Below are 57671 nucleotides of genomic sequence, written 5' to 3'. Positions count from 1 at the left end.
CGCGACATAAAGCCGCTCGCCGAAAACGGCGTCGTCGTGCGGATGCACGGCGCGATTGCACTGCCGACCTCGGTCGGCGAAGCGCCGTTTGAGAAGCGGATGCGGGAAAACGCCCCTGCCAAGAAAGCCATTGCCCGGGCCGTCGCCGCCACGATCCGCGACGGCGATTCCATCATGCTCGACACTGGCACGACAACGAGTTTTCTCGCACGCGAACTGCTGGGCCACCGGCGGCTGACCGTCGTCACCAATTCCTCGGACATCGCCCGCACGCTTGCAACCGTCAACGACAACAAGGTCTATATGGCCGGAGGCGAACTGCGCAGCGACAATGCCGCGGCTTTCGGCGTGTCGGCCATCGAATTCGTCAGCCGTTTCAACGTCACCCATGCGGTGATCTCGGCAGGCGCCGTCGACGCGGCAACCGGCATCATGGATTACGATCTGAACGAGGCCGAATTCGCACGCACCGTACTGTCCCGCGGGAAACGCACCCTCGTCGTGACCGACCATTCCAAATTCGGCCGCCAGGGCCTCGTCAAGGTCTGCGATTTTGCCGAAATCGCCGAATTGGCAACGGACAGGCCGCCGCCGCCGGATATCGCCGAAGCGCTCTCGGCGGCGGGCGTCGCGCTTTTTCTTGCCGAAAACAGCCCCGCAACCTAAAATCGAAACAGGATCCGCCCTCGCCGATTTTTTCGGCTGGTGTCATCCCGAAGCTATTGCGCCTGCCTGGACCATATTGTTTTAATCAAACGATTAGACGCGATGCGTATCCCCTTCCGGAAAGGGAGATCGCACTTCGATACGGGGGCTACCGGTGAAACTTCCCAAACTGAACGGCATCATTCTGGCGATCATCGTGGCTCTTGCCGCCGGCGGCGGCTACTACGCATGGCAGTCGATCTCAGCCTCGGAGCTTCCCGCCGGAATCGCCAGCGGCAATGGCCGCATCGAGGCCGTGGAGGTGGACGTTTCCGCCAAGTTTGCCGGCCGTATCAGCGAAATCTTCGTGGACGAAGGGGATTTCGTCAAAGCCGGCGACAGGATCGCCCAGATCGACACCCGCGAACTCGATACCCAGCTCAAGCAGGCCGAAGCGCAGGCCCGGCGCGCCACCATCGGCATCGATACGGCCAATGCGCAGGTCGTCCAGCGCAATGCGGAAAAACGCGCCGCCGAAGCGGCCATCGCCCAGCGCAGGGTGCAGCTCGAAAGCGCGATGAACCAGGAAGCCCGCGCCGAGCAGTTGGCGAAATCGAGCACCATCTCCACCCAGCAGCTGGAAGACGCCCGCTTTGCCGTGGAGGGCGCCCGCGCAGCCGTTGCGGCGGCAGAAGCCGAATCGGCAGCGGCCGACGCAGCCATCAGCTCGGCCGATGCCCAGGTGGTCGATGCCAAGGCGGCGTCCGATGCCGCGAACGCGGCCATCGATACCATCAGGACGCAAATCGAAGACAGCCTGCTGACGGCGCCGCGTGACGGTCGCGTGCAGTTTCGCGTTGCCCAGCCGGGTGAAATCGTCGCCGGGGGCGGTCGCGTCGTCAACCTCGTCGATCTCGGCGACGTCTATATGAGCTTCTTCCTGCCGACGGAATCCGCCGGCAAGCTGTCGATCGGCTCAGAGGCCCGCCTGAAGCTCGATGCCCTGCCGGACTATCTGGTGCCGGCCACGGTCACCTATGTCGCCAGTGTCGCCCAGTTCACGCCGAAATCGGTGGAGACGGCCGTCGAGCGGGAGAAGCTGATGTTCCGCGTCAAGGCCAAGATCAAGCCGGAACTCTTGCAGAAATACCTCCAGCTCGTGAAGACCGGCGTGCCCGGCGTGGCCTATGTCCGCGTCGATCCCGAGACCCCGTGGCCGGCCGATCTGGAGGGCAAGCTCGTCCAATGAGCTCCGCTCTCCCATCGGCAGACACAGAGGCGCAACCCGTCGCCAGCCTGCGCAGCGTTTCGCTAACCTATGGCAAGACGACGGCGCTCGATACCATCACGCTCGACATTCCCGGCGACGGGCTGGTTGGCCTTGTCGGCCCGGACGGCGTCGGCAAATCGAGCCTGCTGTCGCTGATCGCCGGCGCCCGCGCCATTCAGGCCGGCGAGGTCGAGGTGCTGGGCGGCAGCATGGCCGATGCAGGACACCGGGCGAGAACCTGCCCGCGCATCGCCTACATGCCTCAGGGTCTGGGTAAAAATCTCTATCCGACACTCTCGGTCTTCGAGAATATCGACTTCTTCGGCCAACTCTTCGGGCACAGCCGCAGAGAGCGCGAACGCCGCATCGCCGAACTCCTCGATAGCACCGGGCTCGCCCCCTTTGCCGACCGCCCTGCCGGCAAGCTTTCGGGCGGCATGAAGCAGAAGCTCAGCCTCTGCTGCTCGCTGATCCACGACCCGGATCTTTTGATCCTCGACGAGCCGACGACCGGCGTCGACCCGCTGTCGCGCCGGCAGTTCTGGGAACTGATCGACCGCATCCGCGCCGGCAGGCCGGGCATGGCCGTCATCGTCGCCACCGCCTACATGGAGGAAGCCGCCCGTTTCGACTGGCTCGTCGCGATGGACGAGGGCCGCGTGCTCGCAACCGGAACGCCGCAGGAGCTGCTGGAACGCACCGGCACGCCGACCGTCGACGACGCCTTCATAGCACTCCTGCCCGAAGACAAACGCAGCGGCCACGGCACCCTCGTCATCCCCCCGAGGGACCCCGCGATGGACGGCGCAATCGCCATCGAGGCGGAGCATCTTTCGATGCGCTTCGGGGATTTCACCGCCGTCAACGATGTCAGCTTCCGGATCGAGCGAGGCGAGATCTTCGGCTTCCTCGGATCGAACGGCTGCGGCAAGACGACCACGATGAAGATGCTGACCGGGCTTCTGCAGGCATCGGAAGGCACAGCCAAACTCTTCGGCAAGGAACTCGAAAGCTCCGACCTCGCCGCCCGCCGGCGCATCGGCTACATGAGCCAGGCCTTCTCGCTCTATACGGAGCTGACGGTTCGCCAGAACCTAGAACTGCATGCCAAGCTCTTCGATCTTCCCTCGGAAACGATCGAGCCCCGCATCCGGGAAATGGCCGAGCGCTTCGGCCTCACCGACATCATGGACACGCTGCCGGAAGCATTGCCGCTCGGCATCCGCCAGCGCCTGTCGCTTGCCGTCGCCATGGTGCATGCGCCGGAAATCCTGATCCTCGACGAGCCGACCTCCGGCGTCGATCCCGTGGCGCGCGACAATTTCTGGCAGATCCTCGCCGATCTTTCCCGCAAGGACGGTGTGACGATCTTCGTCTCGACCCATTTCATGAACGAGGCCGAACGCTGCGACCGCATCTCGCTGATGCATGCGGGAACGGTTCTCATCAGCGACCGCCCCGCGGAAATCGTCGCAAAACGAGGAGCGGCCTCGCTAGAGGAGGCCTTCATTGCCTATCTCGAGGATGCGATCGCAAAGGCCGGTGGCGCAGAGCCCTCAGCGGCTGAGACCTCCACGACATCGGCCGGGGCACCGGCGGCATCCGCCTCCGCCCCGGTCCGCACAACCCGGCGCTTCTTCGACCTCATGCGGATGTTCAGCTATTCCCGCCGGGAAATGCTGGAGCTGCAGCGCGATCCGATCCGCGGCACGCTGGCGATTTTCGGCAGCGTCATCCTGATGTTCGTCATCGGATACGGCATCAATCTCGACGTCGACGACCTGACCTTCGCCGTTCTCGACCACGACCGCACGACGATCAGCGACGACTATGCGCAACAGCTTTCCGGCTCGCGCTATTTCGTCGAGAAGCCGCCGATCACCGACTATGCCGATCTCGACCGGCGCATGCGCGGCGGCGAGATCAGCCTGGCGATAGAAATCCCGCCGAATTTCGGCCGCGATGCCCTGCGCGGCGCGACACCGGAAATCGGCGCCTGGATCGACGGCGCCATGCCGACGCGCGCCGAAACCATCAGCGGCTATGTCCAGGGCGTGCACGCCCACTGGATCACGGAGAAAATCCGCGAAGCCTATGGCGAGGAAGCCACCAGGGGCAATTACACGCTGGAAACGCGCTATCGCTACAATCCCGACGTCAAGAGCCTCGTCGCCATGGCTCCTGCCGTGATCCCGCTGCTCCTGCTGCTCATCCCCGCGATCCTTTCCGCGCTCAGCGTGGTGCGCGAGAAGGAACTCGGTTCGATCATCAATTTCTACGTGACGCCGACCACCCGGCTGGAATTCCTGCTCGGCAAGCAACTGCCCTACGTGGTCCTTGCCATGTTGAATTTCGTGCTGCTGACCGCCTTCGCCGTCTTCATCTTCCGCGTTCCCTTCACCGGCAGTTTTTTCGCCTTCACGCTTGCAGCACTCCTCTACGTCACCTGCACGACGGCGCTGGGCATGCTGGTGTCGACCTTCGTGTCCAGCCAGATTGCCGCCCTGTTCGGCACCGCACTGCTGACGCTGATCCCGGCGGTCCAGTACGCCGGCATCATCGACCCGGTCTCCTCGCTAAAGGGTGCCGGACAGGTGATCGGCACCTACTATCCGACGACGCATTTCGTGACGGTCGCGCGCGGCGCCTTTTCCAAGGCGCTGGGCCTTGCCGATGTGCAGAAGGAGATCCTGTATCTCCTCGCCTCCATACCGGTGCTGATCGGACTGACGGCGATCTTTCTCAAGAAGCAGGCGAGGTAGTCATCCATGCGCATGCGCCATGTCGGCAATCTGATCCTGAAGGAACTGCGCGGCCTCATGCAGGACCGCATGCTCTTCGCCTTCATCCTCTATTCCTTCACGCTGTCGATCTATACCGAGGCGCGCGCGCTGCCGCAGGTCCTCAACATGGCGGCGATTGCGATCGTCGACGAGGACCGCTCGCAACTGTCGACCCGTCTCGTCGATGCCTTCTATCCCCCCTATTTCACGAAGCCCGAACTCATAACCGCGGCGGAGATGGACAAGCGGATGGACGCGGGACAGGCGACCTTCGCCCTCGATATTCCGGTCAACTTCCAGCAGGACGTGCTCGCGGGACGTGCCCCCGCCATACAGCTCAACATCGACGCCACGCGCATGACGCAAGCCTTTACCGGTGCGGGCTATATCCAGCAGATCGTCAACAGCGAGGTCAGCGAATTCGTCAATCGCTACCGCGGCGAAACCGCGGTGCCGGTAAACCTGACGCTGAGATCACGTTTCAACCCGCAGCTCGACAGCACCTGGTTCGGCGCGATCAACAACATCATCATGAACGTCACGATGCTCTCCATCATCCTGACGGGTGCGGCCCTCATCCGCGAGCGCGAACACGGCACGATCGAGCATCTGCTGGTCATGCCCGTCACCGCACTCGAAATCATGGTGAGCAAGGTGCTGGCCATGAGCCTGGTGGTGCTGGTCGCCTCCACCTTCTCGCTGATCTTCGTGGCACATTATCTGCTGGAGGTGCCGCTCCAGGGCTCCGTGCCGCTGTTCGTGGCCGGCACCGCGCTCCAGCTCTTTGCAGCGACCTCCCTTGGCATCTTCCTTGCGACCGTCGCCGGCTCGATGCCCCAGTTCGGACTGCTGCTGATGCTGATCCTCTTGCCGCTGCAGGTTCTCTCAGGCGGGCTGACCCCGCGCGAAAGCATGCCCGAGATCATCCAGTTCATCATGTCCTTCGCCCCCAACACCCATTTTATTTCGCTGGCGCAGGCGATCCTGTTCCGCGGCGCCGGCTTTGACGTGGTCTGGCCGCAATTCCTCTGGCTCGCGGCCATCGGGACGGTGCTGTTCACCTTCGCGCTCGGCCGCTTCCGCGCCTTCCTCCGCTAAGGACCGGCACCGCAGGCCCGCATCAGCGCGCCGGGCCGATGGCCGCCGGAAACGTCACCGCGGCGAGCAACCCGCGGCCGCCGCCGCCCGGCGAAAGCTGAAACGTGCCGCTGAAAAGCCTTGCGATTTCCTCGACGATCGCGAGGCCGAGGCCGAGGCCTTCCCCGCGCTCGCCTCGAACGAAGCGCTGCTTCAGGCTTTCCATGCGGGCCGCGAGAATGCCGGGGCCGTTGTCTTCCACCTCCAGGCGCACGCTTCCTCCAGACTGGCTCACCCGGACGGTGACCTCCGCATCACGCCCCGCATAGGCGATGGCATTTCCGATCAGGTTTCCAAGCAGCTCTCCGATCAGGAGGGGCTCAGCCGCCACCCAGGCCTGCCCCTCTCCCTCGAAACCGAGATCGATGGAGGCTTTCGCGGCGGACGGAACCTTGTCGGCAGTGATCTGCTGGGCAAGCGCCACGAGGTCGATCGGCTCCGGCATCTGCCGCGCCTCCGGTTCCACGGAATCGATCTTGGCCATCAGAAGAAGTTGCGCCAGCACCCGTTCGGCATGCACCACCGCCTTGTCGCCCTCCTTTGCCGCCGCGCGGGCCTCTTCGAGCGTGGTCGCCCTCTGGGCAAGCTCGAGCTGGGTGCGCACGATGGCAAGCGGGGTCCGCAATTGGTGGCTGGCGTTGCCGGTGAAGTTGCGCAGCGCCGCAAGAGCCGAGGCGAGCCGCGTCATGAAAGAATTGACGGTGTCGACCAGCCCCTGAACCTCGCTCGGGACCGATTGTTCGATCGGGTGGAGATCGTCCGGGTTACGCTCCGATATCGCATCGCTCAGCCGATAAAGGGGTCGCAGCGAAAAGGTGACGGCGATCCAGACGATGACCGCCGCCCCGGCGATCATCAGGGCAAGACGCGCCGCCGAATTGAGGAGGATCGAACGGGCAAGCTGCCGGCGGGCGATGGTGGTTTCGGCGACCGTCACGGAAAACGGCACCGAATTGATGCCGGTCGAGGCGGAACGCTGCAGCACGGCGATGCGTATCCGCTCTCCTCGGAACACCGCATCCGTGTAGAAGGCCGCCTGTCCCCCGAGATCGGCGAAGGTCGGAAGGTTCTGGTAGCCGGTGATGAACTGCCCCGGCGGCCCGTCGACCCGATAGAACACCCGGTCCTGCGCAGCCGACGTCAGCATTTCCAGCGCGACATAGGGAATGTCGACCTGCAACTGGCCGTCCTCCGACACGATCACCCGCTCGGCAATCGCCATGGCGGATCCCGCGAGCACACGGTCGGAAACGGTATCCGCCGTTCGCACGGCATCGCGATAGGTATCGATGAGCGCCAGGAAACCCATGATGAGCGTCGCAAGAAGCAGCCATCCGAGCAACTGTCGCCGAAGCGAATAGACCGAGACAGTCATGCCGGTTCCGATGGCCGGTCGAGATAATAGCCGATGCCGCGCGCCGTCTTCACCGTCAGCCCGTAGGGCGCGAGCCGCCGGCGCAGCCGGCTGACATACTGCTCGATCGCATTGGCGCTGAGATCGTCGTCGAAGGCCGCGAGCGACTGCATGATCGCCTCCTTCGAGACCACCTTGCCGGCGCGGAGGAACAAGACCTCAAGCAGACCGAGCTCGCGGGCCGGCAGGTCTATCGGCGCGCCGTCCGCGGAAAAGCTGCGCGAATTGAGATCGAGCGAAACCTTGCCGTAATGAACCGCCGACGAGCGCAGGCCGGCCTGACGCCTGAGAAGAACGCGGACACGCGCCTCAAGCTCGCTGACATCGAACGGCTTGCTCATATAATCGTCCGCGCCGAGGTCGAGCCCGCGCACCCGCTCTTCCGTCGCCCCACGGGCGGTGAGGATCAGCACCGCCGCCTTGCTCTGGCGGGCGCGCATGCCCTTCAGCACGTCGAGCCCGCCCATGTCGGGGAGGTTGAGATCGAGGATGACAAGGTCAAAACTTTCCGTGGCAGTCACCGCTTCGGCGGACGCACCGTCGTGCACGACGTCCACGGCATAGCCGCTGCCGCGCAAGATCGCGGACAGGCCGTCGGCCAGCGCCGTATTGTCTTCCACCAGCAGGATGCGCAAGACAGACCTCCTCCATGCGCGTTGAACCTTCAAACTACAGAGCCCGGCGGCACTTGTGAACGCCCCTCCGCTTCTGCAATATGAATTCATGAGGAGTTTCATTGCCCTGCTGCTGACCGTGACCACCGCCACCATGGCCTGGGCGGAGCCGGTTGTCTTTCCGGCCTTGTCGGGAAACCCGGCGGCGCGGCAGCTCGTCGTCTATTCCTCGCTCGACGAACCCGTTGCCCAACCGATGATCGCCGCCTTCCAGAAGGCGCATCCCGACATTGCCGTGCGCTACGAGGACATGCTGACCGGCGAAATCTACGACCGCATCGTCAAGGAAACCGATTCCGGGGGGAAGACCGCCGACTTCGCCTTTTCCTCCGCCATGGACCTGCAGGTGAAACTCAGCAACGACGGCTACGCCCAGCGCAGCGACCTGCCGATGAGCGACCTCTGGCCGGGCTGGGCGAACTGGCGCAACACCGCCTATGCGCTCACCTTCGAACCCGCCGTCTTCGTCTATCACAAGCCGAGCTTCATCCACGAGAAACCGCCGGCGACCCGCGCGGAGTTCGTGGAATACCTGAAACGCAAGGGCAACGAAGTCCACGGCCGGATCGGCACCTATGACATCGAGCGTTCGAGCGTGGGCTTCCTCTTCATGGCCCGCGACCAGGAACAGTTCGGCGACATCTGGTCGGTCATCCGGACCATGGGAGCGGCCGGCGTGAAGCTCTATTCCACCAGTTCCGCCATCCTCGAACGCATAGCCGACGGGCGGTTCGTGCTCGGCTACAACATCATCGGTTCCTATGCCGCGGATTGGGCCTCGCGCCATCCGGACGTCGGGATCGTATTGCCGAAGGATTACACCGTCGTCATGTCGCGGATCGGCCTTGTGCCGCAAGCGGCCGCATCGCCCGATCTCGGCCGCGCCTACCTCGAATTCTTCATGTCGAAAGAGGGCCAGACCCTCATGGCTCGGGAGTTGCAGATCGCCGCCGTCAGCCCCGAGGTCAACGGCGAAAATACCGCAAACACCATGCGCGACCTGCTCGGCGCCCAGCTTCGGCCGGTGCCCGTCAGCCCCGGCCTCATGGTCTACCTCGATCAGGTGAAGCGTGCCCGGCTGATCGATCGGTGGAACGAGGTTTTACGGCTACAGTAAATGCGCTAGGCTGCGGCAAACGCCAACCCACACGAATTTTGACCGGCGTCAGCTAGATGTCAGCTTTGTGTGGTGCGTTGGTGTCATTGGCATCCGTGGAGGCGGATCCAAGGCTCGGGAGGAGCTTCGGCGCAAATTGCATTCGCAGCCATGGCATAAGGCAGTGGCAACCGTTCTCCCCCTCTGCACGGCAAAAGAAACGAGCTGCAAAAGCAGCACCTGACGGAGGACAACATCATGAAACACTTCTTCCTCGCATCCATTCTCGCCGGCGCCATGGCGCTTCCGGCTTTCGCCGCCGACTACACCATCATCGCGCCCGCCAATCCCGGTGGCGGCTGGGACCAGACGGCCCGTTCGATGCAGACGGCCATGCAGCAGGAGGGCATCTCCTCCAACGTGCAGGTGCAGAACGTTCCCGGCGCCGGCGGCACCATCGGCCTTGCCCAGTTCGCCAACCAGAGCAAGGGCAACCCCGGTTCGCTGATCGTCGGCGGCTATGTGATGGTCGGCGCGATCCTGACCAACAAGGCGCCGGTTACCTTGAAGGACGTCACCCCGATCGCTCGCCTTACCGGCGAGTACGAGGCGATCGTCGTTCCGGCCTCTTCCCCGATCCAGACCATGGCGGACCTGGTCGAAGCCCTGAAGAAGGACCCCGGCTCCGTATCCTGGGGCGGCGGCTCGGCCGGCGGCACCGACCACATCGCCGTCGGCCTGATCGCCAAGGCAGCCGGCGTCGATCCGACCAAGATCAACTACATCGCCTTCTCCGGCGGCGGTGAAGCGCTTGCCGCAATCCTCGGTAGTCAGGTCACGGCCGGCATTTCCGGCTATGGTGAGTTCGAATCGCAGGTCAAGTCCGGCACGCTTCGTCTGCTCGCCGTCACCAGCGCCGAACGTCTTCCCGGCGTGGACGCTCCGACGCTCAAGGAAAGCGGCCTCGACGTGGTCGTCGAGAACTGGCGCATGGTTGCCGCCGCTCCCGGCCTCACAGCCGAGCAGGAAGCCGCGGTTTCCGCCGACATCGAGAAGCTGGTGAAGTCCGCAAGCTGGCAGGAAATCCTGAAGACCAAGGGCTGGCAGGACTCCTACCTGTCCGGCGACGCCTTCAAGGCCCAGCTCGACAAGGATGTCGCCGCGACCGAAGGCGTCCTCAAGGACATCGGACTGGTGAAATGAGCACCGGATCGAACTCCAAGCATGAGACACGCCGCCCCGACGGGGCGGCGCTTTTCATCGCCGTCTTCCTTGCCGCTCTCGCCGGCCTGATCTTCTGGGACGTCGCGCGCCTTGGCGAGGTTACAGGCTATTCGCCCGTCGGCCCCGCGACCGTGCCGAGATGGATCGCCTTCGGACTGCTCGGACTTGCGGTGTGGACGGCAGTTGCCGCCATCCGCCGCGATTTCCCCGAACGCGAGCATCAGGAAGTCTCTCCCGTCCTCTGGATCGTCGGCGGACTGGCTGGACAGATGCTGCTTCTGAAAACCGCGGGCTTTTCGATCGCCACCGGCGTCCTCTTCGCCGCCACGGCCTTCGCCTTCGGCAAGAGAAAGCTCTGGATCTCGCTGCCCCTTGGCATCGCCATCTGTCTTGCGATCTGGCTGGTTTTTGCCGGACTGCTGCAGCTTTCCCTGCCGGCAGGGCCGCTCGAGCATCTTTTCCTCTGAGGAGTAGCCCCGCATGAATACCTTTGAATTCCTCCTGCAGGGACTCACGATTGCCGCCCAGCCGGCGAATCTCCTCTACGCCCTGATCGGCGTGACACTCGGCACCGCCGTCGGCGTGCTGCCAGGCATCGGACCGGCCCTGACCGTCGCCCTGCTTCTGCCCGTCACCTTCAAGCTCGATCCGGCGGGTTCGCTCATCATGTTCGCCGGCATCTATTACGGCGGCATGTATGGCGGCTCGACCACCTCGATCCTGCTCAACACGCCGGGCGAGAGCTCCTCGATCGTCACGGCGCTCGAAGGCAACAAGATGGCGCGCGCCGGCCGCGGCGGCCCTGCCCTTGCGACCGCCGCCATAGGCTCCTTCGTCGCCGGCCTGATCGCCACTGTCGCGCTCGCGCTCGTCGCGCCCTACATCGTCAAGCTCGCCCTGGTCTTCGGCCCGCGCGAATATTTCGCCCTGATGGTGCTGGCTTTCGTAACGGTATCGTCCGCCTTCGGCGATTCCACCCTGCGCGGCCTCACTTCGCTCTTCATCGGACTGACGCTCGCAACCATCGGCATCGACCAGTTGACCGGCCAGACCCGTATGAGCTTCGGCGTGCCGGACCTGCTCGACGGGATCGAGGTGACGACGCTTGCCGTCGCCATGTTCGCAGTCGGCGAAAGCCTCTTCCTCGCGGCACAGGGCGATCGCGGCCCCGACAAGGTCGAAGCCGTCAAGGGATCGATCTGGATGACCGCGGCCGACTGGGCGCGCTCCTGGAAGCCCTGGCTGCGCGGCACGTTGATCGGCTTCCCCATCGGCGCCATGCCGGCCGGCGGTGCAGAGATCGGCACCTTCCTCTCCTACGCGACGGAAAAGCGGCTGACCAAACATCCGGAAGAATTCGGCAACGGCGCCATCGAAGGCGTCGCCGGTCCGGAAGCGGCCAACAACGCCTCGGCCGCCGGAACGCTCGTGCCGTTGCTCACGCTCGGCCTGCCGACGACGGCGACCGCCGCCATCATGCTCGCCGGTTTCCAGCAGTATGGACTGCAGCCCGGCCCGCTGCTGTTTGCGACCAATCCGCAACTCGTCTGGGGCCTCATCGCCAGCCTGCTGATCGCCAACCTGATGCTGCTGGTGCTCAACCTGCCGCTGATCGGGCTCTGGGTCCGCCTGCTGACGATCCCCAAGCCCTGGCTCTATGCCGGCATCCTGCTGTTTGCGACGCTCGGCACCATCGGCGCCAACCCCTCGGTGTTTGAACTCGGCATGCTGCTCGCCTTCGGCCTGATGGGCTATGCCATGCGCGTCTTCGGCTACCCGATCGCCCCCGTGGTCGTCGGCTTGATCCTCGGCCCGCTGGCCGAGCAACAGCTTCGCCGCGCACTGGCGATCAGCCAGGGCGACGTGACCGTCCTCGTCACCTCGCCGATCGCAGCCGTACTGCTGGCCATCGCCGCCATTGCCCTCATCCTGCCACTCATTCTGCGGGCACGAGGCAAGGGCGAAATGCTTTCGCATCTGGCCGCAAGCGAAGACTGAGCGCCTGTATTTGACCAGGATCAGGAAGGGCCGGTTCCACGGGAGCCGGCCCTTCTTTATTGCATAGCAGCAGTGTCTGAATCGCCATTGTAGAATACGCTAACAAAGCCCATCTTCATCCCGTAAACAAACGAAGATGAAGGCAAAGAAGATGTCTGTCCTTAACGGCGCTATCCGCATGGGTTTCCTTGGTCGCGCGATTGCAGTGTTCGGCGCAGCAAGTGCAGCCGCCGCCGCTGTCGAAGCTCACCGCAGCCCCAACCGCCACGACCTGCGTGCACTCGGCATCAAGCCCGAGGATTTCAGCAAGGTTCGCCTGGACTGAGGTTTGGGTTCTGAAGGGAAGCGATACGCTTCCACCATCCGCTGAGCCGGGGAGCCAGGAATGGCTGTCCGGCTTTATTTTTGTCCGCTCGTCAATGGCTGTTCCGCCGCCATCGCCTTCAGGCCGTCTTCCATGGTGAAGGGCGGCGCCCATTCCAGTGCGGCGCGGCTGTCGGTTATGTCGGCCTCGAGCGAACCGAGAAGTCGTTGCGCGACAGCCTGCTTTCCGAGCAATCGCGCGGCAAGCGTGAACATGAACGGCGGCACCGGAAAAAGGCGCGCGGGCCTGCCGAGCGACGCCCTGATCCGTGAGATCAACACCGGCAGGGAAACGTCATCGCCGTCGCTGACGAGGAAAACGCGGTTCGCCGCCGCCGGATGCTCCAGGCAGCGCAGGATGAAATCGACGAGATTTCCGACATAGACCATCGACCGCCTGTTGCGGATCGCCAGGAAGGGGAGCGGAAAACCGCTCGACGCCAGCTTGTGAAGTGCGGCGAAATTGGCCTTCACGCCGGGGCCATAAACGAGCGGCGGTCGGATACACACCACCTCCATGCCGGTCCTTGCCGCAATGTCGAACAATCCCTCCTCGGCCTCACGCTTGGAAATGCCGTAGGGATCGAGTGGATGCGGCGTATCGTCGGCGCGAAACGCGCGCCCCGGCGCGGTTTCCTCGCCATTGACCTTCAGCGTGCTGACGAACACGAAACGCTTCACGCCGAAAGCCGCGGCCTGTCGCGCAAGATTGAGCGTGCCGTCCCTGTTGCTGGTTCGGAAAGCCGCAAGCGGGTCGCTCGTATTGTCATGCATGACATGAACACGCGCGGCGAGATGGACGACCTGATCGATGCCGGCAAGCGCCCCGGCCCAGTCGGTGGCGCCGTCAATGTCACCCACGACGAAATCGCATGAACCCGCCCTGCGACCGGCCGTCCCGAAAGGGAGACCGCGACGGGCAAACTCCCGTGTCAGCGCCCGGCCGACGAAACCGCTCCCGCCGGTAACCAGAATCATCGCGTCATTCCACCGAAGTCGGACCCCTCGTCCTCGGACAGGGAACCAAACCGATCCGTTCGCTCCATCTGGCGCAGCGCCACGAAATCGACGATGTCGGCGCTTGGGCGATAGCCGGACACAAGCTTGCCCATGAGCTCCCGCGTCGCCACGAGATCGCCGCGGTCCATGGCCTGCTGAAGCGCGTTGAGCGCCTTTTCCAGCGCCGGCCACGGCAGGAAATCCTCATGGGCTTTCATAATCAGCGGATGAGCCGTGGGCTCCGGATTGTCGCTGATGAGCAATTCCTCATAGAGTTTTTCCGCAGGCCTCAGCCCGGTCATCTCGAAAGCGATATCCCCGTCGGGATTGTCCTCGTCCCGCACCGTAAGGCCGGAAAGTTCCACCATACGCCGCGCCAGATCGATGATCTTCACCGGTTCGCCCATGTCCAGAAGGAAGACATCGCCGCCTTCCGCCATGGCGCCGGCCTGGATGACCAGTTGCGAGGCCTCCGGAATGGTCATGAAGAAGCGCGTCATTTCCGGATGGGTGAGCGTAATCGGCCCGCCCTGCGCGATCTGCTGCCGGAACAGCGGGACGACGGAACCGGACGAACCCAGCACATTGCCGAAGCGCACCATGGAGAACACCGTGGAGCCGCCCCGTGCGGCAAGGGCCTGCAGCACCAGTTCGGCGACCCGCTTGCTGGCGCCCATGATGTTGGTCGGCCGCACGGCCTTGTCGGTGGAGATCAGGACGAAGGACGGAACGCCGATTTCGATTGCGGCCCTGGCGACCACCAGCGTTCCGAAGATATTGTTGCTGATCCCCTCTATCGGATTATGTTCGACCAGCGGCACATGCTTGTAGGCCGCCGCATGATAGATTGCGTGCGGACGGAACGTCGTCATGATCTCCCGCATTCGCCGCGCATCGCGCACCGATCCGAGCAGCGGCACCACCTTGAGCTCATCGTCACGTCCGTCCCGCGTCAGTTCGGCATGGATGGCGTAGAGACCGTATTCGTTCTGATCGACCAGCAGCAGGCATTCCGGCCCGATCTTCATGATCTGGCGACAGAGTTCGCTGCCGATGGAGCCGCCGGCCCCCGTGACCATGACCACCTTGCCGAGGATATTGCGGGCGAGCAGCGCCTTGTCCGGCGCAACTGACTGACGGCCGAGCAGATCCTCGATGGCGAGTTCCTGGAAATCCGAGAGGCGAACGCGGCCCTGCGCCAGTTCGCTCACATCGGGCAGCAGGCGCACGGCAACCCGCGCGCCACGCAAGCTCTCGATGACCGCGTTGCGCTGCTTCGAATCGATACCCGGCATCGCAAGCAGCACCGTCCTCACGTTCAGCGTCGCCACGAGCTTCTTCAGGTTTTTCGGATCATAGACCCTGATGCCGCCGATATAGGAACCGTAGAGCGACCGATCGTCATCCAGATAACCGACGACATGCAGTTCGGTGCCGTTCTCCAGCGCGGTCCCGAGTTGCCGGCCCATCGAGCCTGCGCCGTAGATCAGGACATTCGACTGGTTTTTGTCCCGCAATATGTTCCGGTAGGCGCCGCCGAGCAGATAGCGCGTGACCATGCGGGACATGCCGACCGCGATCAACAGCAGGAGCGGCTGAAGAATGCCGACCGTCCGCGGCACGCCGGGCACGCTGACCACGGTAAAGATCGTCATGAAGATCAGGCCATAGAGCGAAATGGCCTTGATGATCGCGATATAGGCATCCCATCCGATGAAGCGGAAAATCGCGCGGTAGAGCCCGAAGCGAATGAAGATCGGCAGAGCGACCACAAGCGACGTCGGGATCGTGACCAGTTGTATCCCGCTCAACGGCCCCCAGTAATCGAGCCGCAGGCAGAATGCGAACCAAAGCGTCAGGACGCAAAGCGCCGCATCGACCGCAAGCGCCAACAAACGCTTCACCCAACGAGGGAAAGCGAGAACCGCCGGTATGTAACGCTCCCAGGCCATCAGGACTTTCCACCAGACTCTCTAAAAAAGGCAATAGTCACGTTTCATCCCTGACACCGTGAACATTCCAATGCAAGTTATTAACGCCCACGGGAGAGCCCCCTGCAACAGCAAAGGTTGAGATGACAACATGTTTCGTTCGCCTACCCGAAAGTGGGGCTGGACATATCGCCTCCATTTTCGTTGCCTGAATGAATTCGCTCGGCTAAAAGACCGTTCCCGGGAGCAGGCTGGCGCGCGATCTAAAGAATTGGCACACAAATGAAAATTGGCGCCTATGTCATAAATCTCGATCGCTCCATCGAGCGGTGGCGAAGTCTGATCGCCCAGACGGCGCAGTTCGGCATGCAATTTGTGCGTGTTGTCGGTGTCGACGGGGCAGCGATACCCGCCCAGCAACGCACCGATATCGACGAGCGCGCCTTCCTTAGGCAGAACGGCCGGCTGATGCTGGACGGAGAATATGGCTGCTATCGCAGCCACCTCAAGGCCCTTTCGACCTTTCTGGAAAGCGATGACGACGCGGCCATCATTATCGAGGACGATGTCGAGGTTCCGCCCGAACTCATAGAGCGCGCCGAGGCGATACTCGCGGCAGTTCCGGAAGCGGAACTGGTCAAGCTTCTCAATCATCGCTCCCGCTGGTTTCGTCTAAGAGCGACATCCCGCCTGGGAGACCGGATCGGCCGATGTCTTCACGGGCCGCAGGGCTCCGCCGCATGTTATCTCGTCACCCGGACGGGCGCCGAAAAGCTGCTTCGCAATATCCGGGTCATGAGCTACCCGCTGGATATCGCGCTGGAGCGCGGCTGGCAGAACGGCGTGAACGTCTTCACGGTAAAGGACAACATCGCCCGCCTCAGCCCCACCACGAGCAAGATGACGGAAATCGGCACACGCGCCGATTACAGGAAACGGAAATTCAGGGGACCGCGCCGGGCCATCACCCATCTCATGCGCGCCCTCGAATACACGCGCCGGATCAGATACGCCCTATGACCAGCAGCACGCCCATCGAAAAGCTCCGAGACTGGAAATGGTCTCCTTACCTACTCATGATCCTGTGGGTCGGGATGATTTCCGCGCCGATCGCCGAAAGCGACACTTATCGCTATACGGCGCTGACGCTGATCGCCATCGGCTTTATTTTCTTCAGGGAGAACTATCGCTTCCTGCGGGGCGATTATCTCGCATATCTCTGCATCGGCTGGGGCGTATACGCCTTCCTCCGCTTCGCTTATGGCGTGTTCGTTCTCGATGAGAAAGGCACCTCGGAATGGCTCTACGTCTTTCCGATCTTCTTTCCGGGTCTGGGCATCGCGCTCTATTCGAGCCGGCACTATGTTTTTCGGGCAATAAGCCTCTTCATGGCGATCGCCCTGGCCGCTCTGCTGGTATCGACCGACTATCACGGAATTCTGGCGGGAGAGCGGACCTATCCGTTGTTCCACAACAATCCCATCCACAGTGCCATCGGCTGCGGGCTGATCGTGATCGGCGCCTTCTACTGGATGCTGGAGGCGGCCGAAAGCGGAAGGCTCGTTGGCTGGAAGCGGCATGCAATTCTCGCCGCCGGCTCCCTGATTGTCGCTCTCGGTCTCTTCAACATCTACGGCGCCAAGTCCAAGGGTGTCTGGCTGGCGCTGATTTTCACCGTCGCAGCGATGGCAGCAACCTCCTTCCTGCACCAGCACAGACGTCATATCGTTCCTCTCCTCCTCGGCGCTTTCGCGATCCTGGCGGTCGGTCTTTACACCGTGCAGGACAACATCGAGGAATTTGCAGGGCCGACGTTCGACGCTGCGGTAAACCTGTCGGAAAACGCGCTGGAGTCACCGAGCATCGAGGGCGCCATGCGGTCGGCAATCGAGGCGCCCGAAACCCCGGACTCGATGCGTGAGCGTTTGGAACTCTGGTCGAATGCGCTGGAACTGATTAGCATGGCCCCGCTTTTCGGCCACGGCAACGACTGGCTGCGGCTCTGGCGCCAGACGACTTACGGCGAAACCCGCTATGTGCTGCTGCATAACGGCTATCTGGAAATCATGGTTCGCCACGGCTTCTTCGGTTTGACGCTTCTTGCCGTCGGCATCTGGATGTCATGGCGCCGGCTGAGCGAGGCCTACCGGCGAAAGGTCATCAGCCACAGTACGCTGATGGGCGCTTACGTGCTCAGCGTCTTTTTTCTGGTGACACTCTTCAGCAATTCGAATAATCGGCTGGCACTCGGGGAGTCTTTTTTCATGGTGATGGCGGCAGCCGTGTTCGCCATATCCTTCCTGAGCAAGACGAGCGTCGAGGCCTCCGACAACAGATGATGAAACGCCTGTTCGACTTTTCCGCCGCGCTGGTCGGACTGATCCTGACGAGCCCGGTCATGGCCGTCATCGCCATCGTCGTCCGCGCCACCTCGCCGGGACCCGCGCTCTTCATCCAGACGCGCGTGGGACGCAATGAGGTGCCGTTCCGATGCTACAAGTTCCGCACCATGGCCACCGGCACGCCCGATGTCGCCTCCCATCATGCGTCCACCGCCTGGATCACCCCGGTCGGCGGCTGGCTGCGCGCCTACAAGCTCGACGAACTGCCGCAACTCCTCAATGTCGTTCTTGGCGAGATGAGCCTCGTCGGCCCCCGTCCCTGCCTGCCGAGCCAGGCGGAGATGATTAGCGAACGCCGCAAACAGGGGGTTTTTTCCGCCCGCCCGGGAATTACCGGCAGTGCCCAGCTTGCCGGCATCGACATGTCGGAACCGGCGCGGCTGGCGGAAGCGGACAGACAATACATAGAGCGGCAGTCCTTCACTGGCGATCTCGCCATCCTGATTGCAACGGCGCTCGGCCGCGGAGCAGGCGACGCCGCCCGCAAATAGGCGGAAAAGTCACCTCGCTAAGGTGACTTTTTATGCAAATGGACAGACAGCGCATATTTTAAGCATTTCGCTTGCCAAGTTTTTCGCGCTGCGTCATCTATGATCCCATGATGCATACCGATCTCACCATTCTCGTGATCGACGAAAACGCCATCCGCGCCTCCATCATCGAAGAGGGCCTGCGCGAGGCGGGGCATGAGCACGTCACCGTTGTGCACGAGGTCAACGGGATCGCAAGGATCATCGAGACGCTGCAGCCCGATGTCATCATCATCGATATCGAGAGCCCCAATCGCGACATGATGGAGCATCTTTTCCAGCTGACACGCACGGTAAGTCGCCCGATCGCCATGTTCGTCGACCGTTCCGACACAGCGTCGATCGAAGCGGCCGTCGACGCCGGCGTCTCGGCCTATATCGTCGACGGACTGAAAAAGGAGCGGGTAAAGCCCATCCTCGACATGGCCGTCAGCCGCTTCAACGCCTTCAGCCGCCTGCAGCGGGAACTGGCCGATGCCAAGACCGCGCTGGAAGAACGCAAGGTGATCGAACGGGCCAAGGGCATCCTGATGAAGATGCGGGGCCTTTCCGAGGAGGAAGCTTTCGCGCTGCTGCGTCAGACGGCCATGAACGAGAAGAAGAAGCTCGCCGAAATCGCCCAGAGCGTGGTGACAGCGGCGGGCCTGCTGATGTGATGCCGGCCGCAATCAAGGCCGCCGTCCGGAGGAACCGGAGTGAATGAGATGACGAAAACGGCAGACATCAAGGCGGGTCATCCCGCCCCGGCCATCGGCGGCGCGAGCGATCCGAAGACGCTCCGGGCCGGCTTCATCCCGCTGATGGACGCCTCGATCCTGATTGTCGCCTCCGAATACGGCTTTGCTCGACGGGAGGGCCTGCACCTCGACCTGGCGCGCGATGTCTCCTGGGCCAACGTTCGCGATCGCCTCGCCTTCCGACAGTTCGACATCGCCCATATGCTCTCGCCCATGCCGGTCGCCTCCATGCTGGGACTGGGCTCCAATCCATCGCCGACGATAACGCCCTTTTCGTTGGGACGGGGCGGCAACGCCATTACCCTGTCGCTACGTCTCTACGAGCGCATGCAGGCAACAGCAGGCCTGACGGAAACGGCGGGCGCCCTCGACAATGCCCGCGCATTCGCCCGGGTGCTCTCGGATATGAAAAGGCAGGGAGAACCACTGCCGACGCTCGGCATGACCTATCCGTTTTCGTCCCACAATTACGAATTCCGCTACTGGCTTGCCGCCGGCGGCATCGATCCGGACAAGGACGTCAAGCTCGTCGTCGTCCCGCCGCCGCTCACATCCGACGCGCTGGCCGCCGGCGCGATCGACGGCTTCTGCGTCGGCGCACCGTGGAACATGGTTGCCTCCGAACGCGGCGTCGGCCGTATCGTCGCCGCCAAGCAGGATATCTGGCCTTCCGCACCCGAGAAGGTGATCGGCATGCGGCCGGAATGGGCCGAGAGCCATCCGGAAACGGTGTCCCGCCTGATCGTCGCCCTCGATGCCGCCGCCCGCTGGTGCGACGCCCCTGAAAACCACGACGCGCTCGCCGAACTTTTGGCCGGCCCGCGCTTCATCGCAGCGCCTGTCAACATCATCCGGCGCGTTCTATCGGGAGAATTCAGCCTCGACGCCAAGGGCAATGTCCGCGTCATCCCGGATTACTTCCTGTTCCACAAGGATCACGCCAACTATCCCCGGCCCAGCCAGGCGCTCTGGATCTACAGCCAGATGATCCGCTGGGGTCAGGCGGAATTCAGCAAAGCCGGGACAGAAGCCGCGGCATCCGCATTTCGACCCGACCTCTATCGCACGGCGCTCGGCGATACCGGACTGCCGACGGACGCGGATATCCGCATCGAAGGCTCGAGGACGGAAGACCGCTTCATGGACGGCCACGTCTTCGATCCGGCAAGGATAAAGGACTACGTGGAGGGCTTTGCCGTCCGCTCCAGCGAGAGCCCGAATGCCAGCCAGCACGACGCCTGATCGGAACGCACTGCACAATGCACCGGCGAAAATTCGCGCTGGAATGACGCAGTCGCACAATCCTTAGGCAAGCCTGTTTTTCGGACAGACACAGTCGCAGCCCGTCGAAATACGAAATTTCGCCCGAAATTCATAACCTTAAAAAGCAAGACCGGAAACTGGCACGACACTTGCTTCGATATTTTCGCACCGGTCAACGGCGACCGGAAGGCAGATGAGCGCTCAACAAGCGCACAACCATCAGACATCGACGTCGCAAGGTTTTTGCTGTCCAGGCTTCTCCCGGTCCTGAAGACGCAAACTCCATGCGGCGTTTTTTTTGTTTCCGGATTTCCGCCAACCATAAGGGGACAGCAATGACGAAGACCGCAGGCCAAGGCATCAATCGCCGTACCATTCTGAAGACCACCGCTGCCGCCGCGCTGATCGGCGCCGTGCGCACCGCCTTCCCTTCCGGCGCCTTCGCCGCGACCGCCGCCCCTGAAGTCACGGGCGCCAAGCTCGGCTTCATTGCGCTCACCGACGCCGCCCCCCTGATTATCGCCAAGGAAAAAGGCCTCTTCGAGAAGTACGGCCTGCCGGATGTCGAGGTGGCGAAGCAGGCCTCCTGGGGCGCAACCCGCGACAACCTCGTGCTCGGAGGCGCCGCGAACGGCATCGACGGCGCCCATATCCTCACCCCGATGCCCTATCTCATGGAAGCTGGCAAGGTCACCCAGAACAACGTTCCCGTGCCCATGTCGATCCTCGCCCGCCTGAACCTCGACAGTCAGGGCATCTCGGTCGCCAGCGAATATGCGCAAACCGGCGTCGGCCTGGACTCCTCGAAGCTCAAGGAGGTCTTCGCCGCGAAGAAGGCCGAGGGCAAGGAAATCAAGGTCGCCATGACCTTCCCCGGCGGCACCCATGACCTCTGGATCCGCTACTGGCTCGCCGCCGGCGGCATCGATCCGGACAAGGACGTCTCCACCATCGTCGTACCGCCGCCGCAGATGGTCGCCAACATGAAGGTCGGCAACATGGACGCATTCTGCGTCGGCGAGCCATGGAACGAACAGCTCGTCAACCAGGGTATCGGCTTTACCGCCTGCACCACCGGCGAGCTCTGGAAGGGACATCCGGAAAAGGCGTTTTCCATGCGCTCCGAATGGATCGAGAAAAACCCCAACGCCGCAAAGGCCCTGATGATGGCGGTGATGGAGGCCCAGATCTGGGCCGACAGCATGGACAACAAGGAGGAGATGGCGACGATCCTCGGCAAGCGCCAATGGTTCAACGTGCCGCCGAAGGATGTGCTCGGCCGTCTCAAGGGCAACATCAACTACGGCAACGGCCGCGTCGCGGAAAACACCGGTCTCGAGATGAAGTTCTGGAAGGACCATGCCTCCTACCCGTTCAAGAGCCACGATCTCTGGTTCCTCACCGAGAATATCCGCTGGGGCAAGTTCGCGCCCGACACGGACACCAAGGCGCTGATCGACAAGGTGAACCGCGAAGACATCTGGCGTTCCGCCGCCAAGGATCTCGGCATTGCCGAGGCCGATATTCCCGCCTCGACCTCGCGCGGTCCGGAAACCTTCTTCGACGGGAAGGTCTTCGACCCGGAAAACCCGAAGGCCTATCTCGAAAGCCTGGCAATCAAGGCAGGCGCGTAAGTCGTGCGGCCCCTCACCCGGCTGTTGCCACCTTCTCCCCGGTCACGGGGGAAGGGTCCGGCAACGGATGAGGGGCCGGATTTGACCACAACGAACACCACTCGACAGAGGACCCAAACATGACCGCAACCGCCCGCAAAGCCGATACCGAGGCGCCGGCCATTGCCGCGATCAAGACCGGCACCGTCGTGCAGATGGCAAAGCGTCCTGCCGCGAAACTCGACCTGAAGCGCGTCGGCATTGCCACTCTGCGCAACATCCTGCCGCCGCTCGTCGTCCTGCTGGTCCTGCTCGGCGTCTGGCAGATCGCCTGTTCCCATCCCGGCGCGACGCTGCCGCCGCCCTCCCAGGTCTGGGCCGACAGCTTCGACCTGATCGCCTATCCCTTCTTCGATTACGGATCGCAGGATATCGGCCTTGCCTGGCGGGTTCTGGTGTCGCTTCAGCGCGTGGCGATCGGCTTCGGCCTTGCGGCAGTTGCCGGCGTCGTACTCGGCGCCATCGTCGGCCAGTCGGTCTGGGCGATGCGCGGTCTCGACCCGATCTTCCAGATCCTGCGCACCGTGCCGCCGCTTGCCTGGCTGCCGCTGTCGCTGGCTGCCTTCCAGGACTCGAACCCCTCGGCGATCTTCGTCATCTTCATCACCTCGATCTGGCCGGTCATCATCAACACCGCCGTCGGCGTTCGCAACATTCCGGACGACTATCGCAACATCGCCCGCGTGCTGCGCCTCAATCCGCTCGAATTCTTCATCCGCATCATGATCCCGGCGGCGGCTCCCTACATCTTCACCGGTCTGCGGATCGGCGTCGGTCTCTCCTGGCTCGCCATCGTCGCCGCAGAAATGCTGACCGGCGGCGTCGGCATCGGCTTCTTCATCTGGGACGCGTGGAACTCGTCCCGGCTCTCCGACATCATCGTGGCGCTCGCCTATATCGGCGTGACCGGCTTCGTTCTCGACAAGCTGGTCGCCCTGCTCGGCAGCGTCGTCACCCGCGGCACGGCCGCCAACTGAGGAGACGACACCATGAACGCCTATCTCAAGATCGACCATATCGACAAAAGCTTCGAACGCGGCGGCACGAAGACCGAAGTGCTGAAAGACGTCACGCTCACCATCGACAAGGGCGAGTTCGTTTCGATCATCGGCCATTCCGGCTGCGGCAAGTCCACGCTGCTCAACCTGATCGCCGGCCTGACCCGCGTTTCGAGCGGCGCCGTGCTACTCGAAAACGCCGAGGTGAACGAGCCCGGCCCGGAACGCGCCGTGGTTTTCCAGAACCACTCGCTGCTGCCCTGGCTTTCCGTCTACGAAAACGTCAACCTCGCGGTCTCCAAGGTTTTCGCCGGCCGCAAGAGCAAGGCCGAAAAGCACGAATGGGTCATGCGCAATCTCGACCTCGTGCAGATGGCCCATGCCAGGGACAAGCGCCCCTCCGAAATCTCCGGCGGCATGAAGCAGCGCGTCGGCATTGCCCGGGCGCTCGCCATGGAGCCGAAGATCCTGCTGCTCGACGAGCCCTTCGGCGCGCTCGACGCACTCACCCGCGCGCACCTTCAGGATGCCGTGATGGAGATCCATGCCCGGCTCGGCAACACCATGATTATGATTACCCATGACGTGGACGAGGCCGTCCTGCTCTCCGACCGCATCGTCATGATGACCAACGGTCCCGCTGCACGCATCGGCGAAGTTCTGGAAGTCCCGATCCCGCGCCCGCGCGACCGCATCGCGCTCGCTTCAGACCGCACCTACCTCAAATCCCGCGAAGCCGTGCTGAAGTTCCTCTACGAACGCCACCGCTTCGTCGAAGCCGCTGAATGAGGAGGAGAGCGTCATGACACCCAAGGATATTGACCTCGTCCAGTCTTCCTTCGCGAGGGTCATACCCATCAGGGAAGCTGCAGCGGAGCTCTTTTACGGCAGGCTCTTCGAAATCGCGCCCGAGGTGAAGCCTCTCTTCAAGGGGGAAATGAAGGAACAGGGGCGGAAGCTGATGACGACGCTCGGCGTCGTCGTCAACGGTCTCAAGGATCTTCAGAGCATCGTGCCTGCCGCCGAGGCGCTGGCCGTCAAGCACAACGATTATGGCGTGAAGCCTGCCCATTACGAGGTGGTGGGCGACGCCCTTCTCTGGACACTGGAACAGGGTCTGGGCCCGGACTTCACCCCGGAGACCAAGGCTGCCTGGACGTCCGCCTATGGGACGCTGTCCGGTGTGATGATCGCGGCAAGCACCCGCAGCACGAAAGACATGGAGCCAACGGTATGACCGAAAAACTCGTCATCATCGGCAACGGCATGGCCCCCGGCCGCATGCTGGAAGAACTCTTCGAAAAGGCCCCCGGCCTTTACGACGTCACGATCTTCAACGCCGAGCCGCGCGTCAATTACGACCGCATCATGCTCTCGCCCGTGCTGTCAGGCGAGAAGGCTTACGAGGACATCGTCATCCACAACGACGCCTGGTATGCCGCCCATAACGTGACGCTGCACAAGGGCGCGAAAGTCACCGGGATCGACCGCCATGCAAAGACCGTCACCTCGGCGAACGGCATCACGGCGGCTTACGACAAGCTGGTGATCGCCACCGGTTCGCTGCCCTTCATCATCCCGGTTCCCGGACATCAACTGCCGGGCATGCTGCCCTACCGCGATCTCGACGACGTCGAAAACATGCTGAAGATCGCCAGCGGCAAAGGCCGCGCCATCGTCATCGGCGCCGGCCTGCTGGGACTTGAGGCAGCCTACGGCCTGAAACGGCAGGGCATGGATGTCACCGTCATCCACCTGATGCCGACCATCATGGAACGACAGCTCGATCCCGCCGCCGCCTACCTTCTGGAAAAGGCGCTCAACGAACGCGGCATCGACATCATCACCAAGGCCAATACCAAGGCAATCCTCGGGACGGAGAAGGTCGAAGGCATCGAACTGGAAGACGGCCGCGTCATCGAAGGCGACATGGTCGTCATGGCCGTCGGCATCCGCCCGGCCTCTCAGCTTGCCAAGGAGGCGGGCCTCGCCGTCAACAGGGGCATCGTCGTCGACGACGGCATGATGACCTCGGATGCTTCGATCTTCGCGCTCGGCGAATGCGCCGAACACCGCGGCATCTGCTACGGTCTCGTCGCGCCGCTCTATGAGAGCGCGAAGGTACTGGCCGACCGGCTGACGGGCGGCAGCGCCGAATATCACGGCTCCGTCACCAACACGAAGCTCAAGGTCACCGGCATCAACCTGTTTTCCGCAGGCGATTTCGCCGAGGCTCCCGACCGGCAGGAAATCGTGCTGCGCGATGCCGCCGCCGGCGTCTACAAACGCCTCGTCCTCAAGGAAAACCGCATCATCGGCGCCGTGCTCTACGGCGAGACGGCGGACGGTTCCTGGTTCTTCGACCTGATGAAGAAGGGCACCGACATTTCCGAGATGCGCGAGACGCTGATCTTCGGTCAGGCCTACCAGGGGGGTGTCGCGCTGGACCCTATGGCGGCCGTTGCAGCCTTGCCGGATGATGCGGAAATCTGCGGCTGCAACGGCGTCTGCAAGGGCAAGATCGTTTCCACCATCACCGGCAAGGGACTGACGACGCTGGACGGTGTCAGGGCGCATACCAAGGCATCCGCCTCCTGCGGCAACTGCACCGGCCTTGTCGAGCAGCTGATGTCACTGACGCTGGGCGACGCCTATAATCCGGCCGCAGTCACGCCCATGTGCACCTGCACCGAACTTGGCCATGACGACGTGCGCCGCCTCATCAAGGCGAAAGGTCTGAAGACCATTCCGGCCGTGATGCAGGAACTGGAATGGAAGACCTCCTGCGGCTGCGCCAAGTGCCGCCCGGCGCTCAACTACTACCTCGTCTGCGACTGGCCGGACGAATATGCCGACGACTACCAGTCGCGCTTCATCAACGAGCGCGTACACGCCAACATCCAGAAGGACGGCACCTATTCCGTCGTGCCGCGCATGTGGGGCGGCGTCACCAGTTCCTCGGAACTGCGGGCGATCGCCGATGTCGTCGACAAGTTCGACATTCCCATGGTGAAGGTCACAGGCGGTCAGCGCATAGACCTGCTCGGCGTTCACAAGGAAGACCTGCCGGCGGTCTGGGCCGATCTCGGCAAGGCCGGTTTCATCTCCGGCCAGGCCTATGCCAAGGGCCTGCGCACCGTGAAGACCTGCGTCGGCGAGCAATGGTGTCGCTTCGGCACGCAGGATTCGACCGGCCTCGGCATCCGCATCGAGAAATTCATGTGGGGTTCGTGGACGCCGGCCAAGTTGAAGCTCGCCGTCTCCGGCTGCCCGCGCAACTGCGCGGAAGCGACCTGCAAGGACATCGGCGTCATCTGCGTCGATAGCGGCTTCGAGATCCACTTCGCCGGTGCCGCGGGCCTCGACATCAAGGGCACGGAGGTGCTCGGCCTCGTGAAGACCGAGGACGAGGCGCTGGAGGTGATCGTGGCGCTGACCCAGATGTATCGCGAACAGGCCCGCTACCTCGAGCGCATCTACAAATGGGCAAAACGCATCGGCACCGAAGAGATCCGCCGCCAGATCATGGAGGATCACGACAAGCGCCGGGCCTATTTCGACCGCTTCGTCTTCTCCCAGAAATTCGCCCAGGTCGACCCGTGGTCGGAGCGCGTTTCCGGCAAGGACAAGCATGAGTTCAAGCCCATGGCGACGGTCGGTTACTCGGCCGCAGCGGAATAGAAGACCCTCTCTGGCCTGCCGGCCATCTCCCCCACAAGGGGGGAGAAGACCTGGCGGAAACCGCTCGGTTCTCTCCGCCAAGGGTTCGGCTGGGTTAAGCCCTCCCCCTTGTGGGGAGGGTGGGGAGGGTGGGGAGGGGTCTTAGGCAACAACAAGGAAACGAAACCCATGAACTGGATCGCAATCGGCCATATCGACGACATTCCGCTCCGCGGCGCCCGCTGCGTGAAGACGCCGGAAGGCAAGATCGCCGTCTTTCGCACGGCCGAAAACGAGGTTTTCGCCATCGAGGATCATTGCCCCCACAAGGGAGGTCCGCTCTCCCAAGGCATCGTCCACGGCAAGGCCGTGACCTGCCCGCTGCACAACTGGGTGATCTCGCTGGAAAGCGGCAAGGCGCTCGGCGCCGACGAAGGAGAGGTCAGGACCATTCCGCTGCGCAACGAAAACGGGTGCCTGTCCATCATGCTCGAAAGCCTGCTGCAGGCGGCGGAGTAGCGGGATGCAGGCTTTGGCGATTGCGGTTGCGGGTATGGTTTTACCACGTCGGGGTTGCAGATATGTCCACTGAAACCAGGACCACCTGTCCCTATTGCGGCGTCGGCTGCGGGGTGATCGCAACCGTGGACGATGCGGGCTCCGTCTCGGTGAAGGGCGATCCGGATCACCCGGCCAATTTCGGACGCCTCTGCTCCAAGGGTTCGGCGCTTGCCGAAACGCTCGATCTCGAGGGACGCGCGCTTCACCCGGAAATCATGGGCGAGCGCGCCAGCTGGGACACGGCTCTCGACACGGTGGCCCGCACCTTCGCGGAGACTATCGCCAAGAACGGCCCGGATTCGGTCGCCTTCTATGTCTCCGGCCAGTTGCTCACCGAAGACTATTACGTCGCCAACAAGCTGATGAAGGGCTTCATCGGCTCGGCCAATATCGACACCAATTCCAGGCTCTGCATGGCCTCGTCGGTGGCCGGCCACCGCAGGGCCTTCGGGGCCGACACGGTGCCTGGAACCTATGAGGATCTGGAACTCGCCGATCTCGTCGTGCTGGTCGGCTCCAACATGGGCTGGTGCCACCCGGTGCTCTACCAGCGGCTTGCCGCCGCCAAGGCAGCCCGACCCGGCATGAAGGTCGTCGTCATAGACCCGCGCCGCACGGCAACCTCCGACATCGCCGATCTGCATCTTTCCATTCGCCCCGACGGCGACGTGGCACTCTTCAACGGCCTGCTCGCCCATCTGGCGAAGAGCACGGCGATCGACGAGAATTACCTTGCCGCCCATACGACAGGTTTCGCGGACGCCTTCGCCGCTGCAAGCGCCCTGAGCTTTGCCGGACTGATCGACAACACGGGCCTTGGCGCCAGCGAACTGCGCCAGTTCTTCGGCCTTTTCGAACGGACGGAGAAGGTCGTTACCTGCTATAGCCAGGGTGTCAATCAGTCCTCGGTCGGCACGGACAAGGTCAACGCCATCATAAACTGCCATCTGGCGACCGGCCGGATCGGTCGTCCCGGCATGGGGCCTTTCTCGCTGACCGGCCAACCGAACGCCATGGGAGGCCGCGAGGTCGGCGGTCTCGCCAATATGCTTGCCGCCCACATGACGATCGAAAATCCTGAACATCGCGACTGTGTTCAGCGCTTCTGGAATGCACCGACAATAGCAAGCAGACCGGGACTGAAGGCAGTCGATATGTTCGAGGCCGTCGCCGACGGACGCATCAAGGCGCTGTGGATCATGTCGACGAACCCCGTCGTTTCCATGCCCGATGCCGACCGCGTGAAGGCTGCCATCGAAGCCTGCCCCTTCGTCGTCGTCTCCGACATCCTGAAGGAGACCGACACAGCAAGGCTTGCCCACGTTCTTCTGCCTGCCACCGGCTGGGGCGAAAAATCCGGCACCGTGACGAATTCCGAACGGCGCATCTCCCGGCAGCGGCCCTTCCTGCCGGCCCCCGGCGAGGCCCGGCCGGACTGGTGGCAGATTGCCGAGGTCGCCCGACGCATGAGCTTTAAGGCGGCCTTTTCCTTCCGTTCGGCGGCGGAGATCTTCGCCGAGCATGCCGCCCTTTCCGCCTTCGAAAACGACGGCGCCCGCGACTTCGACATCGGCGCGTATGCGGCAATCGACGAGACCGGCTTCGACGCTCTCGCGCCATTCCAGTGGCCCCAGCCCGCCGGCACCGGCCCCCGGACGACGCGGTTCTTCGCAGAGGGGCGCTTCTTTCATCCCGACGGCAAGGCCCGCTTCGTGCCCGTTGCACCCGATGTGCCGCAGCGGACGAGCAGCGACTTTCCGCTGGTGCTGAACACGGGCCGAGTACGCGACCACTGGCACACCATGACGCGGACCGGCAAGAGCGCCCGCCTCTCCGCCCATATCGCCGAACCCTATGCGGAGATGCATCCCGCCGACGCGCGCGGCCTCGGCATAGGGGATGCGGATCTCGTCGAGTTGGCGAGCGAAACGGGCAGCCGCGTGATCGTCCGCACCCTGCTGAGCGGACGGCAATCCCGGGGCTCGATTTTCGTGCCGATGCACTGGACCGGGGAGACCTCCGCGGAAGGCCGTATCGATGCGCTGGTGCCACCGGTGACGGACCCGGTCTCCGGCCAGCCGGCCTCCAAACATGTCGCAGTGCAGGCAAGGCGCTTTGCTGCAGCGGCCTACGGGTTCGCAATCAGCGCGAACAGACCGGAAGGGCTTGATCTGCCCTACTTTGCCCTTGCCCGCGCGCCCGGCGGCTGGCGCACGGAACTCGCATGGCAACAGCCTGCCGAAGATTGGGACGGCTGGTGCCGCGCCCGGTTCAGGCTTCCCGCGAAAGCCGAACTGATCGGATACGGCGACCGCGCCACCGGCATTACAAGGCTGGCCTATTTCCTCGAAGAGCGGTTGCTGCTGGCTCTCTTCGTCGCGACAACCCCGGTTGCCGTCTCCCGCCAGTGGGCGGTCGGGCAATTGCAGCAATGCCATTCGGATGCCCGTACGCGCTTTGCCGTGATCGCCGGCCGGCCGGCGGCGGACAGGCCCGATCCGGGCGCAACCGTCTGCTCCTGCTTCTCGGTGGGCGTGAACCAGATCGTTACCGCGGTAAAGGGCGGTTGCCGGACAGTGGAAGCCGTCGGCGAGGCACTTTCCGCGGGCACCAATTGCGGCTCCTGCCGCGCAGAAATCAGGGGGATCATCGATGCCTGCCATGCCGCTGCGGCTGAGTGAGCCGAAACCGACCACGACGGCGCGTGTCGCCCCGCTCGCCAAGCTTCCCGTTTTCTGGTCGCTTGCAGGAAAACAGACAATCGTCGCCGGCGGCTCCGACGGTGCGGCCTGGAAGGCCGAGCTGCTGGCCGCCTGCGGAGCGGAAGTGCATGTCTATTGCCCGAATGAGGAGTTGGGCGAGGCTATGAAGGCGCTGATCGATGAGACAGCAGTCCGCTCCATCATCCACCACCACCATGCCTGGCATCCCGGCATCTTCGCGGGCAAGGCTCTCGCGCTCGCCGACTGCGAAACGCAAGAGGAGGCGCAGGCCTTTCACGATGCCGCCCGTGCGGCCGGTGTTCCCGTCAACGTCATCGACAAGCCCGATTTCTGCCAGTTCCAGTTCGGCTCCATCGTCAACCGTTCGCCGGTCGTTGTGGCGATTTCCACCGACGGCGCCGCCCCGATTCTCGCCCAGGCGATCCGCCGGCGTATCGAGACGCTGCTGCCGCCCGCGCTGAAGTCATGGGCGGAACTGGCGCAGGCGTTGCGAGAAAGGGCGAACACGCTTCTGACAACGCCGCAGTCACGCCGGAATTTCTGGGAACGCTTCGTGGACCGCGCTTTCGCCGGCAACCGCCCACCGGAGGAGAGCGATGGCCAATCCCTGCTCGCCGACGCCGAACGGCTGGTCGTCGACCCGACCCACGGCCATGTCACCCTGGTCGGAGCCGGTCCGGGCGATGCCGAACTCCTGACCCTGAAAGCCGTGCGCGCCCTTCAATCGGCCGATGCGATCCTGTTCGACGATCTGGTTTCGGCCGAAGTCCTGGAGCTTGCCCGACGGGAAGCCAAGCGCATGCTGGTGGGAAAACGCGGCGGACGCGAAAGCTGCCGGCAGGAGGACATCAACGATACCATGCTGGCGCTCGCCAAGGCAGGCAAACGGGTGGTACGGCTGAAATCCGGCGACCCGATGATCTTCGGCCGGGCCGGTGAAGAGATCGCCTTCCTCGAACGGCACGGTATCTCCTGCGATGTCGTGCCCGGCATCACCGCCGCAAGCGCGATGGCGGCAAGCCTCGGGGTCTCCTTGACCCACCGAGATCATGCCCAGGCAGTCCGCTTCGTCACCGGCCATGCCCGCAGCGGGGATCTGCCCGCCGACCTCGATTGGCGCAACCTCGCCGACCCGAAGACGACCACGGTCTTCTACATGGGCGGGCGAACGGCCGGCAAGATCCGCAGCCGCCTGCTCGACGCGGGCATGGCGCACGATCTGCCCGTCGTCGTCGCAAGTTCCGTGACCCGCTCCAGCCAGAAAAGCTGGGCAGGTTGCCTGAACGATCTCGAACGGGGAATAAGCGAAATCGGCTACGAGAACCCGGTTCTCATCGGCATCGGGCCGGTCTTCCAGGCATGCCGCCGGAACACAGATCGCTCAGACTTGCCGGCACCCGCCCATGCAGGGCGCGTGTAATCCCGCTCGACATGCCGCAAGAACACACCGGAAGAACGATATAGCTGACTAAAATTGGGCGAGGCGATGAAAAGCCTCGCGCAAGCTTCATGGATATTTCGAAAATCAGAACAAGATAATATTATTTATTAAAGATCGATTCGTATCGGTCAGATGACGAAATCTATGACTTAGCCGCAGGAGCTGAAATGAATCAGCAATCAAATCTTGAGGCCTGGGCGTTAAATCGGGCACAGCAGATCGTGTTGCAGCAAGGCGTCAATCTGGTCGCCGCAGCCCAAAGACTGGATCGCAAACAAACGACGGCCAATACTTATGCTCTTCGCAAGGCCATCATGGATTCATTGCTGGAAGCCGTAGCGGCAACCTCCTCGACCACCCCACCCCACAGCGAAGACATTTTCGGAGCCGGCTGAAGCGCGGGGCCCCTGTCCCCTTGCCGGCATGCTGCAATCAGCCGAAGGCATTTGCCGGGTAGGGCTTTGCCACCACCGGCAGATGACGGGCTCCTTCCGTCAGCAGAAAGCGCTCGAATGCCTGCATGGCGGGATTGAAGGACCGGTCGCGGCGCGACACGCTGAACCACTGCCGGCGGATCGGCGTATCCACCACGTCGAGGATGACGAGGCGGCCGAGCTTGACCTCCTGCTCTATGGTATGCGCCGAGATGAAGGCAATGCCGAGCCCGGCAATCACAGCCTGCTTGATGGTTTCGTTGGACCCCATTTCCGTCCCCAGATCCTCCAGACGCCGGGGAACGGCGCTCAGGAAAATCTCGAGCGAAATCCGCGTCCCCGACCCTCTTTCGCGCACGAGGAACTGCTCCTCCGCGATGCGCTCGCGGGAGATGTCGAGCACGCCGGCCAGGGGGTGATCGGCGGGCGCGATGAAGACCAGCGGATGATCGCCGAAGACCTGCGAGCGGACCTCGAAATCGCGGGGCGGACGCCCCATCAGGGCGATGTCGAACTCATGGTCTCGGAGCTTCTGGATGATCTCGGCCCGGTTGCCGATGAAGAGATTGATCTCGATCGACGGTGCCTGCTTGCGAAAGGCAGCAATCAGTTGCGGGGCGAAATACTTGCCTGTCGACACCACCCCGAGCCGCAGCCGGCCCTTACGTAACCCCTTCATGGCGCTGATGGATTCTTCGAGCGCCGAAAGACTGTCCTCCACCGAGCGGGCAGCTTCCAGAAACGCAAGGCCGAACCCTGTCGGCACCATGCCCTCACGTCCCCGGTCGAACAGTGCAACGCCCGCATCCCGCTCGAGCTGCTGGATCTGCAAGGTCAGCGCAGGACCGGTGAGGCCGAGTTCGGCTGCGGCAAGATTGATCTTGCCCAGACGGCAGACGGCTTCGATCGTGCGGAGTTGGCGGATGGTGACATTACGCATATTAGAAAGTAAATATTTCTAACTTCGCTAGTCAACATAATAAATTTTACAAACTTACCGATTGCTTCATCCTTGCCTCGACCGTCGATGGGGAGGAGACATCATGTCGGGCGCAACACTGGAGGCCTATCTTGTTTCATGCATGGGAGAGCGCGGCGAAGCGGGCCGCGACCTGGCCTTAATCATTCAGCGGCTGGCGATGGCCGCACTCGAAATCCGCAAGCTCGTGGGGCAAGGGGCGCTCAACGACACCTTCCACGGGCTGCGCGAAAGCTCCAATGCGGACGGCGATATTCAGAAGGAACTGGACGTCATCTGCGACGACCTGTTCCTCTCCTGCCTGCAGGGAGCGCCAGTCGCCTATTATGCCTCGGAGGAACTGGAAAACCCGATCCTTCTCGATCCCGCCGCCCGTCTCGCCGTCGCCATCGATCCGCTCGACGGCTCGTCGAACATCGACACCAACGTCTCGATCGGCACGATCTTTTCGATCCTGCCGGCCCTGAAGGGTGTCGAAGCCGATGTGACCGCCACCTTCCTGCAGCCGGGGCACCGGCAGCTTGCCGCCGGTTTTTTCATCTACGGGCCGCAGACCGCGCTGGTCCTCTCGCTCGGCAAGGGCACGGAGATCTTCATTTTCTCGAGCCGGCTCGGCTGTTTCGTGCAGGCCTACAAGTCCGTTGCCATTCCGGACCGCGCGCATGAATTTGCCATCAACACCTCGAACTACCGCCACTGGGAAGAGGCGATCAGGCTTTACGTCGACGACTGCCTTGCCGGCGCGGAAGGTCCCCGCGAGCGGGATTTCAACATGCGCTGGATCGCCTCGCTGGTGACGGAAGCCTACCGCATTCTCGTTCGCGGCGGCATCTTCCTTTACCCCTCCGACGGCCGGAAAGGCTATTCCCACGGCCGCCTGCGGCTCGTCTACGAAGCCAACCCCATCGCCTTCCTCATCGAGAACGCTTCGGGCGCCGCGACCGACAGCGTCACCCGCATTCTCGACCTCGAACCGGAGAGCCTGCACCAGCGCACACCGCTGGTCTTCGGCTCGCGCCGCGAGGTGGCGCGTGTCGCCCGTTACCATGTCGACCCCGCAATGATCGGTGAACGCGCGCCGCTGTTCGGCAAGCGCGGCCTGTTTAGGGCCTGAGGAGAAAAGAATGTCCGCAAAATACCCGATCATTTCCATTACGGGCTCGTCCGGCGCCGGCACCACCACCGTCAAGGACACCTTCGAGAAGATCTTCAAGCGCGAAAACATCTCCGCTTCCTTCATCGAGGGCGATGCCTTCCATCGCTATGACCGCGAGGCGATGAAGAAGAAGATCGCCGAGGAAAAGGCCAAAGGCGTAGACTTCACCCACTTCGCGGCGGAAGCCAACGAACTTGAAATCCTCGAAAGCGTGTTTTCGGAATATGGCCGCCGCGGTGTGGGCCGCACCCGCCATTACATCCATGACGATGGCGAGGCCGCGAGATACGGCACGGCACCCGGCACCTTCACCGAATGGGAGGAATTCCGCGACAGCGACCTCCTGTTCTACGAAGGCCTACACGGCTGCGCGGTCACGGAGAATGTCAATCTCGCCCAGCACTGCGATCTGAAGATCGGCGTGGTGCCGGTCATCAATCTCGAATGGATACAGAAGATCCATCGCGACAAGGCAACCCGCGGCTATTCCACCGAAGCCGTGACCGACACCATCCTCCGGCGGATGCCCGACTATGTGCATTACATCTGCCCGCAATTCTCGCTGACGGACATCAATTTCCAGCGCGTGCCGATCGTCGATACGTCCAATCCGTTCATCGCGCGATGGATCCCGACACCGGCCGAATCCATGCTGGTGATCCGCTTCGCCAATCCGCGCGGGATCGATTTTCCGTACCTGCTGTCGATGCTGCAGAACAGCTTCATGTCACGCGCCAATTCGATCGTCGTGCCCGGCGACAAGCTCGATCTGGCCATGCAGCTCATCTTCACGCCGCTCATCCACAAACTGCTCGAACGCAAGCATCGCATGTCTTGAGGAGGACGACCATGAACATCTCCCAGAAAGCAGCCAGCCCCGCCACCGTTTCCGAGAAGGACATGGCTAATGCCATCCGTTTCCTGGCGATGGATGCCGTACAGAAAGCCAATTCCGGCCACCCCGGCATGCCGATGGGCATGGCGGATGCGGTGACGGTGCTGTTCAACCGCTTCATCCGGATCGATCCGTCCATGCCGGACTGGCCGGACCGTGACCGCTTCGTGCTCTCGGCGGGGCACGGGTCGATGCTGCTCTATGCGATCCATCACCTGATCGGCTTTGCCGACATGCCGATGTCCGAGCTTTCCTCCTTCCGCCAGTTCGGCGCGAGAACCGCGGGCCACCCCGAATACGGCCACGCACTGGGCATTGAGACGACCACTGGACCGCTCGGACAGGGCATTTCGACTGCCGTCGGCATGGCGATTGCCGAACAGATGATGGCGGCCCGCTTCGGCTCGTCGCTCTGCAATCACTTCACCTATGTCGTTGCCGGCGACGGCTGCCTTCAGGAAGGCATCAGCCACGAGGCGATCGACCTCGCCGGGCACCTGAAGCTGCGCAAGCTGATCGTGCTCTGGGACGACAACCGTATTTCCATCGACGGGGCGACATCCCTATCCACGTCGATGGACCAGCTGGCGCGCTTTCGCGCTGCCGGCTGGAATGCTCAGGCCGTCGATGGCCACGATCCGGAAGCCGTGGCCAGGGCCATCGACCGTGCCCGCAAGAGCCGCAAGCCATCGCTGATCGCCTGCCGCACGCTGATCGGCAAGGGTGCGGCCAGCATGGAAGGCTCCCACAAGACCCATGGGGCCGCTCTCGGCGACAGGGAGATCACCGCCACCCGCGAAAAGCTCGACTGGCCCCACCCGCCCTTCTTCGTGCCGCACGAGATCAAGTCCGCATGGGAAGGCGTGGCGGTCCGTGGACGTGCGGCGCGAGAGACCTGGGAGATCCGGCGGGATGCTACGCGCTCAAAGGCGCGCTACGAGCGCACCGTCAACAGGGACATCGGCCCCGAAACCGCACGCCGGCTCGCGAGGTTCCGCAACGAGCACCGGGAAAAGGCTACCAAGGTCGCGACCCGTCAGGCCTCCCAGATGGCGCTGGAAGTCATCAACGGCGCAACCGACCTGACCATCGGCGGCTCCGCGGACCTGACCGGCTCCAACCTCACCATGACATCACAGACACAAGCCATCACCGCCGCAAACTTCCGTGGCCGCTACCTGCATTACGGCATCCGCGAACATGCCATGGCGGCGGCGATGAACGGCATCGCCCTGCATGGCGGCTTCGTTCCCTATGGCGGCACCTTTCTTGTGTTTGCCGATTATGCCCGCGGCGCGATCCGCCTTTCCGCGCTCATGGGCCTGCCGGTCGTCTATGTGCTGACCCATGATTCCATCGGGCTCGGCGAGGACGGACCGACCCACCAGCCGGTCGAGCATCTCGCCATGCTGAGGGCGACGCCCAACATCAACGTCTTCCGGCCCGCCGATATCATCGAGACGGCCGAATGCTGGGAACTGGCGCTCGCCGAAAAATCGACCCCGAGCGCGCTTGCACTGTCGCGGCAGGCCCTGCCCATGCTCCGCACGACGGACACCCAGGAAAACCTCTCGGCACGGGGAGCCTATGTCCTGCGGGAAGCGCAGGGACCGCGCGACATCACACTGCTCGCCACCGGTTCGGAAGTCGAGATCGCCGTCCAGGCTGCCGAGAAGCTGCGTGCCGAAAACGGCGTCGAGGCCGCGGTCGTTTCCATGCCCTCATGGGAAAAATTCGAGACCCAGACCGACGCCTACCAGAGAAGGATACTGGGCGGCGCACCGCGCATCGCCATCGAGGCCGCCGGACGGCTCGGCTGGGATCGTTGGATCGGCCCCCATGGCACCTTCATCGGCATGCAGGGGTTTGGAGCGTCCGCTCCGGCCGGCGAGCTCTACAGGCATTTCGGCATCACCCCGGAGCACGTCGCGACGGAAGCGCTGCACCTCATCGGCCGAGGCCGGAAGGAGCGCCGGCGATGACCCGCAACGGAACCTCATTCGACGTTCAACCCGGAAAGGAGGCCTGACATGGCCCGCATCACGCTTCGTCAATTGCTGGATCATGCCGCAGAGCGCGGTTACGGCGTGCCCGCCTTCAACATCAACAACATGGAACAGGGGCTCGCCATTCTGGAGGCGGCCAAGGCCTGCGACGCGCCGGTTATCCTGCAGGCCTCGCGCGGCGCCCGTTCCTACGCTAACGACATCATGCTCGCCAAGATGATGGAAGCGCTGGAGCTGATGTATCCCGACATCCCGATCTGCATTCACCAGGACCACGGCAATACCGTCTCCACCTGCCTCTCGGCGATCCAGCACGGTTTCACCTCGGTAATGATGGACGGCTCGCTGAAGGAGGACGCCAAGACGCCGGCGGATTACGCCTATAATGCCGGGATCACCGCAGAGGTCGCCCGCCTCGCCCACATGGTGGGTGTCTCGGTCGAGGGTGAACTCGGTTGCCTCGGTTCGCTGGAAACCGGTCATGGCGAAGCGGAAGACGGCCACGGCTTCGAAGGCGCGCTCGACCGCTCGCAATTGCTGACCGATCCGGACGAAGCCGCCCGCTTCGTCGCCGAGACCGGCGTCGATGCACTGGCAGTCGCAATTGGCACCTCGCACGGCGCCTACAAGTTCACCCGCAAGCCGACGGGCGAGGTTCTCGCCATGGATGTCATCGAGAAGATCCATCGCCGCCTGCCCGACACCCACATCGTCATGCACGGCTCTTCCTCCGTGCCCGAGGAGTGGCAGGACGTTTTCAACGCCCATGGCGGCGCGATGCGGGAGACCTATGGCGTGCCGGTGGAGGAAATCGTCCGCGGCATCCGCTTCGGCGTCCGCAAGGTCAATATCGACACCGATCTTCGCCTTGCGGCCGCCGCAGAATTCCGCCGCGTCGCCGACACGCACCGGGACGAATTCGACCCGCGCAAATTCCTCAAACCCGCGATGGATGCCATGGCCGCCGTCTGCAAGGCGCGCTTCGAGGCATTCGGCACGGCGGGCAATGCCTCCCGCATCAAGGTCATCCCGATGAGCGACATGGCGAAACGCTATGCGAGCGGGAGCCTGAAACCCCAGACGGCGCGATCTGAAGCCGCCTGATCCCCCACCGAAAACAGGAAAGGACAGAGCCATGAACGCCGATGCAAAGACCGAAATCAAGGGCAAGGAACGCTACCGGGCGGGCGTGCTGAAATACGCGCAGATGGGCTACTGGAACGGCGACTACGTGCCGAAGGACACCGATCTCATCGCGCTTTTCCGCATCACGCCGCAGGATGGTGTCGATCCGATCGAAGCGGCAGCCGCCGTTGCCGGCGAAAGCTCGACCGCCACCTGGACCGTCGTCTGGACCGACAGGCTGACGGCCTGCGACCAGTATCGCGCCAAGGCCTACAGGGTCGATCCCGTTCCCGGAACGCCGGGGCAATACTTCTGCTACGTCGCCTACGATCTGATCCTCTTCGAGGAAGGCTCGATCGCCAACCTGACGGCCTCGATCATCGGCAACGTCTTCTCGTTCAAGCCGTTGAAGGCCGCACGTCTTGAAGACATGCGTCTGCCCGTCGCCTATGTGAAGACCTTCAAGGGACCGCCGACCGGCATCGTCGTGGAACGCGAGCGGCTGGACAAGTTCGGCAAGCCGCTGCTCGGCGCGACGACCAAGCCGAAGCTTGGCCTTTCCGGCAAGAACTACGGCCGCGTCGTCTATGAAGGCCTGAAGGGCGGCCTCGACTTCATGAAGGACGACGAGAACATCAACTCGCAGCCCTTCATGCACTGGCGCGACCGCTTCCTCTACTGCATGGAGGCCGTAAACCACGCCTCCGCCGTGACCGGCGAGGTCAAGGGACACTACCTCAACGTCACTGCGGGCACGATGGAGGAAATGTACCGCCGCGCCGAATTCGCCAAGGAACTCGGGTCCGTCATCGTCATGGTCGACCTCATCATCGGCTGGACAGCGATTCAGTCCATGTCCGAATGGTGCCGCCAGAACGACATGATCCTGCACATGCACCGGGCCGGACACGGCACCTATACCCGCCAGAAGAACCACGGGATTTCCTTCCGCGTCATCGCCAAGTGGCTGCGGCTTGCGGGCGTCGACCATCTCCATGCCGGCACCGCCGTCGGCAAGCTGGAAGGCGATCCGCCGACCGTGCAGGGTTACTACAATGTCTGCCGCGAGATGATGAACGAGGTGGACCTGCCGCGCGGTCTCTTCTTCGAACAGGACTGGGCGGACCTGAAGAAGGTGATGCCGGTCGCCTCCGGCGGCATCCATGCCGGCCAGATGCATCAGTTGCTCGACCTCTTCGGCGACGATGTGGTGCTCCAATTCGGCGGCGGGACCATCGGCCATCCGATGGGCATCCAGGCGGGTGCCACCGCGAACCGCGTTGCGCTCGAAGCCATGGTGCTCGCCCGCAACGAGGGACGCGACATCGCCAATGAAGGGCCGGAAATCCTGCGCGCCGCCGCCAGGTGGTGCAAGCCGCTGGAGGCCGCGCTCGAGACGTGGGGCAACATCAGCTTCAACTATACCCCCACCGACACCTCGGACTTCGTTCCGAGCGTAAGCGTGGCCTGACATTAAAAAAGAAGGAGAACGGAAATGCGTATCACCCAGGGCTGCTTCTCGTTCCTGCCCGACCTTACGGACGAACAGATCACCGCGCAGGTGGAATACTGCCTGCGCAGGGGCTGGGCCATCGGTATCGAATATACCGACGATCCTCACCCGCGGAACACCTATTGGGAAATGTGGGGTCACCCCATGTTCGACCTTCGCGACGCCAAGGGCGTGACGATGGAACTCGCCGATTGCCGCAAGGCCTATCCGCAGCACTACATCCGGCTCAACGCCTTCGACTCCACCCGCGGCCTCGAAACCGTGACCATGTCCTTCATCGTCAACCGCCCGGAACACGAGCCGGAAATCACGATGATCCGGACCGATGTGCGCAGCCGATCGCAGCACTACTCGTGGGCAACGGCGCGCTGATCGAACCGAAAGCATGAGAGGGAGGAAGGACGATGGCCATGCCAGAGAAGATCCCGGATGACGAAGGACCGCCCGAAACCGTCGATCTCAGGGAGGAATATCGCACGTCGGGCGTGAGCGACATTCTCGACGAACTGGACCGGCAGCTTGTCGGCCTGAAGCCGGTGAAGCAGCGCATCCGCGAAACCGCAGCGCTGTTGCTGGTGGAGCGGGCACGCCGCGCCATGGGGCTTTCGCACGAACCTCCCTCCCTGCACATGAGCTTCACCGGCAATCCCGGCACTGGCAAGACCACGGTCGCGCTGCGGATGGCCGACCTACTCCACCGGCTGGGCTATATCCGCAAGGGCCATCTGGTTTCGGTAACCCGCGACGATCTGGTGGGCCAGTATATCGGCCACACCGCGCCCAAGACCAAGGAGATCTTGAAGAAAGCCATGGGCGGCGTGCTCTTCATCGATGAGGCCTACTACCTCTATCGCCCCGACAACGAGCGCGACTACGGCCAGGAAGCAATCGAAATCCTGCTGCAGGTGATGGAAAACAACCGCGACGACCTTGTGGTGATCCTGGCCGGCTATTCCGACCGCATGGATCGCTTCTTCGAGAGCAATCCCGGCTTTCGTTCCCGCATCGCCCATCACATCGACTTCCCGGATTATGACGATGGCGAACTGCTCTCCATCGCCGAAAGCATGCTGGAGCGACAGGGCTATCGTCTCGACCGGGGTGCCGTGACGGTGATGGCCGATTATATCTCCCGCCGGCGAGGCCAGCCGCATTTCGCCAATGCCCGCTCCATCCGTAACGCGCTCGACCGGGCGCGGTTGCGACAGGCGAACCGCCTGTTCGAGGAGACGAAGGGACCGGTCGATGCCGAGCAGCTTTCGACCATCATCGACCGCGACATTGCGGCGAGCCGCGTCTTCACCATGCCAGGCCAACCCCGGGAGGTATCGCCGTGACTCAGGACATCATCATCGCGCCGTCGGTGCTATCAGCCGATTTCTCCCGTCTGGGCGACGAAGTAGAGGCCGTCTGCCGCGCCGGCGCCGACTGGATCCATCTCGACGTGATGGACGGTCATTTCGTACCCAACATCACCTTCGGTCCGCCTGTTATCAAGGCGATCCGCAACCGTACGGACAGGATTTTCGACTGCCACCTGATGATCGAGCCCGCCGATCCCTATCTCGCAGCCTTCGCGGAAGCCGGCTGCGACTACATCACCGTCCATGCCGAGGCCTGCACCCATCTCGACCGCTCGCTTCAGGCGATCCGCGATCTCGGCTGCAAGGCCGGTGTTTCGCTCAATCCATCGACGCCGGAGAGCGTCATCGAATATTCACTTGATCGCGTCGACCTCGTGCTGATGATGACCGTGAACCCCGGATTCGGCGGGCAGGCCTTCATACCCTCGGTGGTGGAAAAGGTCCGGCGGGTGAAGTCGATGATCGGCAAGCGGCCGATCATGATCGAAATCGACGGCGGCGTTACGCCACAGACGGCGCCGCTGGTCGTGTCCGCAGGAGCCGATATACTCGTTGCGGGGTCCGCGATCTTCAAGGGCGGCGAACAGGCCTATGCGGGCAACATTTCCGCATTGCGCAAGGCATCGGAAGGGGTTCGCGAAGCCGCCTGAAACCAGCCCCGAAACAGGCAAAGGGAGATGACAATGGCAGCGACGGCACCGGTTTGCGATTTCGGCTGGAAAGCGGCGGATGACCGCCTCATTGGAACGGAGGGCCGGGCCTTTTCGATTCACGATCTCGCCGGGCCGAACGGGCTTGTCGTCGCCTTCATCTGCAATCATTGCCCCTATGTGAAGGCCGTGATCGAGAGAATCGTCGAAGATGCGCTGGAACTCGAAAAGCACGGGATCGGTTTCGTGGCGATCAACTCCAATGATTCCAGCGCCTATCCCGAGGATTCCTTCGAGAACATGAAGCGCTTCGCCGAGGAGCACCTCCTTCCCTTCCCCTATCTCCATGACGAAGATCAGTCCGTCGCCCGCGCTTACGGCGCCGTCTGCACACCCGACTTCTTCGGTTTCAACAGCGGACTGGAACTGCAATATCGCGGCCGTCTCGATGCGTCACGCAAGGAAAGGGAGGCCGGCGACCTGCGTCGCGACCTCCTCGAAGCCATGATACAGATTGCCCGAACCGGACAGGGACCCTCCGTGCAGCACCCCTCCATCGGCTGCTCGATCAAGTGGAAAGCCGGCAGCCCGGCGGACGACTGGTCTTCGGTCGCCGTTCATCCCTGAGGGCCAAACGACATCAGCGGGACTGGAAAGCAAGGCATCCATTTGCGCAGGCGAAGGACGCTCCGACAACCTCAATACGCTGATTGGCCGGTAATACCGTCTTCGGTAGGGAGGCAGACGCCCTGAAACCTCAAGGTGTCGCGCCGAAGCTCCTCCAAGCCCCGCCCGTCTTCCGCAGGGGATGCGGAAAAACGGGCGGTTGCGGGAGGAGGCTGGCTTGGCCTCGCCGTAACGGATGCTGGAAGATGCGGACGGCTTTCGCCGTAACGTCCGCCCCCATCTTCTCTGAATATGACCACTGCGGGGTCGAAGGCCGGAAGGCCTTCCTGTCTCCCTCTTTATGCGGCCAGTGCACCCGACTGCTTGGCAATATGTGTGGCGATCGCATCCATCAGCGCCGGTGAAAGTGCATCATAGGGCGGCAGGCCCAATTCGTTGAGACGCGCCCGAATTTCCGGCATCAGGTCCGGACTGACCCCGCTCTCGATGACCGAGGAAACAAAAGCCGCAAATTCCGGCGGCGACCAGCCGGTCTCATCGCTGAGTTCCGTATGGACGAAGTCGAGCCCGTAGAAGGGATGCTTGGTATTCTCGATGCGGCCATACATGTGGGTGCCGCATTCCTTGCAGGCGTGGCGCTGGATCGTGGCACCGGAATCGACGACGTAGAGCTTTTCCTCGCCCGAGGTGACCTTGACCTTGTCGCGCGACACGACAGCGATCTGGGCGAAGATCGCGCCCTTCGGCTTCCAGCATTTGGTGCAGCCGCAGGCGTGGTTGTGCGCCGTCTGCGCGCCGATCGAAACGGTCACCGGATTGGTCGCGCATTTGCACTTCAAGGTACCACCGGAAAAACCGGCCTTTGCTGGCGGCCAGCCGTTGTCGATGGACGGATGCAGCTTAATCATGGGGTCCTCCTCCTCGGGTTTTGACGCCTCCAGCGCCATCATTTCAAGGACAGGATCGGGGCAAAAAGGTCTTGCGACAATATAGCGGAAAGTGTCGGTTTTTCGCGCTGTGGTGGCTCGCCGGGCCTCAGCGACCTCGGGAACGCAGCATGGCGCGGGCGGGATCGTAGCCCCAGAGCGCCGCCAGCATGAAGACCGCGAAACAGCCGACGACCCAGAAAAGCGCTTCCAGATTGAGTTCGCCGTAAAGGGCGAAGCGGATGAGCTCGACGGCATGGGTAAAGGGGTTATAGGCGCAGATATCGCGCAGCAGCGGCGAACTCTCGGCCATCTTCCACAGCGGGTAAAGCGCCGAGGACAGGAAGAACATCGGAAAGATCACGAAGTTCATGACGCCGGCGAAATTCTCGAGCTGCCGGATGGTCGAGGAGATCAGGAGACCGAAGGCTCCGAGCATCAGACCGCTCAGAAGCAGGGCGGGCAGCACTGCGATGTAGCCGAGGGGCGGCAGTTCGATGCCGGTCAGCGCAGCGATACCGAGGAAGACCATGACCTGCAGGATGGAAACGATGACGCCGGCAAGCAGCTTGGAAAACAGCAGCCACCAGCGGGGCAGCGGCGACGTCAAAAGAAGCCGCATCGACCCCATTTCCTGATCGTAGACCAGCGACAGCGACGACTGCATGCCATTGAACAGCTGGATCATGCCGCAAAGCCCCGGCACGATATAGACCTCATAGGTGATATAGGTCTGGTAGGGCGGAATGATCGAAACGCCGAGAGCGGCGCGAAAACCGGCGGCAAAGACCAGAAGCCAGACGAGCGGCCGCACCAGCGCCGCAAGGAACCGCCCGCGCTGACGGATAAAGCGCAGGTTTTCGCGGGTGATGATGGCGATAAGCGCAGTCAGCCAGGGTTTCATGCGATTGCCTCGCTACCCTCGGCAGTCATGGCAAGGAAAGCCTTCGCCAGCCCTTGCCCGCCTGCAAGGTCGGAGGCCGAACCGTCGCTCAGCACCTTGCCTCGATGCAGCACCACGACCTGATCCGACATGGCAATCTCGTCCACCAGATGCGTCGCCCAGAGCACGGCAAGACCGCCCTCCGCCAGCCCATGCACATGATCGGTGATCGCCTGCCTGGACGCGGCGTCGAGCCCGACCGTCGGCTCGTCGAGCAGCAGAATGTCGGGTCGATGCACCAGCGCGCGGGCGATCTCCATGCGTCGGCGATGGCCGCCATTGAGCGCCCTCACCTGTTCGTCAGCGCGCTCGGCCATGCCGAGCTGTGCCAGCGACCGCTCGATGGCATCCGCAGCCTCGCGTCCCGAGAGGCCATGCAGGCCGGCGAAATAGCGCATGTTCCGCCTGACCGTCATGTCGAGGTCGAGCGTCGGCTGCTGGAAAACGACGCCGATACGGGCAAGCGCGGATCGCGGCGAGCGCGCGATATCGAAACCGGCGACACCGATCGTCCCCTCGTCCGCCACGATCAGCCGCGTCAGCAGGGCGAAGAGCGTGGACTTGCCGGCGCCGTTCGGTCCGAGCAACGCGCAGAAACATCCGGGCGTCACGGCAAAGCTGACATCGTCAAGCGCTTTGCGTTCACCGTAACGGTAGCTGACGTGGCGGATATCCAGCCCCTTCACCGCGCCGTCCCCCGTTTGGAGACGGCATCATCCTCGCGGTTGAGGATCGTGGCGGGGTGACCGGCAAGCCGGAGCCGGCGACCGGCGAGCCGTTCCGCCTCCCTTTCCGAATGGGTCACCAGAATGACGGCCGGCCGTGTCTCGGCAACCAGCGCCTCCGTGAGTTCCAGCATCTCCTCCGCGGTCTCGGGATCGAGCGAGACATAAGGTTCGTCCATCACCAGCAGTTCCGGCCTTCCGGCAAAGGCCCGCGCCAGCGCCAGCCGGCGCTGCTGGCCGAGCGACAACTGCCCAGGAAAAAGTCCGGCCTTGTCGGCAATGCCGATGCGGTGAAGCGCTGAAAGGGCTGCCTCGTCACCAAGCGCCGGATGCACGATGGTCAGGTTCCGCAAGACGCTGCGCCAGGGCAGCAGCACCGGCTCCTGAAACACCATGGCGATATTGGCCGGGCGCTCTACCGATCCTTCGAAGACCGGATCGATACCGGCGATCAGCCGGAGTAGGGTCGACTTGCCGATACCCGACGATCCCAGAATGGCGACGGTTTCTCCAACTGTCATTTCGAAGCGGACATCCTTCAAAATGACATTGTCTCCGAAGGCCTTGCGGCGGATATCGACCCTTATCATGCCGTCCTCCAGCGCCGCGCCCGACGTTCCACCGGTTGCAGCAGCAGGGCCTCGACCACGAGCATCACGGCAATGAAGGTCAAGGCATAGACCAGCACCATGGCAACGTCGAAAAGCTGGAAATAGAAATGAATCTGGAAGCCGATGCCGCTGGAACGCCCCAGAAACTCGACGACCAGCACGATCTTCCAGATGACTGCAATGCCGGACCGGGCGGCGCCCGCGAGAAAGGGCGCAAGCTGTGGCAACACCACATGGCGCAGCCTTGAAAAACCGCTCATGCGATAGACCTTCGCCATGGCATCGAGATCGGGATCGAGCGCCCGTGCGCCCTCACGCACCAGCGTCGCGACATTGGGGATCTTGTTGAGCACCACTGCCAGGATCGCTGCCGTTTCGTTGAGGCCGATCCACAGGTAGCAAAGTACGATCAGCACCAGCGCCGGCAGGTTAAGAAACACGACGAGCCAGGGATCGAGCCAGCGGTCGACACTCGGAAAACGCCCCATCAGAAAGCCGATGGCCGCCCCGATCAGCATGGCCGGCACGAAGGCGCAGACAACCCGAAACAGCGTCATACCCAGATGATAAGGCAACGCGCCGGAGCCGACGACACGGACGAACGGTTCAAGCAACGTCCACGGCTGCGGCAGCACGGTCGCGTCGGCGGTCAGCCCTGCGGCAACGATCCAGACAAGCAGGATCAGACCGAGCGAAACGGAACGGACCACCACCGGATTTCGTAGGGCCTCATTCAAGGTGGAGGAATACTCCTTCCGGCAGGGAGGTGGCCTTGCCGACCAGTTCCTCACCGCCGAGTTCGGCCATGATCTTCAGGAACCTGTCGGCCGCTGCCTCGTCAATGGGCTTGCCGCTCGGAATGCCGGCGCGGTAGCCATCGCGAAGCGCCGAGAACTCCTTGTCATCGGCGGCATTCATCTGACCGCGCAATCCCTCCCAGGCGGCATCGTCTGTGCGCAGCAATTCCTTAGCGGCAAGCGAAGCCTTGTAGAGCCCCTGCGCGACCTCGGGATGAAGGGCGACATAGTCGCCCTTCAGCACATAGCCGAGAAGCGGCGTATCCGGATCGAGCCCGAGTTCGGTTGCGGCGTCGGCAACGGTCACCAGATCGTGCATGCCCTTCGCCTTCATCTTGGCGAGGAAATGCCAGAAATTGACGGCACCCGCCGTTTCACCCGACAGAGCCGCCTTGAAAATCAGCGGCGGCGCGCCGAACACCTGCTCGGTTTCGCCGGCCAGATCCATGCCGTGTTTCTTTTTTGCGTAAGCCCTGAGGATCAGCCAGCTCTTGTCGAGCGGCCCGCCGGCGATGCCGATCTTCTTGCCGGCAAGATCCGGCAAGGCCTTCACAGGGCTGTCATCCTTGACGACCAGCCCTCCAACCGCACGCGAATAGGGAATGAATACATAGTCCTTGCCCGCCGCCCGCTGATAGGCCACCCAGATCCAGTCGGCCACCATGGTATCGGCCTCGCCGCCTTCGAAGGCGACGCGCGTCGCGCCGTTATCCGCGTAATCCTGCACGGCCATCTCGAAACCGTTCTTCCGGTCGAAGCCATTGGCCTTGATCGTGGCGATTTCCCAGTTGACCGTGCCGGACGCCAGCATGGCGGCACGCAGCTTCGGCGGTTCCTCGGCAATCGCCAGTGTAATGCCCATCGCCAGCAGACAGCCTGCCAGTACGCCAGACAGAATTCCCGTAGATATCTTCATCATTCCAGACCTCCCAGGACCTGCCTTTTCCCGCCGGTCCACTCGCCGTTGCGTTCTTACACGATTCTCCGGCCCGGCAGGAAACGCCGACAAGCGCTATTCCTTGCGCTTATCGGCGACGCTCAGATCGGCGTTCAGCTTCATGTCGTACTGCCCATCGGCGCAGAAGACGTCATCCAGTTCGAACCCACCGTCATCCGCCTCGATATTGGCCGGATCGACCTCGCATTGCATGGTCTTCAGCATAGCGAGGATCGCCGTCTGCTTGTCGGCCGGCACTTCCTCGGCGGAAGCGCTGAGCGGCATGGCGAAAACGGCTGAGAGAAAGGCAATCGTCATCAAATGTTTTGTCATGTCCCTGCTCCTCCTGAACAGAATTATTGAATGGCAATCTTGATCTTCTGGCTGTCACTCGCGGTATTCGGGATGCGAACCTCGTAACTGCCGGGCTTGATGGCGATGAACGAAAGAGTGGCGAGACCGGCCTTGTCGAATTCAAGGCTGTCGATCGCCATCGGCCGCACCTCGATGCCGTTGATGACGATCTCGTTCATCCAGATCGCCCGGAAGAATTCCGGCCCCGTGATCGCCAGTTCGGCCGAACCGTCGGCGGTGACCTTCAGCTCGTAATAGGCGCCGGATTGCAGCTTCACCTCGCCCGCCCCGAGCGGCTTTCCGGATGCAAGCGTAAGCTCGATCGGCTCGCCGCGATTGCATTTGGCGAGCAGCCCGGCGAACCCGAGCTTGTCGCAAAGCGGCGCGGCAAGAGCCGTTGTGTTCGCCAGCATTCCCGTCGCCGGAACCGCCAGCAAGGCGGCAAATGCCGCGATTAGGACCTTATGCATGTTCGAAATCCTCCCAATGAAATTGCATGTCCAAAATCAATCCGGCGCCACCACCACGCCCCATGGCTGTTCACCGACCGGCACCGAACGAATGACCTTCTCCGCCTTCACGTCGATGATGCTGACATCGTTGGAATTGCCGTTGGTGACGACGAGAAAATCCTCCTTCGGGGTTAAGGCCATCTGCCAGACCCGCTGCCCCACCAGCAGATAATCGAGCACCTCATCCGTCGCCGCATCGACAACGGCAACCCGGTTCGCCGGCCCGAGCGCGACGAACACACGCGAGCCGTCACGGGTCGCCTTGACGCCGACGGGCTGCAGCCATTCATGCAGGACGCCAGCAACCTCGAAGGTGATCTTCTTGTCGACCTTCGGCTCACCCTCGCCGCCGAGATTGATGACCGAAACGGTGCCGCCGATCTCGGCGCTGACATAGAGCTTCTTGCCATCGGCGGTGAATTCGGCATAGCGCGGCCGCTGGTCGACCAGCACGTTGTGCACGATCTCATAGGTCGACGTGTCGATGAAATGCGCCATGTTGGTGGTCTCGGACGTGTTGATGAGCGTCTTGGCATCGGGACTGACGGCCACCCCTTCCGGCTCGACGCCGACGGGAATTTCAGCGAGCACCTGATGCGTCCTGGTGTCCACCACGGTCACCAGATTGTCGTCTTCGTTGGCGATGTAGAGCGGGTTGCCGGAAGGATGCAGCGCAAAGAGCTCCGGATCGGGTCCGGACGGCAGCGTATGCAGTTCCTTGTAGGTTTCCGGATCGAAGACCCTGACGGTATCGTCATCCGACGCACAAACATAGAGTTCCTTGCCATCAGGGCTGATGGTGATCCCGCGCGGCCGGTTGCCAGCGGGAAATTCGCCGATCTTTTCCCAGGTCTTGCTGTCGAGCACGGTGACGCTGTTGCCGCGCTCATTGGTGACAAACACCTTGTTGGCGAGCGCCGGTCCGCTCATCATGAGCGCAAGGGGCAGGATCACGAAGGCGGGTTTCAGCATGCTTATCCTCCAAAGGCGTGGCAGGCGGTTTCGGGCGCGTCGATCCCCAGCGTGTCGAGCGGGGAGAACTGGTGCAGGTAACCGTCCTGCGGCGAGACGGAGACGGTGATGCGTCCGTCGCCGAGCAGGATCGGCTGCCGCATCTGGCCGTTCCATGTGCGGAAGGTCAGTTTCTGTCCCTTGAAGGCGGCAAGATCGAAATCCTTGGAAAGCGCATAGTCGCGGATCGACTTCGCATCCGCCTTGCCGGAGCGCGTGACGGCTTCCCCGACAACCCGCATGGCAAGCCAGGCCTGGTAGTCCTCCTCACGCATGCTACGGCCGGCAAGCTTTTCGAAACGCCGCTGGAACTGGGTGGCGCCCCAGGATTCATGCGCCGGATGCCACGACAACGGCATCAACCCTGCCGAGCCCGCAACCGGCCTCGGGTCCCAGGAATGATAAGGCAGATAGGCCGCGAAAACGTCCGTCTCGTCGGCGGCGATGGTAACGTCGTGCTCCTTGGCGTCCTGGGTGAAAACCGGGATCTGCCGCTGGACCTGCACATGGCCGGTATCGGTGCGCCGCGCGCCGCCGGTGTCGACGAATTCGCGCTCCTCGACAATCTTGGCGCCGAACTTCGCGGCCGATTTGCGATAGCTCTCGGCGAGCAGCTTGTCTTCGGGGTGGGAGCCGTAGATCAGCATGATCCGCGCCCATTTCTTCCACATCAGGAACTGCACGACGCTGTCGGTCAGCATCGAACGGCTGGGCGAGACATGCAGCACGTTTGCCCGGCACTCGCCATCGCGCAGGGCATCGTCGCGGGCACCGGCATTGAGGATCAATGTGTCGGGACCGGCCCGGTCCGCGAGCTGCTTCAGCGTATCCCCGTCTGAAATCACCGCAACGAGGCCGATACCCTCGGCCTTGAGGGCATCCAGCGCCGCAAGAGCCTCCGCCGGCGCCACCGTCTTCGTGGTCAGCTTGTAATCCGTGCCGGTGAAGGCACCGGTGGTGCGATTGTCCTCATTGCCGAGCTTGGCGCCGGCAAGCCCCAGATCCGCAGGAGGCACATCGAGCCGCGAAATCGGCGGCGGCATGGGTTTGTCGACGCGAAGCAAGGCTACCTTCACCTCAAGCGCCCACGAAGCGGGTGCCGCAAAAAGCGCAAGGCAAAGGGTGGCAAGCGTAAGCTGCGGCTTAGACATTGTCGGAATGACCTCCCAATCTTCCTGACCGTCCTGAAGGTGAGGATAACAGTCAGGGTTGTGCAGCGAAACCGATACTTATGGATCGTGGTGTCGCAATTTCGCTATGCTACCCTCACCCGCATGCTGCGCATCCTGTTATCGCTTTTCCTGATCCTGATGCCCCCGCTTGCCCTGTCGAACCTGGACAAGCCGCTGAAACCCAATGCGAAAATCGCCTTTCTCGGGATAACCTTCATCGATACGTCGACCGAAGGTGCGTATAACGGCGAACGCCCGGACCAGACCGCCCGCACCCGACTTCTCGAGGAGACAACGCGCAAGCGCTTTGCAGAAAAGGGTTTCGTCATCCTCGACAACAGCCCGATCGCGGAAGAACTCGCCAACACCGTCAACCCCGCCGATTGCTATGGCTGCGAACTGCGCATGGCGGAACGCCTCGGCGCCGATTACGTACTGGTCGGAGAAGTGCAGAAAGTCTCCAACCTGATCCTCTCCATGAACCTCGTTCTGCGGGAGGTGAAAACCGGCGAGGCGCTGCGGGCGCTCGCCGTCGACATCAGGTCCAACACCGATGTGAGCTGGCTGCGCGGGCTCGATTACATCCTGAAAAACCATTTCTTTAAATCGTGAGGAGGAAGCATGCCCTACATCCGTAACCTGATACTGACGTTTATGTTGCTCATCCCGGGAATTGCCCTCGCGCACGGACCGACACGTCAGAAACTCACCCTTGCCGTCGATGTCGCGGCCGCGCCCGATGCCGTCTGGGCGGTCATTGGCAATTTCCAGGACATGAGCTGGCATCCCGCCGTCTTTTCGACGAAGGGCGAAGGCGGCAACGCCATCGACGCCACCCGCGTCCTGACCCTGGAAAAGGAGGGCGGTCCGACCATCTTGGAAGTGCTCTACAAATACGACGCGGCCAAGATGTCCTATTCCTACCGGATCAACGAGGTGGATGTCGCGGTTCTTCCCGTCACCAACTATTCCTCGCACCTGACGGTGACGCCGACCACCAGCGGCGGCTCGCACATCGAATGGCGCGGCGCATTCTACCGCGGCTATCCAAACAACGATCCGCCGGAAAATTTGAACGACGCGGCTGCGATTGCCGCCGTCACCGCCGTCTACAAGGCAGGGCTCGATGCGCTGGAAAAGAAGTTCGGCAAATAGCATCCCGCTGACACTGGTTATGGCTGCGGCATTGGTGGCGCCGCAGCCGGTTCAGGCCGATTATGCCTACGTGACGAACCAATCCTCCAGCGATCTGAGCGTCATCGATCTCAGCCGTGGAATCGAGGTCGAACGTCTCACTGTGCCCGGCCAGCCCGCCGGCGTGGCGGTGTCGCGGAGCCTGAAGGCCGTCTTTACCGTGAGCCCCGACAGCAAGACCGTTCGGCGTTACGGCCTGATGCCTCAGGCACCGACAGCCGAACGCCGGCTCGACGGCGGTCCGATGGGAATAGCCGTTGATGACAGACGCCAGCGTGTCTTCGTCTCCGACTGGTACAATGCCCGCGTCTGGGTTCTCGCCTCGGACAACCTCGAATTCAGGACGACGCTCAGGACCGGAAGCGCACCGGCTGGCCTTGCCCTTTCAGCCGATGGAAGATGGCTTGCCACGGCAGACCGGGATTCCGATCAGGTCTCCATCTTCGCTGCGGATACGCTCGAACTTCATCGCCGCATCACGGTTGGAGAGCGCCCCTTTGGCATAACATTCTCGCCGGATGGGAGGCTTTTTACCGCCGATGTCGGCAGCAACACGGTAACCGTGGTCGATCCGGAAGACGGCAAGGTTCTTGGCAAGGTCAGGACGCGGGAACGGCCCTACGGCGTTGCCTTTGCCGGCAGGCACGGCTTCGTCACCAACCAGTATGACGATAGCGTCAGCGTCTTCGATGCAACGACCTATGCCCCCGTGAAAGTCATATCCGTCGGCGAATATCCTGAGGGCATCGACACAACGGCTGACAGAAGGTTCGTCGTCGTTGCCAATTGGGCATCCAACACCATGTCACTGATCGACACTGAAAAGCTTGAGGTAACAGGAGAGATCGCCACCGGCGACGGTCCCCGGGCCTTCGGCCAGTTTCTCGCGGGCGGCCCGGCCGGAGAAGGGGCTGGAAACCCCGCCGGAAATTGAATCAGGAACCGCCCGGCTCCGGCGTCAATTGTTCGCTCGGATAACCGGCAGCCGCCCAGCCATCGCTGCCGTCAGGATACCAGTAGACCTTGCCGTAACCGAGTTCCAGCGCACGCCGGGCAGCGTTCCACGACATCCAGCAATCCGGCAGGCAGAAGAACAGCAGGGGATGTTCCTTGTCGCCACCCGATGCCTTTTCGAGCCCCTTGCGAAAATAGTCGAGCGTCACATCGGCGAGCTTGCCGTAGCCTGTGTTCGGAAGCCAGAGCGCACCCTTGACCGAGATCCGCGGCTTTTCCTTCCAGATGGTGCCCTCCGGCAGGTCTTTCGGCTTCGGCGGGCGGGGCAAAACGTCGATGAATTCGGCTTCGCCGCTTGCCCAAAGCCGATGGGCCTCTTCCGTCGAAACGACGGTTGCGCCGGCAAGCGTCGCCGGCACCGGAGCGCGATACTCGTCCTGCCGGTAATCTCCAGGTTCCTCGGCCACCGTCTTCGACGCGGGCACCTCTTCGGCCACGGCGAGGCCCGCAACGGCAAGGACGAAGAGGAAAGGCAAAACCGCCTTGCTGCGCGCAGTCATTTCTTTGCCTCCAGCGGTCCCGTGCCCATGTCGTTCAACAGCGGCACGCCGGCATCGGTCAGGATGGCATTGATCTTGTCCTGGTTGCGCCGGATCAGCGAATTGAGCTTGCGCTCCCAGACCTTCTCTCCCTGCCGCACGCCCATGGTAATGCGGTAGAAGAGCTTCGGCGGCGTGGTTTCCGAAAGAAGCGGGATCAGCTTGAATTCCGGATAGCCCTGCTTGACCAGCGGACCGCCGATCGGCCCCCAGAGTATGGCGGCGTCGATCGTTCCCGCCTTCAGGTCCGAGAGCATTTCGCCCGCCGGGTTTTCATAGCGTCGGTCGACCATCAGATCGTAACCCTTGGCTTTCGCAATCAGCCCGTAATGCGTCATCTGCGTCGCCGGTGGACTGCCGGCCACCACGCCGATGCGCTTGTCCCTGAGTGCCGCATCGCCGATCGTCGTCACGCCCGAAAGCGGGCCATCCGCAGGTACGATCAGTACGTAGCCGGAGGTGTAGTAATGATTGGTGTTGAGCACCATCTCGTCGCCCTGGGCATAGCCTATGACCACGTCGCATTTGTTGGCCTGAAGCGTCCGCCGGATGAAGCCCGTCGCCATGGGAAACCACGTATATTCCAGCGGCAGCTTCAACTCCGCCGCGAAGAGTTCGGCAATCCGGTTTTCGAAACCGGCGCCGGCTTGATCCGACATGGGCAGGTTGGCGGGGTCCGCACAGACGCGAAACGCCGTCTTCGACACCAGATCGGACGTCTGGGCGAAGACCGGCGTATGACCCGAGACCGCGAGCCCGAAGGCGAGCAGCCCTGCCCACAGCCTAGCGACCAAGGCAATCGGCTTCCGCTTGACGGATCGCATCGGATTTGTCCTCTCTCTTGGCCGGGCGACCGCGCGGCAGCGCATCCGTACCGCGTGCCTTCAGGTAGACGTAGATGTCGTCGAGATAGCACATGACGTTGACGTTATCGCCGAAGGCCGGCATCACCGAATTATGGGACGCGTCCACCTTCTTGCGACCGTTCGTCACCACGTCGACGAAGGCGTAATAATCCATGTTGACAGCGGAGTTCTTCAGCGCCGGCGCATAGGAAGAGCCCTCGCCTTCCGGCCCGTGACAGACGTGACATTCCGAATGATAGCGCCGGAAGCCGGAATAGGTCAGCCAGTCGATCGTCCCGTCCGGTGCGATCTTGTAGGTCGGCACGCCGTCTGCCGTATAATAGCGGCCGTCCTCGCTGGTGACAGCGGTAATGTTGTCGACCTTCTTTTCGGCATCCTGCGACAGAACGGGTCCGGCAAGCATCGATGCGGCGAGGGCGATCGGCAAGATTTTTGCAAAGCTGTTCATATTGTGTCCTTCTGGGCCTTGAGAGCAAACTGGCGCGGGCTTTTCTCCCGCGCCAGTTCTCTGGCGTTTGGCCGCCGTCAGTTCGGCAGCGAGAACACGGTCAGCGTGCCGCCGAGCGCGGTATAATCGCTGAGCGCCGCATAACCACCGACAGCACCGAGACCTTCGTTCGGGTTGGTCAGGCCGGCTGCGAGGCCGATACCGGCCCAGCCGCCGACGCCCGAAAGCACGGCCACGTACTGCTTGCCGCCATGGCTGTAGGTCATGACGTTGCCGATGACCCCCGATGGCGTCTTGAAGCGATAGAGTTCCTTACCACTATCGGCGTCGACGGCCTTCAGATAGCCTTCCAGCGTGCCGTAGAAGACCACATTGCCTGCCGTGGCGAGCGCGCCGGACCAGACGGAAAACTTCTCGGGCAGCGACCACTTGATCTTGCCTTCCTTGTTGTCCCAGGCAATGAAATTGCCCATGCCGCCATGGCTGCCCGGTGCCGGATACATCGAGAGCGTCGCCCCGACATAGGGCTGGCCGGCGGTGTAGCTGACACGGAAGGGTTCGTAATCCATGCAGACATGGTTGGTCGGCACGTAGAACAGTTCGGTCTTCGGCGAATAGGCGGCCGGCTGCTGGTCCTTGGTGCCGAGAGCGGCGGGGCAGATGCCGGTCGAGTTGACGTCTTCGCCGTTCTTCTCGGTCGAGTACTGCGCAACGACCTGCGGACGGCCGTATTGTTCGGACTTCGGGTCCATCACGACCTCGGTCGCCCAGTTGACGGCGGGATCGTATTTCTCCGCAACCAGAAGCTCGCCCGTTAGCCGGTCCAGCGTATAGCCGAAGCCGTTACGGTCGAAATGGGTGAGCAGCTTGCGGCTCTTGCCGCCGAAATCCTGCTCCGTCAGGATCATCTCGTTGACGCCGTCATAGTCCCATTCGTCATGGGGCGTCATCTGGTAGACCCATTTCGTCATGCCGGTATCGACATCGCGGGCGAAGATGGTCATGGACCAGCGGTTGTCGCCCGGACGCTGGGTCGGGTTCCAGGTCGAGGGGTTACCCGAGCCGTAATAGATCAGGTTCTCCTCCGGATCGTAGGAATACCAGCCCCAGGTCGTGCCGCCGCCGATCTTCCACTGATCGCCTTCCCAGGTGGTCAGGCCGGAATCCTTGCCGACCGGCTTGCCGAGATGGGTGGTCTTTTCCGGATCGATCAGCGTGTCGCTGTCGGGACCCATCGAATAGCCGCGCCACAAAAGCTTGCCGTCTGCCATGGAATAGGCGGTCACCGAACCGCGTACGCCGAACTCGCCGCCGGAAATGCCGACGATGACCTTGTCCTTCACCGGCAATACTGTCGCGGTATTGGTTTCGCCCTTCTTAGGATCACCGTTCTTGACGCTCCAGATCACCTTGCCGGTCTTGGCATCGAGCGCGACGACGGTGGTGTCGGCCTGGTGCAGGAAGATCTTGCCCTCGGCATAGGCGACGCCGCGATTGACGGTATCGCAGCACATCACCGGAATGACGTCCGGGTCCTGCTTGGGTTCGTATTTCCAGACGATCTGGCCTTCCTTGTCGAGGTCGAGCGCGAAGACCGTGTTGGGGAACGGCGCATGCACGTACATCATGTTGCCGACGACCAGCGGAGAGCCTTCATGGCCACGCAGGACGCCCGTCGAGAAGGTCCAGGCGACCTGCAGCTTTCCGACGTTTTCCTTGTTGATCTGATCGAGCTTCGAATAACGCTGGTTGGCGTAATCGCCCGTCTGAATGACCCACTGGTTGGGGTCGTCGATCTGTTTCTGCAAATCCGAATTGGCGAAGGCGACCTGCGAGCTGCCTAGCGCGAATGCGGCGAGCAATGTGAGCAATCTCTTCATGCTATCCTCCCGTTGGGTACCGCCGATCAGGGTCCTCCACCCCCTTCGCCCCGGGACAACCTTTCGGTCTCCTCCATCCCGGCATCGGCCTTGCGAAGCGCCTCATGACCTTCCACGGCCGGTTCCGCCGGCGCTCCGGTCCATGCTAAAGTGGTTATCCTGGCTCCTTTCTATTGGTTGAACGTCGATAGATAGGCGATGAGATCGGCCCGCTCCTGATCCTTGCGAATCCCCGCGAAAGCCATCTTCGTTCCGGGCACGAATGCCTTCGGATTGGTCAGGAACTCCGAAATCTTCTCGGGCGCCCACACCAGCCCTTCCCCTGCCACCTTGGCCATGCCCGCGGAATAGGAGTAATCGGCGATGCTGCCAGCGGGACGCCCGACCACGCCCGTCAGCAGCGGTCCCGTCTTGCTGACGGCGCCGGGACCGATCGCATGGCAGGCCTGACACTTGCGGAAAACCTTCTCTCCCGCGGCGGGGTCGCCATTGAGGCCCTCCATCGCCGTGACCGGTGCGGCAAGGCTTGTCGCGAGCGTGCCGGCCAATGCAAAAATCAAAGCCTGTCGTGAAATCATGCCTGTCCTCTCCTTCAGGCGGCCTTCAGCCGCTCCGCATGCCAACGCACATGGTCCTCGGCGAAACTCGCCACGAAATAATAACTGTGATCGTATCCGGCCTGCATGCGCAGCATGCCGGGCTGGCGCCGCTCCGCCATCAGCCGTGCCATCGCCTCGGGTCGCAACTGCTCGAGAAACTGGTCGGATGAACCCTGATCGATCAGGATGTCTCCATTCCAGCCGAGATCGGCCAGGAGAAGGCAGGCGTCGTGTTTCGCCCAATGAGCTTCGTCGTCGCCGAGATAGGCGGAAAACTGCTTCCTTCCCCAGTCCGAACGCGTCGGGTTGACGATCGGCGCAAAGGCCGAGAGCGACCGGAAGGTCTCCGGATTGCGAAACGCGATGGTCAAGGCGCCGTGGCCGCCCATCGAGTGGCCGGTGATGCCGAAGACGCCGTTGAGCGGCAACTCCTTCTGCAGCAGCGCCGGCAGTTCGGAAACGACGTAGTCATACATGCGGAAATGCCGCGCCCAGGGCTTCTGCGTCGCATTCACGTAGAAACCGGCGCCCTGTCCGAGATCGTATGCCTGATCGTCCGCAACACCCTCGCCCCGCGGAGAGGTGTCCGGAAAGACGACCGCCAGATCATGTTCCGACGCATATTTCTGCAGTCCCGCCTTTATCATGGCGTTCTCATGGGTGCAGGTCAGCCCCGACAGATACCAGAGCAACGGCACCGGACGAGCCCGCGCCACAGGCGGCAGGTAGAGGCCGAAAGTCATTTCCGCAGCGCAGGCTTCGGACCGGTGCCGGTAGACCGACTGTGTTCCCCCGAAGCTCTGGCTTTGCGACACGAGTTCCATCCCACGCGCCTTCAATAGACGACGACGCCGCGGATGGATTCACCCTTG

The 57671-nt window shown here is 62.7% G+C and carries 56 protein-coding genes (1 of these 56 running past the window's edge); 35 read left to right on the top strand and 21 right to left on the bottom strand.

The window, feature by feature from the left end; all coding sequences use genetic code 11:
* The 4 genes from J5N58_RS03755 to J5N58_RS03740 all read left to right on the top strand — a co-directional run.
* Positions 1-666: the 3' portion of a DeoR/GlpR family DNA-binding transcription regulator gene (locus J5N58_RS03755; protein WP_112829177.1), read on the top strand. Its footprint begins 111 nt before the window's first position; the window shows 666 of its 777 coding nt (coding positions 112-777); the start codon falls outside the window, past its left edge; it ends in the stop codon at positions 664-666.
* 154 nt (positions 667-820) lie between these two features.
* Entirely contained in the window at positions 821-1894 is a 1074-nt protein-coding gene (locus J5N58_RS03750) for an HlyD family secretion protein (protein WP_244709735.1), read from the top strand.
* Positions 1891-4677, top strand: a complete 2787-nt coding sequence (rbbA, locus tag J5N58_RS03745; protein WP_244709733.1) for a ribosome-associated ATPase/putative transporter RbbA — start codon at positions 1891-1893, stop codon at positions 4675-4677. The genes J5N58_RS03750 and rbbA overlap by 4 nt, the downstream gene beginning before the upstream one ends.
* A gap of 6 nt (positions 4678-4683) precedes the next feature.
* Positions 4684-5796: an ABC transporter permease gene (locus tag J5N58_RS03740; RefSeq protein ID WP_112829175.1), complete on the top strand. Its 1113-nt coding sequence runs from the start codon at positions 4684-4686 to the stop codon at positions 5794-5796.
* Between the two features lie 22 nt (positions 5797-5818).
* Here J5N58_RS03740 and J5N58_RS03735 read toward each other — a convergent pair whose 3' ends face one another.
* Positions 5819-7210 carry a sensor histidine kinase gene (locus tag J5N58_RS03735; RefSeq protein ID WP_244709731.1) on the bottom strand — a complete coding sequence of 464 codons (1392 nt, stop codon included), beginning with the start codon at positions 7208-7210 and terminating at the stop codon, positions 5819-5821.
* A complete protein-coding gene (locus J5N58_RS03730; protein ID WP_244709728.1) occupies positions 7207-7884 on the bottom strand; it encodes a response regulator in 678 nt (225 codons plus the stop codon). The genes J5N58_RS03735 and J5N58_RS03730 overlap by 4 nt, the downstream gene beginning before the upstream one ends.
* A gap of 88 nt (positions 7885-7972) precedes the next feature.
* Between J5N58_RS03730 and J5N58_RS03725 the strand changes: the two genes are divergently transcribed.
* From J5N58_RS03725 to J5N58_RS03705, 5 genes are all read left to right on the top strand, one after another.
* Positions 7973-9040 (top strand): ABC transporter substrate-binding protein, encoded by a 1068-nt coding sequence (locus J5N58_RS03725; RefSeq protein WP_113340897.1) that lies wholly within the window; start codon positions 7973-7975, stop codon positions 9038-9040.
* Between the two features lie 237 nt (positions 9041-9277).
* The gene (locus J5N58_RS03720; protein WP_112829171.1) at positions 9278-10222 is read left to right on the top strand and encodes a Bug family tripartite tricarboxylate transporter substrate binding protein; all 945 of its coding nucleotides are present in this window, start codon (positions 9278-9280) and stop codon (positions 10220-10222) included.
* On the top strand, positions 10219-10710 hold the full coding sequence (locus tag J5N58_RS03715) for a tripartite tricarboxylate transporter TctB family protein (protein ID WP_112829170.1): 492 nt from the start codon (positions 10219-10221) through the stop codon (positions 10708-10710). Before J5N58_RS03720 ends, J5N58_RS03715 begins: the two co-directional genes overlap by 4 nt.
* Positions 10711-10723: 13 nt before the next feature.
* A complete protein-coding gene (locus tag J5N58_RS03710; RefSeq protein WP_112829169.1) occupies positions 10724-12241 on the top strand; it encodes a tripartite tricarboxylate transporter permease in 1518 nt (505 codons plus the stop codon).
* Positions 12242-12392: 151 nt separating this feature from the next.
* Positions 12393-12566, top strand: a complete 174-nt coding sequence (locus tag J5N58_RS03705; RefSeq protein ID WP_244709726.1) for a hypothetical protein — start codon at positions 12393-12395, stop codon at positions 12564-12566.
* A gap of 74 nt (positions 12567-12640) precedes the next feature.
* On the opposite strand, the gene J5N58_RS03700 is transcribed toward J5N58_RS03705, so the two are convergent.
* Both J5N58_RS03700 and J5N58_RS03695 read right to left on the bottom strand, forming a co-directional pair.
* Positions 12641-13582 carry a UDP-glucose 4-epimerase family protein gene (locus J5N58_RS03700; RefSeq protein ID WP_244709724.1) on the bottom strand — a complete coding sequence of 314 codons (942 nt, stop codon included), beginning with the start codon at positions 13580-13582 and terminating at the stop codon, positions 12641-12643.
* Positions 13579-15555: a polysaccharide biosynthesis protein gene (locus tag J5N58_RS03695; protein ID WP_113340900.1), complete on the bottom strand. Its 1977-nt coding sequence runs from the start codon at positions 15553-15555 to the stop codon at positions 13579-13581. Before J5N58_RS03695 ends, J5N58_RS03700 begins: the two co-directional genes overlap by 4 nt.
* A 261-nt stretch (positions 15556-15816) precedes the next feature.
* Here J5N58_RS03695 and J5N58_RS03690 point away from each other — a divergent pair, with 261 nt between their 5' ends.
* The 14 genes from J5N58_RS03690 to J5N58_RS03625 all read left to right on the top strand — a co-directional run bounded on the left by J5N58_RS03690 (position 15817) and on the right by J5N58_RS03625 (position 31917).
* Positions 15817-16554 carry a glycosyltransferase family 25 protein gene (locus J5N58_RS03690; protein WP_112829165.1) on the top strand — a complete coding sequence of 246 codons (738 nt, stop codon included), beginning with the start codon at positions 15817-15819 and terminating at the stop codon, positions 16552-16554.
* On the top strand, positions 16551-17873 hold the full coding sequence (locus tag J5N58_RS03685; protein WP_112829164.1) for an O-antigen ligase family protein: 1323 nt from the start codon (positions 16551-16553) through the stop codon (positions 17871-17873). The genes J5N58_RS03690 and J5N58_RS03685 overlap by 4 nt, the downstream gene beginning before the upstream one ends.
* Positions 17870-18427: a sugar transferase gene (locus J5N58_RS03680; protein WP_112829163.1), complete on the top strand. Its 558-nt coding sequence runs from the start codon at positions 17870-17872 to the stop codon at positions 18425-18427. The genes J5N58_RS03685 and J5N58_RS03680 overlap by 4 nt, the downstream gene beginning before the upstream one ends.
* Positions 18428-18534: 107 nt before the next feature.
* Complete coding sequence (locus J5N58_RS03675; protein WP_112829367.1) at positions 18535-19122, top strand: ANTAR domain-containing response regulator; 588 nt, start codon at positions 18535-18537, stop codon at positions 19120-19122.
* A gap of 39 nt (positions 19123-19161) precedes the next feature.
* Positions 19162-20445, top strand: coding sequence for a CmpA/NrtA family ABC transporter substrate-binding protein (locus J5N58_RS03670; RefSeq protein WP_414899505.1), 1284 nt, complete (start codon positions 19162-19164; stop codon positions 20443-20445).
* A gap of 356 nt (positions 20446-20801) precedes the next feature.
* The gene (locus tag J5N58_RS03665) at positions 20802-22100 is read left to right on the top strand and encodes a CmpA/NrtA family ABC transporter substrate-binding protein (protein ID WP_244709722.1); all 1299 of its coding nucleotides are present in this window, start codon (positions 20802-20804) and stop codon (positions 22098-22100) included.
* Positions 22101-22219: 119 nt separating this feature from the next.
* A complete protein-coding gene (gene ntrB / locus J5N58_RS03660; RefSeq protein ID WP_112829160.1) occupies positions 22220-23116 on the top strand; it encodes a nitrate ABC transporter permease in 897 nt (298 codons plus the stop codon).
* 12 nt (positions 23117-23128) lie between these two features.
* Entirely contained in the window at positions 23129-23926 is a 798-nt protein-coding gene (locus J5N58_RS03655) for an ABC transporter ATP-binding protein (RefSeq protein ID WP_113438857.1), read from the top strand.
* 13 nt (positions 23927-23939) lie between these two features.
* Entirely contained in the window at positions 23940-24374 is a 435-nt protein-coding gene (locus J5N58_RS03650; protein WP_244709720.1) for a globin family protein, read from the top strand.
* Positions 24371-26818: a nitrite reductase large subunit NirB gene (nirB, locus tag J5N58_RS03645; protein ID WP_244709717.1), complete on the top strand. Its 2448-nt coding sequence runs from the start codon at positions 24371-24373 to the stop codon at positions 26816-26818. Before J5N58_RS03650 ends, nirB begins: the two co-directional genes overlap by 4 nt.
* Before the next feature lie 168 nt (positions 26819-26986).
* Positions 26987-27316 (top strand): nitrite reductase small subunit NirD, encoded by a 330-nt coding sequence (gene nirD / locus J5N58_RS03640; protein ID WP_113426638.1) that lies wholly within the window; start codon positions 26987-26989, stop codon positions 27314-27316.
* A 62-nt stretch (positions 27317-27378) separates the two neighbouring features.
* The gene (locus J5N58_RS03635; RefSeq protein ID WP_113443903.1) at positions 27379-30039 is read left to right on the top strand and encodes a nitrate reductase; all 2661 of its coding nucleotides are present in this window, start codon (positions 27379-27381) and stop codon (positions 30037-30039) included.
* Positions 30011-31501: a siroheme synthase CysG gene (gene cysG, locus J5N58_RS03630; protein WP_113443902.1), complete on the top strand. Its 1491-nt coding sequence runs from the start codon at positions 30011-30013 to the stop codon at positions 31499-31501. Before J5N58_RS03635 ends, cysG begins: the two co-directional genes overlap by 29 nt.
* Before the next feature lie 188 nt (positions 31502-31689).
* Positions 31690-31917: a hypothetical protein gene (locus J5N58_RS03625; protein WP_112831315.1), complete on the top strand. Its 228-nt coding sequence runs from the start codon at positions 31690-31692 to the stop codon at positions 31915-31917.
* A gap of 37 nt (positions 31918-31954) precedes the next feature.
* Here the strand turns inward: J5N58_RS03625 and J5N58_RS03620 are convergent, their stop codons facing one another.
* Entirely contained in the window at positions 31955-32896 is a 942-nt protein-coding gene (locus tag J5N58_RS03620) for a LysR family transcriptional regulator (protein ID WP_112831316.1), read from the bottom strand.
* Positions 32897-32999: 103 nt separating this feature from the next.
* Between J5N58_RS03620 and J5N58_RS03615 the strand changes: the two genes are divergently transcribed.
* The 9 genes from J5N58_RS03615 to J5N58_RS03575 are packed head-to-tail and all read left to right on the top strand — an operon-like array spanning position 33000 to position 42271.
* A complete protein-coding gene (locus J5N58_RS03615) occupies positions 33000-34049 on the top strand; it encodes a class 1 fructose-bisphosphatase (protein WP_113443901.1) in 1050 nt (349 codons plus the stop codon).
* 10 nt (positions 34050-34059) lie between these two features.
* Positions 34060-34929: a phosphoribulokinase gene (locus tag J5N58_RS03610; RefSeq protein ID WP_112831318.1), complete on the top strand. Its 870-nt coding sequence runs from the start codon at positions 34060-34062 to the stop codon at positions 34927-34929.
* A gap of 11 nt (positions 34930-34940) precedes the next feature.
* On the top strand, positions 34941-36968 hold the full coding sequence (gene tkt / locus J5N58_RS03605) for a transketolase (protein WP_244709715.1): 2028 nt from the start codon (positions 34941-34943) through the stop codon (positions 36966-36968).
* Positions 36969-37016: 48 nt separating this feature from the next.
* Positions 37017-38096 carry a class II fructose-bisphosphate aldolase gene (gene fba, locus J5N58_RS03600; RefSeq protein WP_113443899.1) on the top strand — a complete coding sequence of 360 codons (1080 nt, stop codon included), beginning with the start codon at positions 37017-37019 and terminating at the stop codon, positions 38094-38096.
* A gap of 31 nt (positions 38097-38127) precedes the next feature.
* On the top strand, positions 38128-39588 hold the full coding sequence (locus J5N58_RS03595) for a form I ribulose bisphosphate carboxylase large subunit (protein WP_113443898.1): 1461 nt from the start codon (positions 38128-38130) through the stop codon (positions 39586-39588).
* Positions 39589-39612: 24 nt separating this feature from the next.
* Positions 39613-40002: a ribulose bisphosphate carboxylase small subunit gene (locus tag J5N58_RS03590; protein ID WP_244709713.1), complete on the top strand. Its 390-nt coding sequence runs from the start codon at positions 39613-39615 to the stop codon at positions 40000-40002.
* A gap of 32 nt (positions 40003-40034) precedes the next feature.
* A complete protein-coding gene (cbbX, locus tag J5N58_RS03585; RefSeq protein ID WP_112831323.1) occupies positions 40035-40967 on the top strand; it encodes a CbbX protein in 933 nt (310 codons plus the stop codon).
* A complete protein-coding gene (rpe, locus tag J5N58_RS03580) occupies positions 40964-41644 on the top strand; it encodes a ribulose-phosphate 3-epimerase (protein ID WP_244709711.1) in 681 nt (226 codons plus the stop codon). Before cbbX ends, rpe begins: the two co-directional genes overlap by 4 nt.
* 33 nt (positions 41645-41677) lie before the next feature.
* Positions 41678-42271 (top strand): thioredoxin family protein, encoded by a 594-nt coding sequence (locus J5N58_RS03575; protein WP_244709708.1) that lies wholly within the window; start codon positions 41678-41680, stop codon positions 42269-42271.
* Positions 42272-42609: 338 nt separating this feature from the next.
* Here J5N58_RS03575 and gfa read toward each other — a convergent pair whose 3' ends face one another.
* The 10 genes from gfa to J5N58_RS03525 all read right to left on the bottom strand — a co-directional run bounded on the left by gfa (position 42610) and on the right by J5N58_RS03525 (position 50238).
* Complete coding sequence (gfa, locus tag J5N58_RS03570) at positions 42610-43179, bottom strand: S-(hydroxymethyl)glutathione synthase (RefSeq protein ID WP_113340919.1); 570 nt, start codon at positions 43177-43179, stop codon at positions 42610-42612.
* A 127-nt stretch (positions 43180-43306) separates the two neighbouring features.
* Positions 43307-44101 carry an ABC transporter permease gene (locus tag J5N58_RS03565; RefSeq protein ID WP_112831327.1) on the bottom strand — a complete coding sequence of 265 codons (795 nt, stop codon included), beginning with the start codon at positions 44099-44101 and terminating at the stop codon, positions 43307-43309.
* A complete protein-coding gene (locus J5N58_RS03560) occupies positions 44098-44826 on the bottom strand; it encodes an ABC transporter ATP-binding protein (protein ID WP_113466381.1) in 729 nt (242 codons plus the stop codon). Before J5N58_RS03560 ends, J5N58_RS03565 begins: the two co-directional genes overlap by 4 nt.
* Positions 44823-45455, bottom strand: coding sequence for an ABC transporter ATP-binding protein (locus tag J5N58_RS03555; protein ID WP_113466380.1), 633 nt, complete (start codon positions 45453-45455; stop codon positions 44823-44825). Before J5N58_RS03555 ends, J5N58_RS03560 begins: the two co-directional genes overlap by 4 nt.
* Entirely contained in the window at positions 45452-46186 is a 735-nt protein-coding gene (locus J5N58_RS03550) for an ABC transporter permease (protein ID WP_425314451.1), read from the bottom strand. Before J5N58_RS03550 ends, J5N58_RS03555 begins: the two co-directional genes overlap by 4 nt.
* A gap of 19 nt (positions 46187-46205) precedes the next feature.
* Positions 46206-47189, bottom strand: coding sequence for an ABC transporter substrate-binding protein (locus J5N58_RS03545; protein ID WP_425314455.1), 984 nt, complete (start codon positions 47187-47189; stop codon positions 46206-46208).
* A 96-nt stretch (positions 47190-47285) separates the two neighbouring features.
* A complete protein-coding gene (locus J5N58_RS03540) occupies positions 47286-47543 on the bottom strand; it encodes a hypothetical protein (protein WP_244709706.1) in 258 nt (85 codons plus the stop codon).
* 23 nt (positions 47544-47566) lie between these two features.
* Positions 47567-48034, bottom strand: coding sequence for a cupredoxin domain-containing protein (locus J5N58_RS03535; RefSeq protein WP_113447812.1), 468 nt, complete (start codon positions 48032-48034; stop codon positions 47567-47569).
* Between the two features lie 36 nt (positions 48035-48070).
* Positions 48071-49048: a YVTN family beta-propeller repeat protein gene (locus J5N58_RS03530; protein WP_244709704.1), complete on the bottom strand. Its 978-nt coding sequence runs from the start codon at positions 49046-49048 to the stop codon at positions 48071-48073.
* A 2-nt stretch (positions 49049-49050) separates the two neighbouring features.
* Positions 49051-50238, bottom strand: coding sequence for an ABC transporter substrate-binding protein (locus J5N58_RS03525; RefSeq protein WP_113426625.1), 1188 nt, complete (start codon positions 50236-50238; stop codon positions 49051-49053).
* A 123-nt stretch (positions 50239-50361) separates the two neighbouring features.
* Between J5N58_RS03525 and J5N58_RS03520 the strand changes: the two genes are divergently transcribed.
* The 3 genes from J5N58_RS03520 to J5N58_RS03510 are packed head-to-tail and all read left to right on the top strand — an operon-like array spanning position 50362 to position 52387.
* Positions 50362-50871 (top strand): DUF3280 domain-containing protein, encoded by a 510-nt coding sequence (locus J5N58_RS03520; protein ID WP_113487659.1) that lies wholly within the window; start codon positions 50362-50364, stop codon positions 50869-50871.
* Positions 50872-50880: 9 nt separating this feature from the next.
* Positions 50881-51414 (top strand): SRPBCC family protein, encoded by a 534-nt coding sequence (locus tag J5N58_RS03515; RefSeq protein WP_244709702.1) that lies wholly within the window; start codon positions 50881-50883, stop codon positions 51412-51414.
* 19 nt (positions 51415-51433) lie between these two features.
* Complete coding sequence (locus J5N58_RS03510; RefSeq protein WP_244709700.1) at positions 51434-52387, top strand: YncE family protein; 954 nt, start codon at positions 51434-51436, stop codon at positions 52385-52387.
* Between the two features lies 1 nt (position 52388).
* Here J5N58_RS03510 and J5N58_RS03505 read toward each other — a convergent pair whose 3' ends face one another.
* The 6 genes from J5N58_RS03505 to fghA form a co-directional block, all read right to left on the bottom strand.
* Complete coding sequence (locus tag J5N58_RS03505; RefSeq protein ID WP_113340928.1) at positions 52389-52967, bottom strand: PQQ-dependent catabolism-associated CXXCW motif protein; 579 nt, start codon at positions 52965-52967, stop codon at positions 52389-52391.
* Positions 52964-53830, bottom strand: coding sequence for a substrate-binding domain-containing protein (locus tag J5N58_RS03500; RefSeq protein WP_113340929.1), 867 nt, complete (start codon positions 53828-53830; stop codon positions 52964-52966). The genes J5N58_RS03505 and J5N58_RS03500 overlap by 4 nt, the downstream gene beginning before the upstream one ends.
* Entirely contained in the window at positions 53790-54275 is a 486-nt protein-coding gene (locus J5N58_RS03495; protein ID WP_244710082.1) for a c-type cytochrome, methanol metabolism-related, read from the bottom strand. The genes J5N58_RS03500 and J5N58_RS03495 overlap by 41 nt, the downstream gene beginning before the upstream one ends.
* 122 nt (positions 54276-54397) lie before the next feature.
* A complete protein-coding gene (gene xoxF5, locus J5N58_RS03490; protein WP_113340931.1) occupies positions 54398-56200 on the bottom strand; it encodes a lanthanide-dependent methanol dehydrogenase XoxF5 in 1803 nt (600 codons plus the stop codon).
* Positions 56201-56370: 170 nt separating this feature from the next.
* Entirely contained in the window at positions 56371-56778 is a 408-nt protein-coding gene (locus J5N58_RS03485; RefSeq protein ID WP_112831340.1) for a c-type cytochrome, read from the bottom strand.
* Between the two features lie 14 nt (positions 56779-56792).
* Positions 56793-57623 carry an S-formylglutathione hydrolase gene (gene fghA / locus J5N58_RS03480; RefSeq protein ID WP_244709697.1) on the bottom strand — a complete coding sequence of 277 codons (831 nt, stop codon included), beginning with the start codon at positions 57621-57623 and terminating at the stop codon, positions 56793-56795.
* Between the last annotated feature and the right edge of the window lie 48 nt (positions 57624-57671).

The organism is Paenirhizobium cremeum (genome assembly GCF_022884085.1).
In the GTDB taxonomy this organism is placed as follows: Bacteria; Pseudomonadota; Alphaproteobacteria; order Rhizobiales; family Rhizobiaceae; genus Allorhizobium; species Allorhizobium cremeum.
Note: the sequence above shows the minus strand (reverse complement) of the source record. Positions and strands in the feature narration are given on the sequence as shown.

Coding starts and splice junctions, on each gene's coding strand:
- cbbX (WP_112831323.1), top strand. CDS start 40,035: ATGGCCATGCCAGAGAAGATCCCGGATGACGAAGGACCGCCCGAAACC.
- J5N58_RS03530 (WP_244709704.1), bottom strand. CDS start 49,048: ATGCTGAAACCCGCCTTCGTGATCCTGCCCCTTGCGCTCATGATGAGC.
- J5N58_RS03635 (WP_113443903.1), top strand. CDS start 27,379: ATGTCCACTGAAACCAGGACCACCTGTCCCTATTGCGGCGTCGGCTGC.
- J5N58_RS03535 (WP_113447812.1), bottom strand. CDS start 48,034: ATGCATAAGGTCCTAATCGCGGCATTTGCCGCCTTGCTGGCGGTTCCG.
- J5N58_RS03555 (WP_113466380.1), bottom strand. CDS start 45,455: ATGATAAGGGTCGATATCCGCCGCAAGGCCTTCGGAGACAATGTCATT.
- J5N58_RS03715 (WP_112829170.1), top strand. CDS start 10,219: ATGAGCACCGGATCGAACTCCAAGCATGAGACACGCCGCCCCGACGGG.
- J5N58_RS03705 (WP_244709726.1), top strand. CDS start 12,393: ATGTCTGTCCTTAACGGCGCTATCCGCATGGGTTTCCTTGGTCGCGCG.
- J5N58_RS03685 (WP_112829164.1), top strand. CDS start 16,551: ATGACCAGCAGCACGCCCATCGAAAAGCTCCGAGACTGGAAATGGTCT.
- J5N58_RS03575 (WP_244709708.1), top strand. CDS start 41,678: ATGGCAGCGACGGCACCGGTTTGCGATTTCGGCTGGAAAGCGGCGGAT.
- tkt (WP_244709715.1), top strand. CDS start 34,941: ATGAACATCTCCCAGAAAGCAGCCAGCCCCGCCACCGTTTCCGAGAAG.
- xoxF5 (WP_113340931.1), bottom strand. CDS start 56,200: ATGAAGAGATTGCTCACATTGCTCGCCGCATTCGCGCTAGGCAGCTCG.
- J5N58_RS03700 (WP_244709724.1), bottom strand. CDS start 13,582: ATGATTCTGGTTACCGGCGGGAGCGGTTTCGTCGGCCGGGCGCTGACA.
- J5N58_RS03515 (WP_244709702.1), top strand. CDS start 50,881: ATGCCCTACATCCGTAACCTGATACTGACGTTTATGTTGCTCATCCCG.
- J5N58_RS03620 (WP_112831316.1), bottom strand. CDS start 32,896: ATGCGTAATGTCACCATCCGCCAACTCCGCACGATCGAAGCCGTCTGC.
- J5N58_RS03610 (WP_112831318.1), top strand. CDS start 34,060: ATGTCCGCAAAATACCCGATCATTTCCATTACGGGCTCGTCCGGCGCC.
- J5N58_RS03510 (WP_244709700.1), top strand. CDS start 51,434: ATGGCTGCGGCATTGGTGGCGCCGCAGCCGGTTCAGGCCGATTATGCC.
- rbbA (WP_244709733.1), top strand. CDS start 1,891: ATGAGCTCCGCTCTCCCATCGGCAGACACAGAGGCGCAACCCGTCGCC.
- nirD (WP_113426638.1), top strand. CDS start 26,987: ATGAACTGGATCGCAATCGGCCATATCGACGACATTCCGCTCCGCGGC.
- cysG (WP_113443902.1), top strand. CDS start 30,011: ATGCCTGCCATGCCGCTGCGGCTGAGTGAGCCGAAACCGACCACGACG.
- J5N58_RS03720 (WP_112829171.1), top strand. CDS start 9,278: ATGAAACACTTCTTCCTCGCATCCATTCTCGCCGGCGCCATGGCGCTT.
- J5N58_RS03540 (WP_244709706.1), bottom strand. CDS start 47,543: ATGACAAAACATTTGATGACGATTGCCTTTCTCTCAGCCGTTTTCGCC.
- J5N58_RS03655 (WP_113438857.1), top strand. CDS start 23,129: ATGAACGCCTATCTCAAGATCGACCATATCGACAAAAGCTTCGAACGC.
- J5N58_RS03615 (WP_113443901.1), top strand. CDS start 33,000: ATGTCGGGCGCAACACTGGAGGCCTATCTTGTTTCATGCATGGGAGAG.
- fghA (WP_244709697.1), bottom strand. CDS start 57,623: ATGGAACTCGTGTCGCAAAGCCAGAGCTTCGGGGGAACACAGTCGGTC.
- J5N58_RS03710 (WP_112829169.1), top strand. CDS start 10,724: ATGAATACCTTTGAATTCCTCCTGCAGGGACTCACGATTGCCGCCCAG.
- J5N58_RS03590 (WP_244709713.1), top strand. CDS start 39,613: ATGCGTATCACCCAGGGCTGCTTCTCGTTCCTGCCCGACCTTACGGAC.
- J5N58_RS03525 (WP_113426625.1), bottom strand. CDS start 50,238: ATGTCTAAGCCGCAGCTTACGCTTGCCACCCTTTGCCTTGCGCTTTTT.
- J5N58_RS03680 (WP_112829163.1), top strand. CDS start 17,870: ATGATGAAACGCCTGTTCGACTTTTCCGCCGCGCTGGTCGGACTGATC.
- J5N58_RS03485 (WP_112831340.1), bottom strand. CDS start 56,778: ATGATTTCACGACAGGCTTTGATTTTTGCATTGGCCGGCACGCTCGCG.
- J5N58_RS03545 (WP_425314455.1), bottom strand. CDS start 47,189: ATGAAGATATCTACGGGAATTCTGTCTGGCGTACTGGCAGGCTGTCTG.
- J5N58_RS03595 (WP_113443898.1), top strand. CDS start 38,128: ATGAACGCCGATGCAAAGACCGAAATCAAGGGCAAGGAACGCTACCGG.
- J5N58_RS03520 (WP_113487659.1), top strand. CDS start 50,362: ATGCTGCGCATCCTGTTATCGCTTTTCCTGATCCTGATGCCCCCGCTT.
- J5N58_RS03695 (WP_113340900.1), bottom strand. CDS start 15,555: ATGGCCTGGGAGCGTTACATACCGGCGGTTCTCGCTTTCCCTCGTTGG.
- fba (WP_113443899.1), top strand. CDS start 37,017: ATGGCCCGCATCACGCTTCGTCAATTGCTGGATCATGCCGCAGAGCGC.
- J5N58_RS03675 (WP_112829367.1), top strand. CDS start 18,535: ATGATGCATACCGATCTCACCATTCTCGTGATCGACGAAAACGCCATC.
- J5N58_RS03565 (WP_112831327.1), bottom strand. CDS start 44,101: ATGAAACCCTGGCTGACTGCGCTTATCGCCATCATCACCCGCGAAAAC.
- J5N58_RS03505 (WP_113340928.1), bottom strand. CDS start 52,967: ATGACTGCGCGCAGCAAGGCGGTTTTGCCTTTCCTCTTCGTCCTTGCC.
- J5N58_RS03495 (WP_244710082.1), bottom strand. CDS start 54,275: ATGCTTGCCGGACCCGTTCTGTCGCAGGATGCCGAAAAGAAGGTCGAC.
- gfa (WP_113340919.1), bottom strand. CDS start 43,179: ATGATTAAGCTGCATCCGTCCATCGACAACGGCTGGCCGCCAGCAAAG.
- ntrB (WP_112829160.1), top strand. CDS start 22,220: ATGACCGCAACCGCCCGCAAAGCCGATACCGAGGCGCCGGCCATTGCC.
- nirB (WP_244709717.1), top strand. CDS start 24,371: ATGACCGAAAAACTCGTCATCATCGGCAACGGCATGGCCCCCGGCCGC.
- J5N58_RS03740 (WP_112829175.1), top strand. CDS start 4,684: ATGCGCATGCGCCATGTCGGCAATCTGATCCTGAAGGAACTGCGCGGC.
- J5N58_RS03735 (WP_244709731.1), bottom strand. CDS start 7,210: ATGACTGTCTCGGTCTATTCGCTTCGGCGACAGTTGCTCGGATGGCTG.
- J5N58_RS03650 (WP_244709720.1), top strand. CDS start 23,940: ATGACACCCAAGGATATTGACCTCGTCCAGTCTTCCTTCGCGAGGGTC.
- J5N58_RS03625 (WP_112831315.1), top strand. CDS start 31,690: ATGAATCAGCAATCAAATCTTGAGGCCTGGGCGTTAAATCGGGCACAG.
- J5N58_RS03665 (WP_244709722.1), top strand. CDS start 20,802: ATGACGAAGACCGCAGGCCAAGGCATCAATCGCCGTACCATTCTGAAG.
- J5N58_RS03500 (WP_113340929.1), bottom strand. CDS start 53,830: ATGCGATCCGTCAAGCGGAAGCCGATTGCCTTGGTCGCTAGGCTGTGG.
- J5N58_RS03725 (WP_113340897.1), top strand. CDS start 7,973: ATGAGGAGTTTCATTGCCCTGCTGCTGACCGTGACCACCGCCACCATG.
- J5N58_RS03690 (WP_112829165.1), top strand. CDS start 15,817: ATGAAAATTGGCGCCTATGTCATAAATCTCGATCGCTCCATCGAGCGG.